Genomic DNA, 57,671 nt, shown 5'->3' with positions numbered 1-57,671 from the left:
CTCCATTTGCAAGTGCTATTTCTCCTATCTTGGCATTTTTAGTTCCTCCACCAAAAATACTAGCCCTAGTGCTTGTATGATGAGGACTTCTAAAAACCCTACTAGCACTAAAATCATCATCTAAAGAGTTTAATGACTTATAGGCATTTTGGGCTAAAATTTCTTTCAAACTTTGTGGTGGCATGATGAAAGGAAGTCTTTTAGCACACATACTTTTACCACTACCTGGACTACCTTCAAATAAAATATTATGCATACCCAAAGCTGCTATTATACAAGCAAATTTAGCATTTTCTTGACCCTTAACTTCTTTAAAATCATAAGGATAAATAGAATTTTTTATATATTTTTGATTATTAATTTCTATGGCATTTTCAAACAAAGGATGAGCATTATTTATATGATAATTCTCATAATTTTTTTCTTTAAAAAAATCCATAGCTTGGGCTAAATTTTCCAAAGCATAGATTGTTAAGTTAGGTATCATCGAAGCTTTTTGTGCTATAGCTTTTGGTACTACTACTTTGGCATTTTGTACTTTTGCACTTAAAAAAAGTAAGATAGAAAATAAACTAGCAGTGCTTTTAATACTTCCATCTAAACCAAGTTCTCCAAAAACAAAAAAGTCATCTAAATTTTCTTTTTGAAATAAAATCAAAATCGCAATAGCCAAATCAAAATGAGAGCCATTTTTAGGGATATCTGATGGACTAAGATTGATAGTGATTTTTTGAGCTGGGAAATTGAAATTTTGACTTAGTAAAGTTGCCTTAACTCTTTCTGTGCTTTCTTTGATGGTAGAATTTGCAAGACCCACTATACTAAAACCTGGCAAACCTCTTGTGAAAGTTGATTCTACATCGATAATATCAAGCTCTGTAGAAAAACTTGCACATTTTAGTTTTTTCATTTGGTCTTTTTGGATTTTTTCTTAAAGTCTTTATCAAATTTTTGGCGTTTTAAAAAAGAAAGTTTTTCTATAAATAAATGCCCATCAAGATGATCAACTTCATGTTGAATAGCCACTGCTAAAAAATCATGTGCTTGCAAACTTTGTGGCTTGCCAAATCTATCTTGATAATCAAGTTGTATATTTTTATAGCGCATTACATCTTCATAAAAACCTGGTATGCTTAAACAACCCTCGTTACAAGAAATTTTTTCATCATCTAAAGGTGTTATAATAGGATTAATAATTTCTAAAAGAGTTTGCTTATTTTCTTTTTGCTCACCTTCTTCATCACCAATATCTACAAGCAAAGCTCTAATTGGCACATCAACTTGAATAGCAGCCAAGCCTACGCCCTTATTAGCTATCATTGTTTCATACATATCATCTAGAAGTATATGTAAATCTTTATCAAAATTTTCTACTTTTTTTGACTCTAAAAATAATCTTGGATTAGGATAGGTAATTATCTTTCTTATCATTTTTCTTTTTCCACTATTATAAAGGGTTCTAAATTTTTTCCTGAATCTTTTAAAGCTTCAATACATTTTTCTATTAATTCTTCACCCTTGCTATCTTGATTAACAGCACTTATAGCCACTTCAACATCTACATCTATTTCTTTATCTGCTAGGAAAAAATTTGAATTTTCTAAAGATTCTAAAATTTTATTACATATTTCTTGTGCTTTTTCTAAATTTGTATGAGAAATCATCATAGCAAAAATATTGTTTCCACAATGGGCTACTACATCGCTTGAAGAGACATTTTTACTAAAAATTCTACACACACCTTTTAAAAAAGCATTTTTTTCTTTTTGAGTATAAGTTTGCTCAAGAATTTCTTCTTTTACTCTAAAAAATATTAAGGAAGTATGATAATTATATTTTGCATTACTTTCAATGCTTTTTTCTAAATTTTCTAAAAAATATTTTTTATTATAAACTCCAAATTTAGAGTCAAAATCACTTTGCTCTTCTATATGTTTATAAGTTTGTCTAACCTCATCAAAACTTTCTTTAATCTCATCTGAATATTTATCTAAAATACTAGAAAATCTTGAAAGATCTGCTTCAAGAGCGTGAATTACATTAGAAACAGCTAAATTTCCTGTACTAATAGCAAGTTCTGAATTACGTCTTCTTAACATATCTTTAACTGTTTCAAGATGTCTATAAATCATAGCAATGTATTGCAATAATGCCGAAGTAGAACTAAAACTTTTTTTGATTTCTTGTTCTATATTTGCACGTTTGATACCATCATCGTTTTGCTCAAATTCCATAATCTCGCTAACTTTTTTCTTAAAAGCTACCGGACGTTCTTCAAGCATTTTTTGAAAATAAACTCCATAATTAGTTGGTGTTGGAGGTACATTATCTTTTACAAGCTCAGTCAAAATAGACTTTGCAAATTTTTCAAATTCACCTCCACTAATTTTTTGAATTTTTGGAGCTTCTTTGGCTGGAGTTGGATCGCTACTTAAATTTAAATCAGCAAATAAATCATCATCTAACATTGCTATGCTTTTCCTTATTTAAAACTTTTTTCCAAAACCTTATCGATTAAGCCATATTCCTTAGCTTCTACAGCACTCATAAAAAAGTCTCTATCAGTGTCTTTTTCTATTTTAGAGAGTTTTTGTTTGGTGTTTTTAGCCAAAATATCATTTAAAATCGCTTTTAATCTTAGAATTTCTTTTGCTTGAATTTCTATATCAGTTGCTTGCCCTCTTGCTCCACCTAATGGTTGATGGATCATAATTCTTGAATTTGGCAGAGCAAATCTTTTCCCTGGAGCACCACAACTAAGCAAAAATGCACCCATTGAAGCAGCTTGACCAATACAAATAGTACTTACATCAGCTTTAATATAATTCATCGTATCATAAATACTAAATCCACTGGTTACAACCCCACCTGGTGAGTTAATATAAAGATAAATATCTTTTTGAGGATCTTCAGCCTCTAAAAACAAAAGCTGAGCTACAATAGAAGCAGCAAGATCATCATTGATCTCGCCACTTAACATGATAATTCTATCTTTTAAAAGTCTTGAATAAATATCATAACTTCTTTCGCCCCTGCTTGTTTTTTCAACCACATAAGGTATGTATGAGCTCATTATTTTTCACTTTCTTTTTCAGTTTTCTTTTTGTCATTTTTTTTGAAAATATCAGCAAAAAGTTTTTCTTCGATTAAAGACATTTTAATAGCAGGCAATGCACCTTGTTTTTTGTAATTATCTAAATGTTCTTGCGGGTTAAAACCATATCTATAAGCTTCAAAATAAATCGCTTGGATTAATTCTTGATCGCTTACTGTAACATTTCTAAGTTTTGCTAGCTCGTCTATAATGAAAGTTAATTTTACGCTTTTTTGTGCATCTTCTTTAAAACTTTCTCTTTTTTCTTTATATTTAGCCTCATCTTTAAATTCTTTTAATTCTTCTTCGCTTAAAGTTCTCAAAGAGCTTCTAAATTGCATATCTGTTTCTTGCTCTACTATATTTCTTGGTAAAACAAAGTCAAACTTAGCTACCAAAGCTTCTGCAAATTGATTTTTAAGCTCATCGTTGATAAGTTTAAAGATTTTTTCATTTTTTAGTTGTTCTTTTAATTTTGCATCTAATTTTTCAACACTTGGTTCTTTTTCTTCAGGTAACAAGCTTTTTAAAAGCTCTTCATTTAACTCAGGTAATTTAAGTTCTTGAATTTCGTGAATTTTTACTTTAAATACCGCATCTTTTCCTGCTAAATGCGCTGCGCCATATTCTTTTGGAAAAGTTACATTAATATCTTTTTCCTCACCTGCTTTTAAACCAATCATACCTTCTTCAAATCCTGGTATGAATTGTTTTGAACCAATTTCTAAAACATAATTTTGAGCTTTTCCGCCATCAAATGCTTTACCATCAACAAAACCTTCAAAATCAAATTTAGCAAAATCGCCTTCTTTTAAAGCTCTTGCTTCTTTAATCGCTTCAGGAGTAGCAAATCTTTTTAATAATTCTTCTTTTTTTGCATCAATTTCTTTTTGAGTTACTTTTGGTGTATTATAAGTTGGAATTAGTTCTTCATATCCATCTAATTTTACTTCTGGTCTAAAAGATAATACCATTTGAGCCTCAATAGCACCATCTTTTCTATCAAATTTTTCAAAATATGGCTCACCTACTAAATCTTTAGTCTCTTTTTGAACTTCTTTTAAAGCACCATCTACAGCATTTCTTAAAAGATCTTGCTCCGCATCTCTTGTAAGCTCTTTTTCATATCTTTTAAGTATAGCAGCAACAGGAACTTTTCCTGCTCTAAAACCATCCATTTTCATAGTTTTAGACGCTTTTTTAGCTAATTTTTCAACTTCTGCTTTAATAGCTCCTTGAGCAATTTTCACAGTAGCATTTGCATTTGCAAAATCAATTAGTTTTGCTGTAACTTCCATAATATTTTCCCTTTTTAAATAAAATTTTTTGATAATATACCAAAATTTTCCTTATCACTTTATATAAAAATAAAAATATGTTAAAATTTTAATTTTTGATGGAGAAAAAATGCAAGAAAAATTTGAACAATCAGTAAAAAATATGTTAGAAATTATCGGAGAAAATCCACAAAGAGAAGGACTTTTAAAAACTCCTACTAGAGTTTTTAAGGCTTTTGAATTTTTAAATAGCGGTTATAAACAAGATCCAAAACAAATACTAAATGATGCCTTATTTGAAAGTTCAAACAATGAAATGGTTTTAGTAAGAGATATAGAATTTTATAGTCTTTGTGAACATCATCTTTTGCCTTTTTTTGGGCGCGTGCATGTTGCGTATATACCAGATAAAAAAGTCGTAGGACTTAGTAAAATTCCACGCCTTGTAGAAGTTTTTGCAAGACGCTTACAAATTCAAGAACAACTCACAGAACAAATCGCAGAAGCATTAATGGAACATGTAGGTGCAAAAGGCGTTGGGGTAGTTATTGAAGCAAGACATATGTGTGTTGAAATGCGTGGGGTGCAAAAGGCAAATTCTACTACTAGCACTTCAGCATTAAGAGGTAGCTTTTTAAAAAGTGAAAAAACAAGAAAAGAATTTTTTACCTTAATTAACTCAGCAAAACAGGTTAGATTTTAATGGGTTTAGAAAAACTTCGTAGCAAAATTGCTTCACAAAATCTTGCTAGTGTTTTTGGACAAATTACTAAAATTTCAAGTACTAGTATAGAAATAAATGGCTTAAAAACTAGCATAGGTGATATTATTAAAATAGTTTCTAGTGAAGATGAGAGTAAAGAAGCTATGGCTATGGTAGTAGAAGTAGATGAGAATTTAAGTTATTTAAGTCCTTTTGGTTTTGTGGAAGGTTTTAAAATAGGCGATCGTGCTTTTATTAATGATGCGGGTATGCAAATAGGAGTTAGTGATGAACTTTTAGGAAGGGTGGTTGATCCTTTTATGCGACCAAAAGATGGTAAAGGACCTATTGAGGCAAGTAAATTTATGCCTATTATGCGAGCACCTATTGATGCAATGAAACGAAGTTTGATAGAGGAAGTTTTTCCAGTAGGTGTTAAAACAATAGATGCACTTTTAACTTGTGGGGTAGGACAAAAGCTTGGGATTTTTGCAGGAAGTGGGGTAGGAAAATCAACCCTTATGGGTATGATAGTAAAAAATTCCAAAGCTCCTATTAAAGTGATAGCTTTAATAGGGGAGCGTGGTAGAGAAATTCCTGAGTTTATACAAAAAAATCTTGGTGGTAAACTTGATGATACTGTCATAATCGTTGCAACAAGTGATGATAGCGCGCTGATGAGAAAATACGGAGCATTTTGCGCTATGAGTGTGGCTGAGTATTTTAAAGAACAAGGTAAAGATGTGTTATTTATCATGGACAGTGTAACGCGTTTTGCTATGGCTCAAAGAGAAATAGGCCTAGCTCTAGGTGAACCACCTACGACAAAAGGCTATCCGCCAAGCGTTTTAAGTCTTTTACCTCAGCTTATGGAGCGCGCAGGAAAAGAAGAAGGTAAAGGCACTATAACGGCTTTTTTTACCGTGTTAGTTGATGGAGATGATATGAGTGATCCAATAGCTGATCAAAGTAGATCTATCCTAGATGGCCATATAGTACTTAGTCGCGAACTTACTGACTTTGGAATTTATCCGCCTATAAATATACAAAATTCAGCCTCAAGGGTTATGGGGGATATTATTAGCGATGAACACAAACTAGCTGCTAGAAAATTTAAGCGTTTAAATTCCTTACTTAAAGAAAATGAAGTTTTACTTAGAATTGGTGCTTATCAAAAAGGTACCGATAAAGAACTCGATCAAGCCATTGCTAAAAAAGACTTTATGCAACAATTTTTAAGTCAAAATCCTGAAGAAAGTTTTGAATTTGAAGATACTATCAATATGCTAAAGATGATTGATATGCAATAATTGGAATGATTTTTGCTTTTTTTATGATAAAAAGTCATGGAAAAAGGATGGATCATGTCAAATATAGCTTTTTTAGATCATCAACAAAGCTTGGGTTTAAAATACACCGATATTTGTCAAAATATTTTTGAAAGAGAAATCTTTACACATATGTTTTTAGAGTGTGTAAGCTTTGTTTTACTAGAAGATAAAGCTAAGTTAAAATACTTAAAGATTATTAATTCAAAAGAAGAATTTATCGTTGAATTTAAAATTAATAATCAAAAAAAATCATTTATTATCAATGATAAAAAAATACTAAATGCAGAATTTAGTGCAAAAAGAATAACTCAAGATGAATATGAAAGAGAAATCGCTAGAATTTATCAAATAGAAAGATATTTAAAAACACAAAGCAATCTTCAAAATTTTTCTAGCGAAATTAACACTACCATGAAAAATCTTTTTAAAGATATGGATGAGTTTAAAAACTATATCGATATACTTGAAGCAAAAGAAAACACTCACAATCATTACTTATCAAAAATTTATAATATAGCTTAATATTAACCAAACTTTGCCGATAATACTACTAATCCAAACAAAAGGAGTATGTTATGGGCGAAGTTACTAACAACCAAGCAAGTTTAATGCTTAACATTGCAACTACTATGATGAAAAAAACCATAGAAGCCAATGAAAATGCAGTAATGCAAGTACTTGAAGGCGTAAATGCAAACCCTGCTCCAACTACTACTCCTAGCACTAGTTCAGGATTGCTTGACATTTACGCTTAATTTTTCTCTTCGATTCAAAAATTTTGGCATAGCTTTTGCTTTTTTAAGGCTAAGCAATATTTTTGAAGAGAAGAGTTATGTTTGTAAATTCTAATGTCAATCCGTATCAGAATTTTGCAAATTATCCTTTTGCAAAGACTGAACATGCGGAAGAAAAAAAAGAAAATACCAATATTAAAAGTGATTTACTTGATATAAAAGGTTCTAATTTAGATTATGAAGTAAGCTATGCAAGCGAGTTTGGTTTTAGAATCAACGAGCAAGGTTTTTTTGAAAAAGATCTTAATAAAACGGCTGCTTTGCCTCTTGATTATGATATTAATATAAAAAGTATAAGAGAAATTTCAAAACAACTTATAAAGCTTGATGAAAATTTAAACTATAACAAAATAGACTTACCAAGACTTTTAAACACTTATCATAATACACTAAAAACCATCAATCATGAATTTCAAAAAAATGATAATAGTTTTTTAAGTAAAGCACAAATTTCAGAATTAAATCAAGGTTATAGCTATACTTATGAAGGAAAAATTTTAAAAGTTTATGAAAATGCCAAAAGTTTACAAAATGCAAAAGAAGCAAATAAAAATCTAAATACCTTAATGCTTGATAACAAAATAGGAGACTTTGCATTCAATGCGAGCATTGAAAACACGGCTAGTAATCCTATCATAAGACCTTATCTAAACCGACAAGGCGAAGTTTCTAAAAGTGGATTATTGCTTAATTATATTTATCATGATTTAAAAGAACAAAATAATCAAAAGGCTAATTTCTTTTTAACTCCTATTGAGTTAGATATGTCTTCTAATGTAAATTTTCAAAAACTCATGAGAGGTCAAATGAGCATGCAAGATTATCTAAGTGAAAACAATAAAGAAAAAATGAGTTTTGATTTATATTTATATATCAATGGAGTAGATAAAAACAACACCACAGAAGATAAACTTTCAGTTTTCTTTCAACAATACATTAACTATCAACACAGTATCAACATGCAAGAATTTGCTAATTCAAGTTCTATTTATAGTCTTTATAGTGAGCAAATTAGCAAAGATTTTGAAGCTTTAAAAAAAGAGTTTAATCAAAATGATTCTAATATCGATCTTGAAAAAATTAATACTCAAAAAGAACTTTTAGATACTCAATTTTTAGAAAATCGCAAAAGACAAGCAAGCATTAATAAAATTTTACACTCATATTTAAATGCAATGGCTTAACTTGTGCTAAAATAATAAAAAATTTTACACAAGTTAAATCCATTTAGTTTAATGTTAAATTTAACATTTTAGTGTATATTAACAAAAAAGATAAAAATTATCCTAATTAAAGGAGTGTAATTTTGAAAGTATATTTAGATAATAATGCAACAACACAACTTGCACCAGAAGCTTATGAGCTTATGAAACCTTTTTTAAAAGAACATTATGGTAATCCAAACAGCCTTCATCAATGGGGTAGTGCAACTCACCCTGCTTTAAAAGAAGCTATGGATAAACTTTATGCAGGACTTGGGGCAAGCGATTTAGATGACATCATTATCACTTCCTGTGCCACAGAGAGTATCAACTGGGTATTAAAAGGTGTGTATTTTGATAGAATTTTAAATAGCGATAGAAATGAAGTAATTATTTCTAGTGTAGAACATCCTGCAGTAGCAGCTAGTGCTATGTTTTTAAAATCTTTAGGAGTAAAAGTCATAGAACTTGGCGTTGATCATGAGGGTGTTTCTAGTGTAAAAGATCTAAAAGAAGCTATTTCAGATAAAACTGCCCTAGTAAGCATTATGTGGGCAAATAATGAAACTGGTATGATTTTTCCTATAGAAGAAATGGCTCAAATTACTCATGAATATGGAGCATTATTTCATACTGATGCAACTCAAGCTGTTGGTAAAATCAAGGTTAATTTTGCAAAAGCTGGGGTTGATTTTGCTTCATTTTCTGCACATAAATTCCATGGTCCAAAAGGTGTAGGTGGACTTTATATTAAAAAAGATATAGAATTAACTCCGCTTTTACATGGTGGTGAGCATATGGGTGGTAGAAGAAGCGGAACTTTAAATGTACCATATATTATAGCAATGGCAGAAGCTTTAAGAATTGCAAATACTATGCTTGATTTTGAAAACTCACACATTAGAAGATTAAGAGATAAATTAGAAGATTTAATTTTAGCTATGCCTGATACAAGTGTAGTTGGAGATAGATCAAGAAGGGTTCCTAATACCATCTTAGCAAGCATTAAAGGCGTAGAAGGCGAGGCTATGCTTTGGGATTTAAACAAAAATGGTATAGCAGCAAGCACCGGTTCAGCCTGTGCTAGCGAAGCACTTGAGAGCAATCCTATCATGGAGGCAATTGGTGCTGAAAACGATTTAGCTCATACTGCCCTAAGACTTTCTTTATCAAGATTTAACACAGAAGATGAAATTGATTATGCAGCAGAGCAAATAAAAAAAGCAACGCAAAGACTTAGAGCAATCTCAAGTACTTATGCATATAAGCCTGAAAATATTTAAAGGATAAAAAATGGCAAAGAATAATTTAATTGGCGGATCAATTTGGGATGAGTATTCTCAAAAAGTGCAAGATAGAATGAACAACCCTCAACATATGGGCGAATTCACACAAGAAGATGCACAAAAAGCAAATGCAAAACTTATTGTTGCAGATTTTGGAGCTGAAAGCTGTGGTGATGCGGTTAGGCTTTATTGGTTGGTAGATGAAAAAACTGATAAAATCATTGATGCTAAATTTAAAAGCTTTGGCTGTGGTACAGCGATAGCAAGTAGTGATACTATGGTTGATCTTTGTATAGGTAAAACCGTAGATGAGGCTGTAAAAATTACAAATTTAGATGTTGAATTTGCTATGAGAGATAACCCTGAAACTCCTGCAGTTCCACCGCAAAAAATGCACTGCTCAGTTATGGCTTATGATGTTATCAAACAAGCTGCAGCGCATTATAAAGGTGTTAATCCTGAGGATTTTGAAGATCAAATCATAGTTTGTGAGTGTGCTAGGGTAAGCCTTGGAACTATCAAAGAAGTAATCAAACTAAATGATTTACATACAGTAGAAGAAATCACGCAATTTACTAAAGCAGGTGCTTTTTGTAAATCTTGTGTTAAGCCTGGAGGGCATGAGAAAAAAGATTATTATCTTGTAGATATTTTAGCTGAAACTAGGGCTGAAATGGAAAGAGAAAAGCTAAAAGATCAAAGCAAAACAGATATTGCTTTTGATGATATGACCATGGTTAAACAACTAAAAGCAGTAGAGGCTGTTTTAGATAGCGATGTGCGTCCTATGTTACACGGTGATGGTGGAGATTTGGAAGTAATCGATATCCAAAAAAGTGAAAATAAAAATATAGATATATATATACGTTATCTTGGAGCATGTAGCGGCTGTTCAAGTGGGAGTGGTGCAACCTTATATGCTATAGAAAATATCTTACAAGAAGAACTTAGTCCAAATATACGCGTTATACCTGTTTAAGCAGTTTTTCTGCTTAAACTTTAAATTTCAAGCCTTTTTATGTTAAAATAACACGTTAATAAAAATTTAAAAAGGCTATTTATGCAAAGACTTCAAACCTTTGTTAAAAGTGAAACTTTTCCTGGTGTTTTACTAATATTTTTTACCGTACTTGCACTCATTTTACAAAATAGTTCTTTAACGGATCAATATACTAACTTTTTAAATATTCCTTTTGGCTTTCAAGCTGGAAGTTTAGAAATTTTCAAACCTTTACTTTTATGGATTAATGATGGACTTATTGCAATCTTTTTCTTTGCCATAGGACTTGAATTAAAATATGAAGTAACAAGAGGGCAACTCAATAGCATAAAGGCTATGTCTTTACCTGTATTTGCTGCACTTGGCGGTATGATAGTGCCTGCTTTGATTTTTGCGTTTTTTAACTATAAGGATCCTTTTGCTTTGCAAGGTTGGGCTATACCAACGGCTACTGATGTAGCTTTTGCGGTTGGTATTTTAATGCTTTTAGGCAAAAGAGTACCTACTTCTTTAAAATTATTCTTACTTTCTTTAGCTATTTTTGATGATTTAGGCGCGATTATTGTAATTGCTTTATTTTATACAAGCGAACTTTCAGTTTTTGCTATGATTGCTGCTTTGGTGTGTATTCTAGCGCTTTATTTGCTAAATCACTTCCATGTTACCAAAAAATCTTTTTATATCATCATAGCTATAGTATTTTGGATAAGCATGTTAAAAAGTGGGGTGCATGCAACTTTGGCAGGTGTGATTACTGCTTTATTTATACCACTTCAAACAAAAAGTGGTGAGTCTTTTTTAAAAGAAATAGAACACGACTTAGCACCTTGGGTGAGTTATTTCATCTTGCCTATTTTTGCTTTTGCAAATGCGGGAGTTGATTTAAAAGATATGGATCCAAGCTTTATGTTTTCTTCGGTTAGCTTAGGTATTATTTTAGGATTATTTTTGGGAAAACAAATTGGAGTATTTTTATTTTCATATATTAGTATAAAACTAGGACTAGCAAAACTTCCACAAAATGTTAATTTCAAACAACTTTACGGGGTTTGTATACTCACAGGTATAGGTTTTACTATGAGCTTTTTTATAGATGGCCTAGCTTATCAAAATAGTGATATTTTTGCATATTCAGACAAACTTGCAATTTTAGTAGCTTCATTATTAAGCGCTATAGTTGGATATGTTTACTTAAAACTTATTTATAGTTTTAAAAAATGAAATTAAGAAGTTTCCAAAACTTTTTATCACTTGAAATTTTAGGAGGATTGTTGCTTTTATTAGCAACGATCTTTGCCTTGCTACTTAAAAATAGTCCTTATGGACAACACTATATGGATTTTTTAAGTGTAGAAATAGGTGTAAAAGTAGGTGCTTGGGAACTTTTTAAGCCTTCTTTATTGTGGATTAATGATGGTCTTATTGCAATCTTTTTCTTTGCCATAGGACTTGAATTAAAAAAAGAATTTGTTCAAGGAGAGTTTAAAACTCTTAGTAATATTACCCTACCCTTAATGGCTGCTATAGGCGGTATAGTTGTGCCTGCTTTGATATTTTGTGCTATCAATTTTAACGATGCTTATGTTTTAAAAGGTTGGGCTATACCTACTGCAACTGATACTGCATTTGCCCTAGTTATACTTACAATGCTAAAACAACGCATACCAAGTTCTTTAAAAATATTCTTAGTATCTTTAGCGATTTTTGATGATGTAGGGGCTATTTTAATCATTGCTATTTTTTATACAGGAGAGCTTTCAACTTTAGCTTTTTTTGTTGCCTTTTGCTGTATTGTGGGTTTGTTTTTACTTAATCGTTTGAGCAATGAAAGAAAATCATTTTATTATATACTTGGAGCATTGCTTTGGCTTAGTGTATTAAAAAGTGGAGTGCATGCAACTTTAGCAGGTATCATCACAGCTTTATTTATACCTGTATTTACAAAAAACAACCATGCTTTATTAGAGGAAATCGAGCATGGTTTAAAATTTTGGATAGCTTTTATAATACTACCACTTTTTGCTTTTGCCAATGCAGGGGTTGATCTTTCAAAAATTGAAGTACATATGCTATTTAGCGGTGTAAGTGTAGGGATTTTCTTAGGCTTGTTTGTTGGAAAACAACTAGGTGTATTTGGCTTTGCTTATATGGCAATTAAATTTAAACTTGCAAAACTGCCAAAAGATGCTAATTTTAAACAACTCTATGGAGTTTGCATACTCACAGGCATAGGTTTTACCATGAGCTTTTTTATAGACGCCCTTGCCTATGAAGTAAGTGATATATTTAATTTTGTGGATAATTTTGCTATTTTACTAGCTTCCTTAGCTTCAGGTGTATTTGGCTATTTTTATCTGCGCTTTGTAAAATAATTAAGTTTTTTTTAAATTAAATAAGATATAATTTCATTTCTTATTTAATATTTGGCCCATTCGTCTAGCGGTTAGGACATCGCCCTTTCACGGCGGTAACACGAGTTCGAGTCTCGTATGGGTCACCACTTTTTAAATTCTAATTACAAAAATATCAAAAATAGCAATTTTCCATAACTAAACTTAATTTATAACCAATACATCAAATAAATATTCTAAAAGTAAAAAATATAAATAAATTTACCTACTAACAAGCTTGTAAGATTTTATGAAAATACTATGGATAATAAGGCTTATCCTTTAAGAATTTATAAGATAGAATTTTAACTTTCTTTATTTTCTCCATCTTTAAAAGAAAATATAGGCAAACTTAAACCATAATATATCGCCAAAAGTCTTGCTATGGTTCCTACAATCAATGAAGCAAGAATTACCCATAACTCATCTACGCCCAAAATATACAATATATAATACAAAGCCCCTGTTAATATAGCAACACCCGCATAAATTTCTTTTTGAAATACAAGTGGTATCCTAGCACACAATATATCTCTTAATATCCCACCAAATACACCAGTAATTACAGCTGAACTCACAGCCACTATAAAACCATACCCCATTTGTATTGCAATTTGTGCACCTAAAACACTAAAAACAACCAAACCTATAGCATCTAAAATCAAAAAAAGTTTTTCAAGCCTTATAACATATTTGGCAATTTTTGTTGTAATCATAGCTGCAACACAAATTAAAATCACATACTCAGGAGTTTTAATCCAAGTTAGCGGATGATGATCAAGCAAAATATCTCTAATAGAACCTCCGCCAATAGCTGTTACCAAAGCTATAAATATCACTCCAAAAAGATCCATTTTATGTCTTCCCGCAGCAATAGCTCCTGTCATTGCATCAACAGTAATTCCGATAATATAAAGTATAGTTAAAAGCATAATGAGTTTTCAAAAAACCCTTGTTAAAACAAGGGTTAATTTTTACTTACGATATCAATGATATTTTGAGCTACTTTTTTAGCAATAGGCTCAACAAATTCAGCAGGAGAAGTAAATCCTACGCAAGAGCAATTAATCTCACCTAAAACATATTTATCTTTACCATTTTCATCTGTATCTAAGATAAAATCAGCAGTCCAAATCAAAGGAATATCATAATTTCCAAGTTTTGAACGAATTTCAGGTAAGGTTGCTAAAAACCAATCAACCAATCCTTGCCAATCTTTTGGCTCATCATATCTATATTTTGCACCTGAAAAAAGTGTTGCAGAGAATGCATCAGCACCTTCTGCAGGCTTTTTATGCACAACATAAATTGGAGTATGATAAAGCATTAAAATTCTAATTTCACCTTCTTTAATACGCGGTAAGAAAGTCATATCTACAAGCATACCATTATCACCTATAATGTATTGCTCACAAAAATCCATAAACTCACCAAGCTCTCTTTCTTCTGTGTGATTATCTTTTGCTTCTGTGCATTTGATTTTTGCATTTAATGGCACACTTGTCGCCCCCGCTGGTAACTCATCTATCAATCTCACACGCCAAATTCCCTCACCCGTTGAACCACGATTTTGTTTTAAAACCCTCTCACCCTTTGCTAAAGTTTTTGGAAAACTTTCTTTAAAAGTTTTGATATCATAATACGCATAAGTATCTTCAGGTACTAAAGCCGTTTTATTAAGCTTGGTAAGCGCATCTTTAGCGCCATATCCTATCATCGCATCAGGATGAGGCATACCTATAACACCATTTGCACAAAGTTTTCTAAGCATATCAAAATACTCGTTTTCTTCTTTTAAATTTCCAGGATTAATTCTAGAAACATAAGCATCAGCATTGTTTTTTACATATTCATAAATTTCATCTTTTTTTTCTACTTCAAAAAAGATAACCTCAGCATTCCAACCTTGTTCTTTTAAGGCATTTACCATAGGCATAGTATCTTTTCTATGGCCATCTTCACCTTTATCGCTACCACCTCTAACTTCAAAAAACACAATATTTTTTTTCATATTTCTCCCTTTTTAAAGATATTTTATCATCATATCTAAATAAGTATTAAATTTTTATTTGTTTTTTCCATAAACTCGTTGTAAATTTTGCAAATTTGAGCTTGCATTTAAAAGCAAAGCATCAGCCATGCAAATTGCTACCATAGCATTTACCACAACACTACCTCTTATACCCACACAAGGATCATGTCTGCCTTGTAACTCGTGTATAATATTTTCTCCTTGAGTATTTTGCGTTTGTTGGGGTAAAAATATAGAAGGAGTTGGCTTAAAATATGTTTTTATATCGATAAAGTCCCCGTTAGAAATTCCGCCTAAGATCCCACCGCTATGATTGCTTAAAAACACCCCATCTTTCAACTCATCATTATTTTGGCTTCCATACATATAACTACTTTGAAAACCGCTTCCTATTTCTATAGCCTTAACTGCATTTACCCCCATAATCGCATGAGCAAGTTTAGAATCAAGCTTATCATACAAAGGCTCGCCTAAGCCTTTGATAGGGTTTTTCACTCTAGTAAAAACTCTAGCACCTATGCTGTTTTTTGCCTTTTTAGCTTTTAAAATTTCATCTTTAAAACTTTGCTCTAAATTTTTATCTAAAGCATAAACTTCACTATTTTTAGCATAATCAAAATCAAACTCATCATTACTAAGTTTGCTATCAATATTTCCTATTCCAAAAACCCCGCTCATTATCTCTATATCAAATTCTTTTAAAAGCATTTGTGCCACAGCACCTGCTGCTGCTCTTGCTACACTTTCTCTAGCACTAGCTCTTCCACCGCCTCTATAATCTCTAATGCCATATTTATGATAATAAGTAAAATCAGCATGTGCAGGACGAAATACATCTTTTTCATAATCTTTTGAGCGTGTATTTTCATTATACACCAAAACACTTATAGGAGTTCCTGTTGTATAACCCTCAAAAACCCCACTTAAAACTTGAGCTTTATCTTCTTCTTTTCTAGGAGTGCTAAATTTATTTTGACCTGGCTTTCTTTTATCTAGCATTTCTTGTAAAAAATCAAAATCAAACTTCACCCCTGCTGGCATACCATCTATTATACAACCTATAGCTTGACCATGAGATTCGCCAAAGCTTGTAAATTTAAATCTTACTCCAAAGCTATTCATAGTTTTCCTAATTTCTCAAGTGCGATTTTAGCACATTGTTGTTGGGCTTCTTTTTTACTACCTGCTGTAGATCTTGCTACTTCTATGCCTTGAATTTTCACTGCGATTTCAAATTGCTTTTTATGATCAGGCCCAAAAGCCTTTACTACAATATACTCAGGTGTGCCTGCCATATTTGCCTGCGTAATTTCTTGAAGTCTTGTTTTATAGTCTTTAAACAAACTTTTTGTATCAATATGCGGATAAACTTCATTAAGCAAATTTAATGCTATATTTTTAGTTTTTTCAAAACCTATTTCTAAATACAAAGCCCCCATTAGTGCTTCAAAAGCATCAGAAAGTATGGAAGGTTTATTGCGTCCATCGTTATTTTCTTCTGCAATAGACATAAAAACACATGCTCCAAGATCAAGTTTTTGCGCTAAAGTTGCAAAAGATTTTTCATTCACCAAAGCCGCTCTAAGTTTAGAAAGATTTCCTTCTGAGTCTTTTTGAAATTTAAAAAACAAAAACTCCCCTACTACTAAATCCATCACAGCATCACCCAAAAACTCTAATCTTTCGTTATTATAAGGCTTTTTGTAACTTTTATGCGTCAAAGCTTCGATGAGTAATTGCTCATTTTTAAAATGATAATTTAATCTTTCTTGGAGTTTTTTAAGCATTTATTGACCTTTCTTCTTGGAGCTTTAAGGCTGCATTTCTTGCTAGCTCATCACAACGCTCATTTAATTCATGGCCATTGTGCGCTTTGACCCAAAAAGCAGTTATTTTATGATCTTTAGCTACATTTAAATACTCTTTCCAAAGATCAATATTTTTTTTACCCTTAAAATCTTTTTTTACCCAACCTTCAAGCCATTCATTAATACTTTGTACCATTAAATTTGAATCTGTGTATAACTTTACCTCACATGGTTCTTTTAAAGCTTTTAAAGCCTCTATAATAGCCATTAATTCCATGCGGTTGTTTGTTGTATTCTCACACGCCCCACTTTGTTCTTTTTGATGATTTTTATAAGTTAAAACATAAGCCCACCCTCCAAAGCCAGGGTTGTTTAAGCAAGAACCATCAGTATAAATTTCAATATTTTTCAAGCTTTTACCTCATAATAAATCTCACATTTTCCAAATTCATAACAAAATGGACAATGATAAAAAAACAAAGGACTTTGATTTTTACAATTATTACATACATAAGTAAAGCTAAGATTTGCACTTAGCTCATTATCGTTTAAAATTTTTAAAATTTTTAGTTTATGATTTTTGATAGGAATAGCTTTTGTGCTTAAATTTTTTGCATAAAAAAACTCATGGTATTTTTCATCTTCAAGATTAAGCGGACTTTTGCATTCATTAAGCAAATCAATGACATTTTCAAATTGGGGCATTTGAGTAAGTTTATCTTTATAATGCAAAAAGCAAAGTCTTAAAATATACTCATTATCCTTGCTCAAAGCTAAAATTTCTTTTAGTTTTTGTTCTTGCTCTTTAGAACTTACTTGAATTTTTAAAGCTTTTATCAAGGCTTTTTCTGCATATATATTTTCTCCTAACTCAAACAAACACTCTAAAACATCTAAAACCTTGTCATAATCTTTGAGTTTTAAATAAACAATTTTTAAAAGTTTTAAGCTTTCTTTATTGCGTGCTTTAATTTTTAAGGCATTTAACAAAGCTTCTACACTACGCTCTAAAAATCCTGCTTTTAAATAAACTTGTGCTAGTGAAAAAAAGATAAATTCTTTTTGGCTTGCCTCATTTGCTTTTTGCAAAGCTATGAGATAAATCCCCACAGCTTTTTCAAATTCACCACTTTTGGTAAAAATTTGAGCTAAGAAATTTAAATTTTCTATGCTTAAATTGGCATTTTTTAAAATTTGTTGGTGTGTGGAATTAATTTCAAATTTTTTTACAAAACGATCAAGTTTGCTTTTTTGGTCTTTACTTGCAAAAATACGCCATATATAATGTGAGCTAGCTATGATAAAAACCAAAGCAGTCAAAACAATAAGACCAAATAAAGGATCGCGGTATTCTACAAAGAAAAAATCCATAACCTTACAACTTAATTTTCAAATTTATAACAATTATAGCTAAATGCTTATATAATTTTCTTTAAGGTTTAAAGATGATAGAGCAAGCAAGTATAGAACAACTTTTACAAAAAACAGATATTGTTGATATCATAGCTCATTATGTTGAAGTAAAAAAACAAGGCTCAAGCTATGTTTGCGTTTGTCCTTTTCATGATGATAAAAATCCTAGTATGCATATTAATTCTATTAAAGGATTTTATCATTGTTTTGCATGCAAGGCTGGGGGTAATGTTTTTAAATTTGTAATGGATTATGAGAAATTAAACTTCGTTGAAGCGGTGGAAAAAGTTGCTTCATGGAGTAATTTTTCACTTACTTACACCTCACAAAAACAAGATAATAAAAAATCCATCATTCATATCTTGCCTACTCTTAATGCTTTTTACAAACAAAACCTAGCTAAAAACAAAGAAGCTTTAGCTTATCTTTATAAAAGAGGTTTAAATGATGAGGATATTAGAACCTTTGAACTAGGCTTTGCGCCAAGTTCCAATGAAACACTAAGACTGCTACAAAATGAGCAAATCACTCAAGAAGAAGCTTTAGAGGTAGGTGCGATAAAACAAAATGAAAATGGCGCTTATGCAAGTTTTATCAACCGCATTACTTTTAGTATTTATGATCATAAAAATTTGCTTATAGGCTTTGGTGGTAGAACTTTAGATGAAACAAATATGGCAAAATATGTTAATTCTCCCCAAAGCAAACTTTTTGATAAATCACGCGTTTTTTATGCACTCAATTTAGCAAAAGATGCCATTTATAAACAAAAAGAAATGATAATTTGTGAGGGTTATATGGATGCTATAGCCTTTCATAAAGCAGGATTTAAAAATGCTGTAGCGGTTTTGGGAACTGCTTTGGGTGAAAATCACATACCTTTAATAAAAAGATTAGAAGCAAGAGTAATTTTGTGTTTTGACAATGATAATGCAGGACTTAATGCCGCTGTGCGTTCGGCACATTTGCTAAGTTTAGCAAAAATTGATGGAAAAGTAGTCTTGATAGAAGGTGGAAAAGATCCGGCTGAACTTGTAGCAAGCCATCAAGAAAAATTACTTTTTAATATTTTAGAAAAAGGTATAGAGCTTGGAGAATTTTATATAAGAAGTTTGATTGCAAGTTGTGATTTAAACTCAGCACTTAGCAAACAAAAGGCTTTAGAAGAGGTACAAAAATATACTTTTAACCTTGAGCCTTTAATAGCAAATTCCTACACTACTTTAGTAGCAAATCTTTTGGGCGTAAATATTAATGATATTAAACTTTCTAAAAATACAAGAAAAATAAGCTTCATTAATCCTATAAAACAAAGTAAAATCAACAATATAAGCGAGTTAGAGCTTTTGAAATTTTTATATGAAAATAATGAAACCATAGGGCTTTTTAAGCTTTTAAGCGCAAAAGAATATTTTTTACACCAAGATATTACTAAAGCTATTTTAGAGCAAAAGAACTTTGAAGATCCTAGTATAAGAGAACTTTATGAATTTGAAAATATCAAAAACTTAAGCAATTTAGAAGAATTTTTATATGCTATTTGCAAGATCAACCTTGCATATTTTAATAAATTAAAAAGTTTAAATTTAAAACAAGCCTTTAAAAAACAAATTTATAATTTACTCAATCAAAATTTAGAAAAAATCAAAAAAAGCTATCAAAATGATGAAGTTTTTTTTAATCACTTGATAGAAGTTTTAAAAAGCGTGCATTTTTTAGATGATGAGGAAAGCTTGGAATTGTTTTTAAATAGACTACAAAAAAATATCAAAGATAAAAAAGCAATTCATTATAACTTTGAAGAAGAAGTTTTTTAAATAAAAACTTGCACAAAAATTAAAAAATATTCATTACAATATGCCAAAAATTTCGAAAGGAAAAAATGAAAGCATTAGCACTTTTTAGCGGTGGGCTTGACTCTATGCTTGCTATAAAACTCATAAGCTCTCAAGGTATAGAAGTAAAAGCTTTAAATATCAATATAGGCTTTGGTGGCACAAGCGATAAAAGCGAACTCATGGCAAAACGCGCTGCTATGGCAGGGGCTAGTTTTGAAATGATAGATGTAAGAAATGCATATTTGCAAGAAGTTTTATTTAATCCTCAATATGGTTATGGAAAACATTTTAACCCTTGTATAGATTGTCATGCTTTTATGTTTAAAACCGCTCTTTCTATGTTAAAAGATGAAAATGCAAGTTTTATCATCACAGGAGAAGTAGTTGGTCAACGCCCTATGAGTCAAAGAAATGATGCTATGGCTAAGGTTAAAAAACTAGCACTTGATGAAGAAGATTTAATCTTGCGTCCAATGTGCGCTAAAAATTTACCTTTAACTAAACCTGAGCGTGAGGGTTGGGTTGATAGAGAAAAGTTAGAAAACATCAGCGGAAGAAGTAGAAAAAGACAACTTGAACTAGCTGCCAAATTTGGTTTTGAAGATTTTGAAAGCCCAGGCGGTGGATGTTTGCTTACACTTGAGAGCTTTTCTAATAAAATCAAAGATTTCATTAAATTTGATAAAAATATGCAAGTTAATGATGCTCAACTTTTAAAATACGGACGCCACTTAAGACTTCCAAATGGCTCTAAAATGATAGTAGGTAGAAATGAGTTAGAAAATCAATTTTTAAAAGAATTAAAAACTCAAAAATACGAAGAATTAAAACTCTTTGATTTAATCGGTGCTTATTCTTTGGTGGATGAAAACATCAATCCACAAGATCTTGAACTTGCTCTAAGCATAGCACTAACTTATGCTAAAACTCAAAATAATACAAAATACAAAATAGGCTTTAAAGATAAAATTTTCCAAAGTATGGCTTTTGAAGATAAAAATAAAATTCAAGAATATTTGATAGATTAAACTACCCTTTAAAGGGTAGTTTTTTAGAATTTCTTTCTTCTAACCTCTGCTACAATATCAGCTGACATAGAATCAACTTCATTAGCTACAGAATTAGTCGCATGAGCAATTTGTGAGTTTTCTTTAGTTAAACCATCAATTACTGAAACAGATTGATTAATTTGTGAAATTCCTAAAGCTTGCTCTTTAATACTTTCACCCATTTCATTAATAGATTGAACTAAGATATTAGTATTAGCTTCTATTTCACCTAAAGACTTTTGAGTTCTTTCAGCTAGATTTCTAACTTCATCAGCAACAACAGCAAAGCCACGTCCATGTTCACCAGCACGTGCTGCTTCAATAGCTGCATTTAATGCAAGTAGGTTAATTTGGTCTGCAATATCTCTAATAACATCGGTTACATCTTTAATATCACTACTTTGTTTAATAACCTCTTCAGTTCTTGCTGCTACTGCATTCATAGAAGCACTCATCTCTTCAACTGCAGCTGCGCTTTCTTGTAAAGAATCGGCTTGTTTTTGCGCACCATCATTAAGTTTTAAAACACTCTCTTTTAAAGCATCAGCTTTAGTTTGAAGCATTTCACCTTGACTTAGTGAAGCTTGAAGCATTTTTCTAATCTCTGCGCCTACTGCATTAAGTGATTTTTCTATCTCACCTTCTGCATTTTCAAGCTTATCGGAAAAATCAAGATTTTTAAAACTTGCAAAAACTCTTTCTATTTCATTTAAATCCCTACCTATTTTTAATTCCATATCCTCAAGCATTTTGTTTAACACTTCTTTTAATTCTACAAGTTTTGGATTTACAGGATTTGCCTCTATTCTTTGAGTGAAATATCCTTTTTCTATTTCACAAGAAACTTCTAAAATATTTTGCACAGTAATGTCATCTTTTTCCAAGCAAGTTTGAATATACTGAACATTATCATTAATCACACCAGCCATTTTGCCTATTTCATCATTATATCTAGGTTTTAAAACTTCTACTGTTGCAACCTCATGATTTAGGTATCTAAAAAATTTCATTAAATGACTTTGGAGTCTTTGTACTCTAATAGAAACAATTCTTTTTACAGAAACACTGATTGCAATCACGATAAAAATAACCGCTATAACAGAACTTACCAAGATGATATTTCTAAGATCTACGATTGGTGCATACACAGATTCATTAGGCACAACAGCCAACATAGCCCAATGAATTCCAGTATTTGGCCACACTTCAAACACCCTTATAGCTCCATGATATTCACTGCCATCATCTGCTATATAATCAATAGCTCCTGCATGTATAGTTTTTTGAGCTTCTATCACATGAGCTGCATTTTTATTAACATCCGTAATTTTCTTCGTAACAAAATCTGCATTTGGATGTGTAGCTATAACACCGTTGCTTGCTATTAAAATCCTTCTTGCTCCTTGATAAATTGATCTTGATGGATCATTTAAAAAATCTGCAATAGGTTTAAGATCATAAAGCATACCAACAACACCTATTGCCTTGCCTTCTTTATTTACAATAGGTGCAGCTACATTAAGTCCTAAAAATTTATTACCTTGGATGTTATACCATCTTGGTTCACCAAAATAAAGCTTATCACCACCCATTAAATTTTTAATAGCTTGTGTTGAAGCTATTTCTTCACTCGCTGCTATAGTTTGCATACCGCCAGCATTATTTGCGTCATTATCTTTCATCAAAATCATAAATTCATTATTATTTGTAAAGTATTTTGTATCAACACCTAAATTTTTATATACAGAACCATCTTGCAAATAATAATAACCATAAGATACATCATGGTTTGCATCAATAGCTTCCCCTAGAATATTTTCTATCCTTTTTGGGTTTATAGCACCTTCTGAAATAAGATTGTTTAATGTTCTTTGAGTACCAATAGCACTTACAAATAAAGACTTGATACTTGCTTCAGCTTGATTTCCATAGCGATGTACAGAAGCTGTAAGTGTATTTTCTATCTGCGTGTTTAAAATAGCAGTAGATCTGTTAATAATAAGCAAAGACAAAGCACTCAAAATTAAAATAACAGTAATAATTGCCACGAAGACAATTTTTGCACCAAGACTCCAATTTCGCATTTTCTCTCCTTAGATATTAAGTGGTAAAATATTCTTGTTATTATAAATAATTTTTATTAAAAAAATATAAAAAATTATTTTATTTTTATTTATTTTATAAGAATTGTAATTACTTTTATTTTTTATCGCTTAAAATACTATAAAATAAAAAAAAGGGGTGGGGGTAATGTATTTTTAGTTAGTATTTTTTACTATTTATATTTAAAATATATTAAAAGTTACAAAATCACTTTGTCCATTTTCGCTAATAATATTAAGAGTATATTTACCTTTTTTTAAATTTAAGGCCAAAGATTCTTCCTTACCTTCGAAAATTAGCTCTTGATTTAAATACCAAAAAAGCTTTTCTTTTCTAGGATTTGTAAGCTTTATTAATAATTTTTGTGAACCTTTTAAATCTTTTGGTAAAATGATATTAAGATTATCTAATGGATAAATAATTTTTAAATTTTGATTATAATTTTGCAAATTTTGCCTTTCTTTTGCAAAAAACGCTTGTGCATTAGAAGGTAAATTTAATATAATCTTTTTCTTTGCATGGATGAAATTTTCATCTAAAGAATCAACTTCTTTGTTTTTATACATAAAAACTTCTTTTAAAAATGGTGAAGTCCTTAAAACATTTGCACTTTGTGGGTAAAGTACCTCTTTAAAATCAAATTTATAATCATATCTATACCCTGTTTGATTTTCTATCTTTATAGTAACCAAATCACTAGATTTTTCAAATTCTAAATTAACTCCCTCAAGTAAAGCTAAAAGCTCAAAAAACAATTCTCCTGCTATACTCACACCATATAAATTTGCATTTGCTTCGCCATTAAAATTTCCAACCCATACTCCTAAAGTGTATTTTGGAGAAGTTCCTATAGCCCAGGCATCTTTTCTACCATAACTTGTACCTGTTTTCCAAGAGATGATAGTATTAAAATCATATTGTCTTAAACCTGCTCTATCTAAATCCTTTAAGGTTTGTAAGGTTAAAAAGCTTGCTCCATCACTAATAAGTTTTTTATCTTTTTTAGTAAATGTATTTTCTTCATACAAAAGCTCTTTAAAATTTCCATAATTTCCAAGTCCTAGATAAATTTTTACCATATCTTCTAAACTCAATTCTTTTGTACCTAAAATCAAAGAAAGTCCATATTTTTTAAAATTTTCATCTTCAAAACCTAAAATATCTTTGAGTTTATAAAAAAACTTCTCATACCCATATTCTGCAAGCAAGCTTACAAAAGGGATATTAAGTGATTTTTGCAAAGATTCTTTTGCGCTAATAAGGCCATGATATTTTTTATTTGCATTTTGCGGGGCAAAATTAGAAAAAAATGTAGGCACATCAAGCATTAAAGACTCAGGCACTACAAGCCCCTCATCTATGGCAAAAGCAAAAAGCAAAGGTTTTAAGGTTGAACCCACACTACGCTTTGCCATCACCCCATCAACTTGACCAAAACTTGCAAAATCATAAAAATCATTAGATCCTACATAAGCTAAAACTTTATTTGTTTTGGTATCTGCTAACAATATAGCTAGATTTTTTATGCCTTTTTGTTGTAGTTTATAAGAATATTCTTTAGCTTTTTCTTCAAATTTGATTTGAATTTTTTTATCTATACTAGAAACGATTTTTTCTTTATCCGCTAAAAGCCTACGTGCTAAATGCGGAGCTAAGTTTTTTCTTGCTTTAAAACTAGGAAGTTTTTCAGCCTTTGCAAGAGTTAAAATATCTTTAGAAAAATATCCCTTTTCAAAAAGCCTATCAAGTAAAACATTGCGTTTTTTTAAAAGCTTATCTTTGTTTTTTTCAAGATTAATCAAACCTGGATTATTAGGAAGCACAGCAAGCAAGGCTGCTTCACTCCAAGTAAGATCTTTTAAATCTTTTTCAAAATAAAACAAACCCGCACTTGCAACACCTACTAAATTTCCTCCATAAGGGGCATTGTTTAAATAAAGCTTTAGAATTTCATCTTTTTCATAAGCACTTTCTAAAGCAAAAGCTTTGATGATTTCGTTAAATTTATTAAAATATGTACGTTTATTTTGCTCTAGAAGTTTGATTGTTTGCATAGAAATTGTACTTGCACCACTTCTTTTACTTGAAAAAAGATTATTTTTAAAAGCTCTTATAAGTGCTAAAAAATCTACTCCATAATGAGAATAAAAATTTTTATCTTCATATAAAATAACTGCACTTTTTAATTTTTGTGGTATAAAATCACTCTCTAAATGCCATTGTTCATTAGCATCTAAAAATACACTAAGAATTTCTTTGTTTTTATCAAGTAAAACCTTGCTATAAGTGCCTTTAAATAAATCCTTGCTATCAAAACTAAAATAAACTAAGCCTATGTAAAAACATAGGCTTAAAAAGCATATTGCAAGGCTTATTTTGATTTTCACTGCACTACTTTGACTCTTTTACTCTCACTTAAAGCTTTATAAGCATTATCATACATTGCCTCAGCATAAGCTCCGCTCAAAGTATAAACACCTGGAGTAACAGCACTTAATTTCACAAAAAATTCTCTTGATTCATCAGAATATAAAGGAAAGAAATACATGATTTTATCATCTCTTATATCGACAAAATCATAATAAGAATTTTTCACAAAATCAGGAGTTTCATCATCTAAAAGATCATGCACTATCTCCCATCCACTTGGTAAAATTTGAGTTAAAGCTATATTAGAAGCGCCTGGATAATTTTTATTTGATATTTTTAATTTCATATAAAAAATTTGAGAACTTTTTATAGTGCTTTCATCTATTTTATTTCCATTTTCATCATAAAAACTTCTTTCTATATACATACGCTGCGCAAAAGGCTCGGCAATACCTTTTTTAATACCCTCTACTCCAAAATGTACAAAAGTATCTTCTTTAGCTTCTATCAAAGCGCTACCTTGATTAAACTCAAATTTAGAAAAACTCGTATTGAGCTTTTTATCCTCACCATTAATTTTTACTCTTGCATTGATAGTTTTAGAGTTTTCATCGCTAAAGCTATTTGCCAAAGCATATAAAGCATAGCCTGTGCTTTGAGTGCTAAGCCAAGCTTGGCTTTCTAAAGTTTTTTTAATATCATCTAATAATTCATCATTATCTTTACCATAGATTATTTTATACGCATTTGCAATAATAGCTTCATCTCTTAGAAAAGATCCATAAGTATGAGTATAATTAGCTTTTTCATCAGGCTTTGTGCTTAAATTTTTAGCTATATTTAAAGCTACCTCATCAAAACTTGCTAATTTATAAGCTGCACTAAGTTGCCAAAGACTCACATTGTTTAAGCTTTGCAAATAAGCACTATCTTCATAAATGGCATTCATTATGCTTAAATTTGGCTCTTTGGCCAAGGCTAAAAGATATAAAGAATTTATTCTTATTTCTTTATTTGTTTGAGCTTTTAAAACATAGCGTTTTTGATAATCAAGCCATGCTTTAAACATACCCTCACTCACATAATAGCCTCTTTCTTTAGCCAAAATCATAAACATACCCGCATAATTACTTCCCCAAGCATCAGAATCTTTAAGTCCTTGCCAATAAGCAAAACCACCATTAGCAGTTTGGAAATTTGCGTATTTACTTAACAATGCATTGATATTGTTAATATTTTTTTGCTCATTTGCTCCTTGATCAAGTTTTTGTAAAAAAAGTTGTGGTAAAACTGCTGAAGTGCTTTGCTCTATACATCCATAAGGATAATTTTGCAAGTATTTTAATCTATGATTTATATTTAAAATAGGCTTAGAACTCACACTTAAAAACGCCACTGGATTAATATAATCTTGTGTGATTTTAAACTCCATAGAAGTATTTGCAGGAATTTTAAAAGATTTACCCTCATAAGTAATGGTATTTAGCGCTTTTATGTCAATTTGCGTATTTTGAGTATAGGTGTAATCTTTTGCATTTAAACTTAACTCTATTTCTTCTACTCCAAGCTTGTTTGAATTTACTTTTGCATTAACATAAATATCTTTGCTTTTTTCATTACCAAAGTCAATTAAAATTTCATCTTTTTCAAAATTTATGAGTGAATTTTTTGTTTTTAATTTAAGTTTTGCATTTTTTACATCATCATCTACTTTAAATACTTGCACCAAAAACTTAAACTCATCATCAAGCCTTAAAGCCCTTGGCAAAGTTTCAAGCATTACAGCAGGTGCGCTAGCTTGGATATCTTTAGAAGCACTACCAAAACCTGCTAAGTTGTTTGCCACTACCATAACTCTAACCGAACCTAAGTATGATGGCATATTAAATTTTAATTTTGCATAACCATTTTCATCACTTTGTACTGGCTCTTGAAACAATACAACAGGTTTAAAGCGTCTTGCTTTTTCATCATTTTTGCTTTTATTTGCTCTACTTTCTAAGAAAACATCACCGCCCGTAGTTAATACCTTAGAAGCATTAGAAATATTTTTAGCAATGATTTTATCATAGGTATCATATATACTCATGTTAAAGCGTGTTTTTTGGTAAAAATACCCCCAAATATCTGGGGTTTTAAAAGCATTCACATCAAGCAAGCCCTCATTTACAATAGCTACAGTATAAGTATAACTTTGCTTGTTTTTACTTTGAATTTCTACTTCAAAATCTTGTTTTGGCATGATTTTATCCGGTACTTTTAAATCAAGTTCAATTTTACTTTGCTCATCTACTACATTTAAAGGCACCACACCAAAAAGTCTTAAGGCTCTATCATTAGTGTATTGATCATAATCTTGAAGTAAAATCACGCTCACATAAACATTTGGCATATATTCTTTAAGAATAGGAATTTCAACCTTTGTAATATCTTCATGCGTATCTACCACAAAGCGTTTTAAAACCTTTGCATTATCATTTAAAGTAACAATAGCTTTTGCACCCTTAACACTTTCAAATTCTATAAAAGCTGTTTCATTTGGCTTGTATTCTTTTTTATCACTTTTTATTTTTAAAGAACTCACTATATCAGCATTACTTGGCGCACCAAAACTACTAATATAAAAAAACTCTCCTGTGCTTGTTTTACTTTGTACATCTTCAAGTTCTATGAACATTTCACCATGATATTCTTTTGGATCAAATTCTATTTTAACCGGTTTATCCTTACTTAAAATACTTCCTTGAGCAATGATTTGTGTGTTTTTATCTTTTTTGAGTGATTTTAAAAAATCATCATAATTATCATAATCCCACCACCAAGAATAATCATTTGCATAAATAGTATATTTAATTTCCCTATTTGCTATCAAATTCTCATCTAAATCACTCACAATGGCTTCAAAATTGATAATAGAACCTGAGCTTAAATAGTGATTTTTTAAACGCTTAATACCTACAAAATACTCATGCAATATTACTTGTGAATTTACAAGTGCTTCAACCGATCTTGAACCTTTTTCAAAAACCCTAGCCCTTATGCTAGCTTCTAAATTATATGGGGTATTTTTTAAAAAGTCATTTAAAATAAATTCTTGCTTTGTAAAGCCATTTTCATCTAACATACCTTTTAAATTATCTTGATATTTTTGTACTAAAACACTAGGATTTGAAAAAATGTATTCTGGGTATTTTGAATTTTTATATTCTTTTTTACTTACAAATAAATCAGCTTGATATTGTAAATTACTTGCTGGTGTTCCAAAAAGATATTTTGAGCTAATATTAAAATCTAATTTTTCATTTTCTTTTATACTTTTTGGAGCTTGCATGGATACTTTTATACGATTTGGCACTATATTTTGTACTAAAATTTCTTTATCAAAAACCATATTTGCAAATTCTACTCTAGCTAAATACACTCCACTTAAAGCTTGTTGATCGAGTGAAATCTTTTTATAAAAAGTTCCATTACTCAAAGGTTCAAGCTTGATTTTATCTAAAAGCTTTTTATTACGTGGATCAAAAAAACTTAAAAATATAGGATGATTAACAACTCCTTTATCATTTCTTGCAACCATAGTTAAATGGATATCATCACCTGATCTATAAACCCCTCTTTCTGTATAAATAAATACTTTATTTTGAGAAGTTAAATCAAAACCATCAACATCAAAACCATCATATAATAAAGGTGAACTTAAGCGCAAGATAGAAGCTTGTTTATCTTTTGAAGCAATGATAAATAAAGCTTTTGATTCATCAATATCATCAAAAACAGCCAAACCATTATCATCACTCATTTTAGAAACTAAAACTTGGTTGCTTTTGCTAATAACATCAACCTTAACCCCACCTAAAGCCTTTTGCGTGGTAAAATCTCTCACATCTACAAAAAGCTTTTTATTTAAATTTTGAGCAATCAAAGCTATATCTGAAAAAATTAAGTTCTTGCTTACTTTTGCTTTTTGGTTAAAAAATCTATATTTTTTCCAACTCTCCATTCCCTCATCAAAAACATAATCAACATCTTCTTCTTTAAAATAAAGCTTGACTATAAACACACCGCTTAAATCTTTTAAACCATCTAACACTATCTCATTTTCTTGCCATTGATTTTTGGTATTTTTTATATCAAAGTCTTTTTTTAACACTATTTCACTAGTATAATCACTCTCTGAAAAAATATCACTATCATAATCGCTTAAATTTTTAGCACCTTGAAGATTTTTATATCTTAAATATTCACTTAAGTTATTTGAAAATACTTGATAAACTTCCAAACGAACCTTTTTAATATTCATACTCTTAAAAGCTATTTTTTTACTCGCTTTGCTAGATAAAAATACCCCTTGATTTGTAAAACTTATAGCAGGCTCATAGTCTTTTAAACTTACTTGAGTTTTGTAATTTTCTTTTGTACTAATTCCATCAGCACTTTTAATCCCTTGAGCAAGTTGAATTTCATAAGTTTTATTTGGGGAAAAATTACCTGTAAGCTTGATTTTATTTCCAAAAGCTAATGCTTTAAAATCTACTTCTGGGGTAATAAAAATCAATTCTTTTAAATTCTGATCTTGTGAAATATTTTGAGAAAAAAGCAATTCTATGTTTTTATTAACTATATTTGCATTTTGAAAAACAAATTCGCTCTTTGCAAGCAAAATATACTCTAAATCTATATTTTTCTCTAAACCTAAAATTTCTTTATCAAAAACTACTTTTACATTAGTATTAGTATTTTTGATACTTAGTGCTTTAGAATATATACTTGCTATATCACCTTGGATAATGATTTTATCTATTTGAATTTCTTTTTCTTGTGCAGTAATTTTAATAGCTTTTAACAATTCATCTTTATTAAGAGTATAAAAACTTTGAATATTTAAAAGCAATACACTCTCATCATTTGAAATATTTTGAAAATATCCTTTAATATCTAGTTTTTCAAAAGGAGTTTGGACTTTTAATTGCACTTTTTCATTTGCTAAAATATCATTTAAATCTATAAAAATATCATATGCTTGATTTGCTTTTAAAGCTGTAAAAATATTTAATCTTGTGGGTGTTTCAAGCTCATATTTTACTTTTGTCTTTTGATTATTAACAATAATTTCTCTTTCTTTTATAACGCCTATTTCTTGATTAATAATATTAGTATTAAACTCTATAAAAATACTTTGCGTGTTTTCATTAAAACCATAAGCTCTTATAGCAGAGCTTTTATCTTCATTTTTAGAACAAGCAAACAATAAACTTGCAAGCAAAAATGCAAAAAAACAATGTAAAAACCCTCTCATAAATACCTCATTTTAGTAAATTTTTTAAATTATATCTAAATTCACTCTTGCTTCACTCAAAAAATTATATAATTCTTGCATAAAAAATAAAGGAGAAAAAATGAAAAAGAAAATCGCTACATTATTAACAGTTTTAGGTCTTTCAAGTCTTGCTTATGCAGATGGAATTTATGGAGTGATAGTAGATGTAAATGATGGTGCAAAAACCATTTTAATTGACACTACTTATGGTCAAAAAATGAATGTAAAAATTCTACCAAATACTGAAATTGATATGGATGATTGTGGTATTTTTGGTATGGATAAATACGGCACTTTTAGAGATTTAAAAGTAGGAACTTTTATAGAAGCTGAAGTTTTCCATGGCTATGCTCAAACAACACCAAATCCACAAACACCAAATCAAGTTCAAAATATAACTGCTAAAGAAATCAAAATCGAATGCAAAAAAAGAGCTTATTAAGCAAAATAACTCCTAAAAAGGAGTTATTTTAATGCGTTTTTTTCTTATACTAGTTTGCATTAGCACTTTTGCATTTGCTTATAAAGTTCAAGGCATCTTAAAAAATACCACAGCTCACACAATAAGCATTCAAACAAGTTTTGATAATAATTTAATCATCACAATTTTACCCCAAACACGTATTGATGTTTATGGTTGTGGAATTTTTGGAAGCAATAAAAAACAAGCTAATGTACAAGATTTAAAAAAAGGAAGCCTTGTTAAAATTAAAGGCAGTAAAAATGGAAGTATTATCATCGCTGAAAAAATTATAGTTGAATGCGATGATCAAAGAAGAGCTTATTAAGATAATAGCTCTTCTTTGTCTTCTTTATTGATTTTTTCTATATAAAGACTTTGCGAAGGAAAAGCAAAGCTGAGTTTATTTCTTTCAACAATTTTCATTAACTCAAGCAGAATACTTTGTCTTGCCTCTCTAAAACCACCTGCATCTACTGCTTTGGTATAAAAATATACTTCTATATCAATAGAACTTGCACCAAAACCACTCACAGCCACATAAGTGTTATTTTTATACCCTTCTAAGTCATTTACTGAAACTAAATTTTGTCTGTATCTAGCACGCGTTCCACCATGATTTAACGCGCTATCATCAACTTGGGCTATCAAAGGACTAGTAGCTAATAAATATCTTATATCTTCTACACATTGTTCAAGTTGCTCAGGTCTTGCATCATAAGTGACACCGATAAATAATTTTACATGGCGTCCTATTTTTCTTTTGCTCCAATTTTTTATATTTGTTCCCATGATGGTTGAGTTTGGTAAAAATACTAAAGAATTATCAAAAGTTCTAATAGTGGTTTTTCTAAGTCCAATTTCTACTATGGTTCCTTCTATACCTGAAATTTCCACCCAATCGCCTTGATTAAAACTATTATCAAAAAGCAAAAGCACGGAAGCAAAGAAATTTGCGATAATATCCTTAGCTGCTAATGCCACAGCTAAACCACCAATACCTAAAGATGCAATTAATGCTGAAATATTAAATCCTAAATGCGCTAAAACAAATAAAACAGCTATCACTATAATGATAAAATATAAAATTTTAATGATTAAATTAACCACTTCACGCTTACCACTTTTTTCAGCAAGCTTTGCAACAATCACCATGCCATAACTATCAAAGATATTTATCACAAGCCAAGCAGTTAAAATAACATAAGCAATGGATAAAATATTGCTAATTCTTATATCTACAGGTGCAGGATAGTAAAAAATGGTAAAACAAATTCCTATAGCATAAGCAAATAAAAACCAACCCACTGGCCCTTGAAGTTTTTCTAGAAAATGAGTTTTTATCTCCATATTGGCTGAATTTTTTCCAAACAAACGTATGAGTATAAAATATAAAATCTTCGCTAGATAAAACTTCAAAGAATAAAAAAAGACAATTACAGCGATAGAAATAACTATTTTTCCAAGATTTACGCTACTAATAGAAGTTTGTTCATTAATATAATTAATCGCATTTTGCAAGCCTAAACCTGTAAATAAAAAATTAGTTTCAAGCAAACTAGCATTGTTTCTTAAATAAACTAAAATTTCATTATAAGATTTTATAGCATTTCTTAAATTATTTTCATTGATTTCTAAGGTTCTAAGCTGAGCAATATCATTAATTTTTTCTTTATCTAAGGTAAAATTAAAAACCATATCTTCTTTAAGCACATCAATACTTTTATCAATAATGCTTCTTATAGTCTGACTTTGTGCTCCTTCGATAAAAACTTTTTCTAATTCAAAGATACATAGGTAAAAATGTTCTGCAGAGGTTAAATTTAAAAGTTTAATTTTATTATCCACATAATCATAATATCTTTTCTTAGCTTGAGCATTTTCAACACTTTTTTGCAAAGCATTTTTAGTTTGCAAAAAGTCTTTCGCCTCTTTATCATCAATTTTTTGAGATACCATTTTTAAAGGTAAAGTAGTTAAAATTGCAGCTTTTTGTTTTTCTATTTCTTTAATATTATCTTGAAATTCACTGCTATTTGTATCGCTATTTTTAAAGCTTTCTAAAAGTAAATTTAGCTCTATGTAATTTTGTACTAGGGCAAAAATACTATTTTTATCCTCTAAAGCGTTTTTTTCTTGTGCATATAAAGCATTAACAAATAAAAAAAGCAAAATAATGCTAAAAATCTTTTTCATGGTTTTCTCGCTCTCTCTTGAATTAAAACAAAATTTTCAAAATTAAAATCATACTCATAAATTTCACCCGTTTCTATGATGAAATACCAAGCATGGAGTTCAATTTCTTTTTTATTTAAAGCTTCTTCAACGCCTGGATAAGTTAATAAATTTTGCAAAGAATTTACCAAATTCATTTTTTCAGTCATCCAAGAACGCATAGCCAAATCACTACCTGCAATCTTTAAAACCTTATTTTTTATAGGCTCAAGCAAAGTAAGCCATTTTTTGACATTAGGCATATTTTTTAAATCATTTTCGTTTGCATATAAAGCCGCGCAGCCTCCGCAATTACTATGACCGCAAACTATAATATTTTTTATATGTAAAGAATTAAAAGCATATTCAATAGCTGAAGTAGTTGCTAAAAAATCATCCCCGACTCTATAAGGTGGAACGATATTGCCTATATTTCTTACAACAAAAAGCTCGCCTGGACCTGTATTAGTGATTAAGTTTGGTATCACTCTTGAATCAGCACAACCTATAAAAAGCGTATGAGGATTTTGTTTGTTTTTTAAACTTTCAAAAAGCTCTGCATGCTCTTTAAAATCTTCTTGCATAAATTTTAAAGCACCATCGATCAAGTCTTTCAAGAATAGTCCTTTTTTTGTATTTTAACAAGACATTATACTAAAATTATTTTTACTTAAACCAAATCAATAAATTTATTTTTTGTTATATTTTTATGTAGTTTTAATCTTTCATTTATCTTTTTTTTGTAAATTTTGGTTTTAAAAATTATTGGAGGATTTTAATGAGTCTTTATGATAGAGATTATTCTAACTCTAAAACTCAAGAATTTGAAGGTTATGCTAGAAGTGATTTAAGCATTTTTATAAAACAAACTTATCAGCTTTTTGCTGCTTCATTATTAGCTGCAACAGCGGGCGCTTACATAGGAATTTTTGCCCTAGCGCATTTATTTGCACAATCTCAAGCAACTTTTTGGATTTTATTTATTGTTGAAATTGGTTTATTGTTTGCATTACAATGGAAAAAAAGAGAAGCTCCGCTTAATTTAATTTTACTTTTTGCCTTTACTTTTGTTTCAGGGCTTACTTTAACACCACTTTTATATTCAGTTTTAGCACTTCCTGCAGGGGCTAGCATCATCGCTCAAGCTTTTGCTTTAACAACAGTAGCTTTTGGTGCTTTAAGTGTATTTGCTATGAATACAAAAAGAGATTTTACTATGATGGGAAAAATGCTTTTTATAGCTTTAATCGTTATCGTAGTGGCTTCTTTAATTAATCTATTTTTCCAAAGCTCACTTGTGAGTTTAGCTATTTCTGGTATTGGTGCGATTTTATTTTCTTTTTACATCCTTTATGATACTCAAAACATCATTAGAGGAAACTATGAAACACCAATCGAAGGTGCAGTTGCACTTTATCTTGATTTTATCAACCTTTTCATCTCTCTTCTTAATATTTTAAGAAGCTTTAATAGCAGATAAAAATTTGCGAGATTTTTTCTCGCAAATTTTCTTTACCTCTTTCAAGTTTTTATCAAACTTTTTAAGTTAAAATACTCATTTTATTTTCAATAAGGAAAATTCATGACTACTCTTTTAATTATTTTGCAATTTGCAATTGTTGTAATTATTTGTATTGCAGTTTTATTACAAAAAAGTTCAAGCATAGGACTTGGAGCTTATAGTGGAAGTAATGAAAGTTTATTTGGAGCAAAAGGTCCTGCGGGATTTTTGGCTAAATTTACTTTTGTAATGGGTGTTTTACTTATTGCTAATACAATTGCCCTTAGCTATATGTATAATAATGCTAACTCTAACTCACTTGCTGAAAAAGCAGAACAAATTTTACCAAAAGCACCTGAGACAAATACAACTAACATTCCAGTTGCACCAAGTGCCCCAATTAGCGAAAGTAACACTAGCAAATAAAAAGGATAAACCATGCTAAATGAAATTTATACCAAGCAAAAACAACAATCAGATAAAAGTTTAGAGGCCTTAAAAAAAGATTTTACCACTATAAGAACTGGTAAAGTAAATATCAACATACTTGATCATATTCATGTAGATTATTATGGTAGTGCAACCCCACTTAATCAAGTAGCAACAGTTTTAGCAACCGATGCTTCAACCATAAGCATTACTCCTTGGGAAAAATCAATGCTAAAAGCTATAGAAAGTGCCATAGCTGCAGCAAATATAGGAGTAAATCCAAACAATGATGGTGAAAGTGTGAAATTATTCTTTCCACCTATGACAAGAGAACAAAGAGAAGAAAATGCTAAAAATGCCAAAGCTATGGGAGAAAAGGCTAAAGTAGCCATTAGAAACATTAGAAAAGACGCAAATGATGCGGTTAAAAAACTAGAAAAAGATAAAGCAATTTCAGAAGATGAAGCCAAAAAAGCTTATGATGAGGTTCAAAAACAAACTGATAATTACACAGCAAAAGTAGATGAATTAGTTAAAAATAAAGAAGCAGAACTTTTAAAGGTTTGATAATGAACTTAGAACAAATTTATAAAGATTGTGGGGCATATTTACAAGGACATTTCTTGCTTAGCTCAGGGAAACACTCTGAGTTTTACCTTCAAAGTGCTAAAGTTTTAGAAAATCCAAAACTAGCAGGTGAGCTTTGTGAAGAGCTTGCAAAAGTTATTGCTAGTTTTAACATTGAATTTGATAGCATTTGTTCTCCTGCCTTGGGTGGAATTTTAGCAGGTTATGAGCTTGCTAGAGCTTGCAATAAACGCTTTATTTTCACTGAGCGCGTAGAAGGAGTGATGAGTCTTAGACGTGGTTTTGAAGTAAAAAAAGGCGAAAAATTTATCGTTTGTGAAGATATTATTACAACAGGTGGTTCTGCACTTGAGAGTGCAAAAATCATCGAAAGCTTAGGTGGGGAAGTAGTAGGCTTTGCAGCTTTAGCAAATCGTGGTTTTTGTGCGGTAAAAAATTTAAACAACCCTAGAAAAGAAAATGCAAAACTGCCTGAAAATTTACCACTTTTTGCACTAGGAAATTTCGAATTTGATATTTATGAAGCAAATGCTTGTCCACTTTGTGAAAAAGGCACCAAAGCTATCAAACCTGGTAGTCGTGGAAACTAATGAAAACTAAAGCAAAAATAGCTACTCGCTTTTTAAGATTTAAAGCTTTTTTGATTGATCTATTTTTGCTTTATGTGCCTGTTTTATATTTATTTTATTTTACACTTGGCTCTAAAGAAGCCTTTTTAAACAATCAACTTATAATTTTTTTATGTTCTTTGCTTTTTGGGCTTATACAGGCCTTATTTTTAGCAAAAAAAGCTCAAAGTCCTGGACTTAAAGCTTATGATTTATATTTAATTGATCTTAAAAATGGCCAAAAACTTAATTTTTTTAGAATACTCTTGCGCTATATAATTTTTATCGTAAGTTTTGGTTTATTGATTGGGTTTTTGGTAAGTTTTTTAAGAAAAGATACTTTGGCTTTGCATGATATTTTAAGCCAAAGTGTTATTGTCACAAAGGTAGAAAAATGAATAGAAAAAGAATTTATAATCCAAAATCAAATGAAACTTTAAATGATAGAAAAGTATTTAATGGTAATCCTCATGGGATTTTAAATTTTACTAAAGCAAAATACACTTGGGCTTTAAAGCTTTGGGATTTAATGGAGGCAAATACTTGGTTTCCAAAAGAAGTAGATACAACCAAAGATGCGCTTGATTATCGCTGTAATCTAACCGTAGCAGAAAAAAGAATGTATGATTTAGTTTGGTCTCAACTTATCTCAATGGATAGTTTTCAAACAAACAATCTTGCTGATAATATTAATCCTTACATCACAGCGCCTGAAATCAATGCAGTTTTAGCAAGACAAGCTTATGAAGAAGCAAATCACTCAAAATCTTATGCAGTAATGGTTGAAGCAATCTGTGAAAATACAGACTTAATTTATGAAATGGAAAAACATGATGAAACTTTAAGAGAAAAAAATGATTTCATTTCAAGCATTTATGAAGAATTAGCTGGCGAAGTAGATGATAACAAACTCTTACTTGCAATGGTAGCAAATCAAATCTTAGAAGGAGTGTATTTTTATAGTGGTTTTACTGCTATTTATGCTTTAGCGCGCGCAGGGAAAATGCTAGGATCAGCACAAATGATACGCTTTATACAAAGAGATGAGATTACACATTTGCTATTATTTCAAAATATGATTAATTCTGTGCGCAAAGAAAGACCTGATTTGTTTAATGATACCAATGTAAATAAAATCTATGATATGTTTAAAAAAGCAGGTGAACTTGAAATTAAATGGGGCAAATACATCACTCAAAATCAAATCATGGGCTTTACAGATGATATTATAGAAGAATATATTCATTATCTTGTTGATCAAAGACTAATTGCAATTAATCTTGATAAAATCTATAATGCAAAACATCCTATTAAATGGGTAGATGATTTTTCTAAATTTAATGATCAAAAGAGCAATTTCTTTGAAAGCAAGGTTACAAATTACTCCAAAGGAAGCTTAAGTTTTGATGACTTCTAAGTCTCAAAACTACTCATTTTTTTATACTTTTTAAATCAAATCTCTTTTTCAGTTTAATATTTTATTTTTATTTATTCTAATATAGTAAAATCGGCGGTTTTTATTTTATTTCAAAGGGGAAATGATGGAGTTTTTAGAACTTTTGTTAATCTTTATCGCCATAGTCCTCATGATAGTTAAACCAGAAAAAGAAAAATTAGCTTTTTCTATACTTGTAATTTCATGGGCTATTATGGTATTTGACTATTTAGGTCGTAAATCAGGCGCAATCTTAGGCCTAATGAATCTATAAGGTGGCAAATATGTGTGATATTAACAAAACTAAATTCTTTTATTTTTTAATGTGCTTAGCAGGCTTTTTGGTTATTTTATTGCCTGTTGGAATTGCAAATTTAATCTTTGGCTATATGCTAGGTGATAGCCCTTGTACTTCTTGCTGGGGTCAAAGAGAATCAATGATTTTCATCGGCGTAGCGGCTTTATTTGTTGTACGTTATGGTATGAAAGGTAAATTTTTAGCTTTCCTTTTAATCGCAACAGCTTTTGGTTTATGGCAATCATTTAATCATATAAGCGGCCATGCACACCGTGATCTTGATCAAGGTTTTGGTTTACCTATTTTTGGTTTACATACTTATTTTTGGGCTGAAGTGGTATTTTGGGCTGTAGTTTTACTACTTGGTGTTATTTTTGCCTTTGCTCCAAAATTTGGTTCTTTTGAAAAAGAAATGGAAGGAGCTAGCTTTAGAAAATTAACTAAATTTAATCTAGCTGCTATGGTTATTGTTGCTTTTATTGTAGCTTCAAATGTATTCCAAGCTTTTGTAAGCACTGGTCCTGTTCCATATAGCGGACAAGGCGATCCGGTTCGTTTTAGTTTAAATCCAAAATATATCATTTGGGATGATTCAGGTTGGAGCAAAAGCTGGAAAAGCATTTCTTTCTTAGGAAAACGCGACGTTAAAGAACCTGACTTTGCTTTTGCGCCTGCTAGTGAAAAACTAGGTATTCAATTTGATAATAATATTAGCAATGCTCCATTTGCAAGTATTGATGAAAATCTAAAAATAACAAATGAAACAAAAATTGATTTTCCTAAAGCTATCAATACACTTGATTATATCAATGGAGAATATGTTGCAAGTTCAAAATGGGAAGTATTTTTCCTAGATAATAATTTTAGCACTAAAGTTGATTTTGTTTTAGATCCATATTTTTCAGCTACAATCAACCCTATCATAGGAATTATCCCTTATCTAGACAATAAATACATCTTAATGGGTTCTAATAAAACTTTCTTAAGATTTGCTCAAAATCCTAATGCAAATGAGGCTTTACAATATGCTGATTTTATGAAAGGGGCAAATAATTTCGAAGGTCAAGGCAAAGATCTTGGTCGTGGTAGAATTGATACAGTTAGAGCTAAATTCCATCACATCTTAAGCACAACTACCGATGGAAAATATATGTACACAGCAACTGTTCCAAACAATAAAGACGCTAAAACTTTTGTAATTTCTAAAATTTCTTTAGCAGATAGAGTTCTTTCAGCTGAATTTACTCCTAAAGCTGATCTAAAGGAAGGGAAAACACTAGGTGATCTTTATGTAACTTCAATGGCATTTAAAGATGGTAAAATTTATGCATTAAGTAAAAAACATAATGTTATTGCTGTAATTGATCTAGACAAAGAAGAAGTTGTAAAAACCATTTCTTATCCAGAAAATATAACTAATGCAAGAAGTTTATTCTTTAAAGATGGCAAAATGCATATCTTATCTTATCAAGATGGATCAAATATCCTTTATACACTTGATTAATCTTAAGGCGTTTTTACGCCTTAAGGATTTTAAAGCTAGATAAATAAAATTTAAGATAAAATAACACTTTTTATCAAGGGGTGCTTATTGATTCATATATTTGAACAAAAACAATGTCAAACTATGGCAGAAGAAATTCGCAAAAATACTTTCATCAATGAAGAATTATTTGAAGCTTTTTGTTCCACTCCAAGAGAAATTTTTTCACCTTTAAAAATGCATGCTTATAGACTTGATGCGCTTCCTTTAATGGGTAATCAATGGATAAGCTCACCTTTAACCGTAGCTAAAATGACTATGGCACTTGATTTTAAAGATGCTGATAGTGTTTTAGAAATAGGTTGTGGTAGCGGGTATCAAGCTGCGATTTTAAGCAAACTTATTAGAAGAGTTTTTACCATAGAGCGCATTGAAAAACTTGCAATTAGCGCTATAGAAAAATTTAAAAAACTAAACTATGCTAATATCCATGTAAAATTTGATGATGGACAAAATGGTTGGAAAAATTATGCACCTTATGATAGAATTTTACTCTCAGCTTATATAGAGCATATTCCAAATATATTGTTTGATCAACTTGAAAACAATGGAATTTTAGTAGCTCCTTTACTCATAGGAAATCAACAATTTATCACTAAATTTACCAAAAAAGATGGCGAGATTAGTAAAGAAGTTTTAGATGAATGTCTTTTTGTACCCATCAAAGATGGTAAAGAATAATCTTGCTAATTTTTAAGATAAATATTTAATTTTAATATAATTATTTTTAAACATAAGCTTTTTATAGGGGATATTTTTTTATAATTATATTAAAAAGGAATATTATGAGTTTAAAAAAAATACTTTTTGGTTTATTTACCACTAGCATGCTTTTTGCCTATGAGCAAATGCCTCAAAATGCCTCACATGGAAATTTTATAGAAAAAGATAAATGGAAAAATTTAGATAAAAACTGGATTTACTGTGAAAGTGGGTTAAATCAAGATTTTATCAATATAAACAGTAAAAAGGCTACAAATAAAAATCATTCTTTAGAATTTAACTACTCAAATGATTCTTTTGGTTTAATAAATGATGGTTATACCATAAAAATGCATTTTGCAAGTAATGGAAGCCATATCGTGCTAGATAATACAAGTTATAATTTATCTCATTTTCACTTTCATAGCCCATCAAAAATTTCTATTAATAAAAAATCTTATCCTTTAGAAATTCATTTTAGCCATGTAAGTCAAAAAGGCGATATAGCAGTAGTTGTACTGTTTTTACAAGAAGGCGCGGAAAATCCTTTTATTAAAAAAATCATCCGTGCTTTTCCTAAAAAAGAAGGCGATAAACTTTATGTTCAAGGCTTAAGTGCTAATGAGTTATTACCAAATGACCTTCAATCTTTTTATATCTTTAAAAATAAACTCAACAAGCCTTGTAATCAAAAAATCACTTGGATAGTTTTAAAAGATATGAGCTATGCCTCTAAAGAGCAAATCCAAACCATACAAAATTTAATGGGAAAAAATGAGAATTTAAAAATACAAGAAATTAGCAATCTAGAACAAAATGATTAAGTAAGCTAAACTTAATCACGTATAAAAGCTTGGATTTTTTCTAAATTAGCTCTAAAAAGTTTAAAATTTAACTCACTTGAAATTTTCAAATCAGCAAAAAAAGGATTTTTCAAACTTGCTATGAGCAAATAATCATCTTTTTTCAAAACTCTTTGTGTAGAAAATTCTTTATCCTTTATTTTCTCAAAAATACTTTTATTTGAACTAATATCTTCTTTTAATTTCTTACTATAAAGCAAAATTCCACAAAAGAAATTCCCAAATTCATCTTTAAATTTCACATCATAAAGAATAAAATCATCAAAAACAAAAGAATTTTGAGAATGATAAGTTTTTAAAGAAAAGTCAAAAGCAATTTTTTCAAAATCTTTTTGGCCAAAGCCTTGTTTGTCAAATTTAGCATTGTTTTGTTTTAAAAATTCCTCACACATTTTAAACACAAGCTCATTGCGTCCCCACATAAGCTTTCTTCCTAAAATTCTAAAAAACAAAACTCCTGCTAAAACAGCAAAAAACAAAGCTATAATCACATCTTTGCTAAATTGAAAAGCAAGAAAAAATATAACCAAAGCTTCAGCAAATGCTAAAATTTGCAAAGCTTTGAGTCTTTTATTTAAAGCTTGTCTTATGGCTTCAAAATCCATTAAGACTTAGCCTTTTCCATTCTTTTTCTTTGAGTAGGATCAAGATATCTTTTTCTAACTCTAATATTTTGCGGAGTAACCTCTACAAGCTCATCTTCTTCTATCCATTCTAACGCTCTTTCAAGGCTTAATTTTCTAGGTGGTACAAGCTTAATTGCATCATCGCTACCGCTTGCTCTAACATTGGTTAGATTTTTACCTTTAATAGGATTAACATCTAAATCATTTGGGCGTGAATGCTCGCCTATAATCATACCTGTATATACTTTTGTTTGAGGATCAATAAATAATACCCCTCTATCTTGTAAATTAAATAAAGAATATCCTAGTGCAACACCATTTTCCATAGAAATTAACGCGCCATTATTTCTTTTTTCAACTGCTCCACTAAATGGACGAAACTCTAAAAAGCTATGGTTCATAACACCCTCGCCTTTAGTATCTGTTAAAAATTGTGATCTAAATCCTATAAGCCCACGCGCAGGAATTTCAAACTCAAGTCTAGTTTGACCATCTCCAGTTGGTGTCATAGTTTTCATTTCAGCTTTTCTTTTACCTAATTTTTCAATCACAACCCCAGTAAAATCATCAGGCACATCAATCACCAAATGCTCAAATGGTTCTGTTTTAACTCCATCTTCTACCTTAACGATAACTTCAGGTCTTCCCATGCAAAACTCAAAACCTTCTCTACGCATATTTTCAGCCAAGATAGTTATTTGCAGTTCACCTCTTCCACTTACTTTAAATTTGCCCTCGCCTGTACTTTCATATTTCATAGCAATATTAGTTTTCATCTCAGCTTCTAGACGTTCTGCGATTTTATTTGAAGTTACATGCTTGCCTTCAGTACCTGCTAAAGGACCATCATTTACCGAAAATACTATGCTTAAAGTTGGTTCTTCTATATGTAAAGGATCAAGCGGCATAGGATTGTTTGGATCTACCACACTATCTCCCACATCTAAAGCTTCAAAACCTGCAATCGCTGCAATATCGCCTGTCCCTGCTTCCTCGATGTCCATTTTTTCTAGACCCATAAAACCAATAAGTTTTGAAATTCTTCCATTGATTTTAGAACCATCTGCCTTAGCAAGCATTACATTTTGATTTTTCTTTACTTTACCATTAAAAATTCTTGCAATGCCTATTTTACCAACGAAATTATCATAACCTAGAGTAAAAACTTGAAGCTGTAAAGGGTTTTCATCGCTACCGCTTGGAGCAGGTACGCGCTCAAGTATAGTCTTAAACAATGGCTCCATATTAGTGCTTTCATCTTCAAGTGCAAGCTTTGCATAACCATTTTTAGCAGCTGCATAAACTACAGCAAAATCAAGTTGTTCATCATTTGCTTCTAAAGCCACAAAAAGATCAAAAATTTCATTAATTACTCTTTCAGGATCAGCAGCTGGTTTGTCGATTTTATTGATAACAACGATAGGTTTAAGTCCTAAAGATAAAGCCTTTTTTACCACAAATTTAGTTTGAGGCATAACACCTTCTTGTGCATCAACTAAAAGCAAAACCCCATCAACCATTTTTAACACACGCTCAACCTCACCGCCAAAATCAGCATGGCCTGGAGTGTCTATGATGTTTATTTTAGTACCTTTATAATTAATAGCAGTATTTTTAGAAAGTATAGTAATACCTCTTTCTTTTTCTATATCATTACTATCCATCACACGCTCTGCTATTTGCTCGCGCTCACTAAAGGTTCCTGATTGTTTTAAAAGCTCATCCACCATTGTTGTTTTTCCATGGTCAACGTGAGCTATAACAGCTATATTTCTAATATTGTCCAAGTTTTTCTCCAAAGTCTTAAATTTAAAATCTAATATTATATAAAAAAATTGCTTAAAAATTAAGATTGCTAAATTGGAACACTTGTTGCTTTTGTTTGGGTAAGAATTATTTTTAAGGAGAAAAATATGTCAAATCTAGGAACTCAAATCTTTAACGCTAACTTAGAAAAACAAGGAACTTCAGTTTTAAATAGTAAGCATTTTATGGAACTTTTAAATTATCTAGAAGTTGTAAATTCAAATGAAGAAAAAGAACTAAACTATGCAAAACTTTCAAGTAAAGTCAGTGAAATTTTAGATGATGCTCATAATGAAAATGCGGTTTTAAATGCTAAAAATATAGAAGAATTACTAGTAATATTTAAAAACTTTAATCTTTCTCATGAAAATTTAAAACTTGATTGTGCAGCACAATTGCAAAATTTATTTCCAAATTTAGCAAAAAATAATTTTTTAGTAGGTTAATTAATGTCAAATATCCAAGCTAGCGATGCTTTAAACTTACTAAGCATCGCTCCACAAAATGAAAATCCTAGCAAAGAAAGTGCTAATTCAAATAGTGATGGAGAAGAATTTTTAAATTCACTATTGCAAGCTATAGATGAAAAAGATGGAAGTTTACCAAAAGACTTTAAAGCACCACAAAAAGAAAATAAAAACGAAAGCTTAAAAGAAACCATTGATGATAAAGTTCAATTAGACGAAAAGGATGCTTTAAAGCTTTTTGAAGGTGCAAATTTTATGCAAATTCTTTCTTTACTAGAAGTTTTACAAAGTGATAGCAAGGATATAAAATTAAACAAACTTGTCCAAGATAATACTGCTATTTTAGCTCTTGAAAAAAGCTTGCACAAGTTAAAAAATATAAAAAATATCAATGAGCTTTTTAATATAGCAAAAGAACTTGGATTAAATATAAAAAATATAAAATTTGAACAAATCAAAGATTTAAAAGAAGCTTTTCCAAATCTTGATAAAAAAGGTTTTTTTGAAAATGCAAAACAAAACAATACTAATGTTTTTCAAGATTTAATCAATCAAAAAATCACCAAACTTTTAAAAGAAGAACCAAATACAAATAAAAATATAAAAAGCAAAGAAAACGAAGGTGTTTCTTTACTTTCTTCTGCTTTAAAAAACATAGAGCTTCCAAAAAAAGATGTAAAAGTAAAAGAAAATATTCAAAATATAGATTTCAAAGAAAAATTTATAGAAAAAATTCAAGATAACAAAGAAACAAAAGACATAAAAAATATAAAAAATATTAATAAAAATGATAAATTAAATGATATAGAACTCATTAATCTAACTCAAAATTCAAACTTAAAAAAAGAAATTAAAGATAAAGAAAAAATAGATTTTAAAGAAATATTAAAAAATGAAAAATTAACTACCAGTGAAGATAGTTTTAGTAAAAAAATAAGTTCTGTTTTAGAAAATTCAAAGGACTTAAAAGCTGAATTAACAAATACAAAAAATACTCAAAATTTACAAAATCAAGATTTAAAAATTAATTTAGAGAATTTATTAAATACTCAAGAAAAACAATTAAAAACAGAAAAAAATACTCAAAATACAGATGTTTTTAACGATATTTTCAAAACCACCAAAGAACTTACAAAAGATGATAGTGATCATAATGAAGAAAATTTAAATTCTTACGTGAAAGAAATGAATAGAGTTTCCAATAATTTTGTGAAAAATCAAAATATTCCTATGAAAGAAACTTTCAATGATTTTGCCCAAGAATTTAAAGACAAACTAGAAAGTTATAAAGCACCTATAACTCGCTTTAGTATAACTTTAAATCCACACAATCTTGGAGAAGTAGAAGTTACCTTAGTCCAAAGAGGATCTAATCTAAACATCAGCTTTAATTCTAATCAAAATACTTTAAATCTTTTCATACAACATCAAGCTGAGTTTAAAAACGCTCTTGTAAACATGGGCTTTACAAATTTAGAAATGAATTTTAATAATCAAGAAAGAAAAGAACACAATAATCAACAAAAACAAAAAAATAACAATAATAAAGAAGATAAGGTGAATTTCGAAAAAGAAATTCAAGAAAAACCGAGCTTAGAAATGGTTTTAGCAAAATATTTTTAAATGGAATATTTTTTGCTTTAAGCTTTAAAAATATATAAAAAAGGATTTTTATGTCAAATATAAATACACAAACTCTTCAAGGTCCTTTAGCAACACTTAATACTAAAGATATGCCAAATGCAAAAGGAAATGCTAGAGCTGGAGAAGGCGATAGTGGGTTGATTTATAACCCTGGAGCAGAACTTGACAAGGATGCATTTTTAAAGCTTCTTTTGATAGAACTTCAACACCAAGATCCAACCGATCCTATGGATACTGAAAAAATGCTTACTCAAACAGCACAACTTTCAGCACTTGAAATGCAAGATAACACCAATAAAACCATGACTCAACTAGTAGATGCGATGGCGAAACTACAAAATTCTATTGCAGCAAGTACCGGTATGAGTGCATTAGCTGCGGTTGGAAAACTTGCAACAGTTAAAGATGATTATCTTGTGGTAGCAGATGATGATATACAATTTCAAATTAATATGTATTTACCAAAAGAACCACAAAAAGGTAAAAAGACTGATATTGACACTGAAGGTTTTGAACTTAAGAAAAATGGTGAAGACAAATTAGACATTACAGGTAAGGTAGATAAAGAAATAGCAGAGCCTGGGGAAACTGTATATGTAAAATTAGTTGATGATAAAGGCCAAGAAGAAACTGTTAAAGCAGTAGTTGGCGAGGATCAAACCTTTAAAATCATAGGACATACTCCAAGCGTTGATATCAAAACAGCTAAGATTGATTCAGCTTATAAATCAGATAGCGAACCTGTAACATTTACTATTTATAACGAAGCAGGTGATCCTGTAAGAACAATGAAAGTTAAAGATATGACTGCGGGTATGAAACAAATTGTTTGGGATAGAACAGATGATAGTGGAAATCCTGTGCCATCTGGTAAATACTATGTAAGAGCAAATTATATAGGTGAAGATGGAACAACAGTTAACTCAACTTATGGTGCTTATCCTATCACTGGTGTAAGATTTGAAGATGGTGAAGCTCTAGTTGGTATGGGCGGTAGCTGGGTTAAATGGGAAGATATTAAAGAAATTACAGGATAAAATCATGTTTACAGCATTTTACAATGGAGTAAATGGAGTAAAATCCCAAAGTTATGGTATAGACAATACTGCTCACAATATAAGCAATGTCAATACAGTTGGTTTTAAATACTCTGATGTAGCATTCAAAGATGTATTTTACAGCACTGTTACAACCCAATCATACAACAAAGGTCAAACTGGTTATGGTAGTGTAGCAGGAGCTACAAATGATGTTTTTGAACAAGGACCACTAGTTTCTACTGATAATGAATTTGATGTGGCTATTGCTGGAAAGGGCTTTTTTGGTGTAAGTAATGCCAATGGAGTTTATTATACTAGAAATGGTGCTTTTAAACCTGATGCAAATGGATTTTTAGTAGATTCCAATGGTAATTATGTGCTTGGAACTATGAATCCATCATTAAAAGAAATTCAGCTAAGCGATAGGGTTTCTAATATGTTTGGTCAAGTTATGGGACAAAAAGTTACCACAGCTTGGAGTGGAACACCTGGAGAAAATTTCCAAATAGGTGGAGTTAATACCCAAGGGCCTATTTCTGTGCCTAAAAATCTTTATTTACCACCTCAACCAACACAAAATATCACTTGGAGTGGAAATTTAGACACAAGCACCAAAACAGAAGCAGTGAATGTAGATGTAGATGCTTCTAAATTTGAATTTAGTAAAAATGAAGATGGTAGTGTAAAAATTTCAGGTAGTGTAAAAGATGAGCAAATTTTTGGTTTAAAGCCTGGTGATACTATATATTTTAAAATTACTGATGAAAAAGGTGCTAGTCAAACATTACAAGCTACTTTAGATGAGAATTTGGCTTTTAGTATTGACAATCAAAAACTAGATAAAGTAGATTTAGAAACAGCTAAGTTAGAATCATCTCATTTAAGTGTAGAAAAAGAAGTAGCTGATAGCACAGAACTTTCTGCAAAATTAATTAATCCTGATGGTTCTACTAGTTGGGTTAAGGTTAAATTAGATAGAGTTTTACCGCAAAATGGCACAGATTTAGAGTACAAAGCCGTTGCTCAAGTATATGATAATGATGGCAATAAAATAGGTGGAACTACCGAAGGTTTAATCACCTTTAATGAAGCTGGAGCTTTGGTATCTAGCACTCTAAACTCAGTTGATAACAATGGAACAAAAGTCAATATAAACCTTGGTTCTTATTATGATCCAAATATACCAAATTCAGGTTATGATGGACTTCATGCTTTAAAAAATAAACAGCCTTCAGTACACACACAAACAGATGGCAAAGGTGAAGGGTTTTTAAATAATTATTCTATCAACACAGATGGTACTATCATCGCCACTTTTACCAATGGTGATCAAATAGCTATGGCAAAACTTGCTTTGTTTAATTTTACCAATGAACAAGGTTTGGAAAAGCTAGGAGAAAATCTTTATGGACAAACAGGAAATAGCGGTAATCCAACCTTTTTGCTTGATGATAATGGAAATTTCAGCACAGCAACCTTTAAAGGCTCTTATTTAGAGCAATCAAATGTAGATTTATCCGTAGCATTTACAAACTTAATCACTTTACAAAAAGCTTATGATTCAAGTAGTAAAAGTATCACAACAGCTGATCAAATGATACAAAAAGCAATCAACATGAAACGCTAATTTTAGCCTTTCATGATGGTTCTTTTGAATTTTTTTCTAAAATATATTTTATTTCTTGCTCAAAAAATTCATACACCCTAAGTTGCACTAAAGCTTCTTCTTCATTTTTATCCATCAAACGCTCAAGTCTATGAAAATTAATCTTTTTTGCATATCTTGGATTTTTCTTTAAAAGTGAAGCAATATTTTTAAGCAAAGCATCTAAACTAAGCTCATTTTTTAAAACTCTATCCACATATTCTTTAGAAGTTTGCACTAAAATTGCTTGTCTGCTTTTATCATCTGGATAAACTTCACTTGCAATATCAGCCAAAACTTGCCAAATTTCTGCTTTTATAGTCTTATTTGCCACAATAATAGCAGCAAAAGATTTTGCTCTAAATTCTAAAGATAAATGACTAGGAACAAAAAATTCTCTAAATTTAGATAAAAAGTTTGCAAATATACTCAACATACTTCACCTCAATGTTTTTTAAGATATTTTAAGGTATTATTTCAACTGCCTTCTCTTAGACCTGTGCAATGCTATTTTTAAGCACCGCTTCAGGGTGGGAACACAGCAGAGCACTTAGACTTAGTGTGTGCCGCAGTCATCTGGGAGAGGGTTTTAAAGTTTAAAATATCCTTTAATATCCTCACAAATTCTAAAGAAATTTACCCCATTAATAGTCGGATTTGTTTTAAAATATTCATACATTCCCACAAAACCGCTTTCAAGCTCTTTGGACTTTACTCCATAGCTAATTGACAAAGCTGCTTCTATAAAAGCTGCTAGCTTATCACAATATTTCAAAGCCTTTCCATCAATAGCCTTAAAACGATCTTCATTAACAGCATCTAAACTACCACTATAAACACTTGGTTTGTTATTAAAAATACGATTTTCAAATTCATTTTTTACAAAGGCACTTTCTTCGTTTTGTCCTTCTCTAATACCAAGTATATAGCTAAATTCCTCTCTAAAAGATAGTGGTATAAAAGGTAAAATTTTCTCATTAATAAGCTTCATTTCATACTCATTGATGATTTCATTTAAACCATCTATGCCATATTTTACCGGAGAGATGATATCTCTAGTTAAACTTTCAGGCAAATCATGAAACAAAGCGCAATAAAAATTGCTTTCTATTCTACCATCGCATGCTTTTACTTCTAAAGAATAAAAATAAGACAAAATAGCTACCACAAGCATATGTCCTAAAACTGCAGTTTCTGGAATCCTTGGAGTTTGTGCCCATCTTTTTTGAAAACGCAAGCGTCCACTTAGATCGATTATTTTAGAAATTTTTTGATTAAGAGCTATTTTTCTTGCGCCAATTAACTCATAATAATCTTCTAATTCTTCTTCAACCTTAGCCTTAATCTCATCAATATCACTTAAAAACGAGCTAGTTTGATAAACTATATTAAACTCCCACCTTGTCGCAAAATACGAAGCAGCTTTTAAAATAAGCCTTTCTTTCGCATAATCTTTACCTTGTAAAAAAAGCTCATAGCGTTTTAAAAATGCACCATTTTCAATATCTTGAATCATCGGTGCGATTTTACTTAACACCCAAGCACTTACTTGCTCATTTTTTGCACGCGTTATTTCATGGTACACATCAGGGCGTATATCAGTCACTACTACCCTACTTAAAAACTCAAAAATCCCCGCTTCTATGATAAAGCGCATATTGACATCTTTTTCCATTTTAGCAATGAAATAAGCAATGATAAATTTATGTGCTTGCTTATCAAGCTCGACTAAATTTGTCATTCTAGGATAATCATTCCATCTTGATATAGAAGCTGCTTTAAAAATATGCTCTATTAATTCTACACTAATCATTTATTTCCTTTTTTTGCTGTGATTTTACTTTATTTTATAATCTTTAGCAAATTTTATTTTGATATTGTGATTTAATGTTTTATTATTAAGTAATGCAATAAGAAGAATTTGAGATTAACAAGCTTATGTCAATAAAAATTATAAAACTAGCTTTAAATCATCAAAAAAGCTCTTTTGTTTTATAGAGTGTATATCCTTCATAATAATAGCTTGCGTCAATCCCTCTTGCAAAAATATTAAAACTATAAATGTCATCACTCAAAGCATTTTGAAGTAAAATTTTTATCTCTACATCTTTAATAGGACTTCTTTGCATAGCCATTATATAATCATCTTTATCAATCAAACTCCAATCAACCACTTTTTTCAACTCTTTTTTAAGTATTAAATCAAGCCAAATTCTCATGCTTCTGCCATTTCCTTCTCTAAAAGGATGAGCTACATTCATTTCTACATATTTTTCTACAATTTGTTCAAAGCAAGATCGTTCCATAAGTTCTATTTTTTTAATTGCCTCATGTAAATAAACAGCAGGAGCAAATCTAAAATTTCCTTTTGAAATATTTACCTCTCTTATTTTTCCTGCAAAATCATGAATATCTTCAAATAATTTTTGATGAATCACCCTTAAGCTTTCAAAACTTCCTGCTTTTAATGTATCTAAAAAACCACTTTCAAACAAAGCTTTTGCCTTTAGTTTGCTTATTCTTTCTTCTTCTTTGGCTAATTCTAGTTGATTTTTTATACCAAGTTTATTTGTAAGTATCATTTTAAACCTTTAAAGTTTATATTTTATAAGATATTTAATATAAACTTTATTAAATTTATGACTTAAAACTCTTTTGTTTGGCTTAACTTAAGATAAATTTCATCATTTTTACTAAGCTCTTTATGATGATAAATACTAAAAATATGTCCTTCCAAACTCACACTTAACTCATAAAAATCCCCATAAAACACGCATTCTAAAACACTGGCTTTTAAAGGGGTTTGTGAAGTTGAAATTTGTATATCATTAGGGCGTAAAATACCATTTTTACTTTGCAAATATGCTTTGAATTTCTCATCTAAAATTGTATTTGGATCTATAAAAAATGCCTCGCCCAAAAAGCAAGCACTATCTATATTTTTAGGCTTGTAAAAAAGCTCTTTGGCGCTTCCATAGTCTAAAATTTTCCCATCCTTAATCAAAGCAATATTATCTGATAAATAAAAAGCATCATCTTTATCATGTGTGACAAAAATAGCACTAAGCTTATGCTCTTTTAAGATATTTTTGATTTCTTTGCGCATTTTAACGCTTAAAGTGTGATTTAAATTTGAAAAAGGCTCATCAAAAAGTATGATTTTTGGCCTTGCAACTATGGTTCTTGCTAATGCTACTCTTTGGGCTTGCCCACCGCTTAGCTCATTTGGATAGCGCTTTAAAAGTGTATTTAAATTTAAAATTTCTAAAACTTCATCAAGTCTTTGTTTTTGCTCATTTTTGCTTAAAGAGCTTATACCAAAGCATATATTTTCTTCTACATTTAAATGTGGAAACAAAGCATAGTCTTGAAACAAAACCCCCACATCACGCTCTTGTGGGGCTAAATATACACTCTTAGAAGCAACTAGTTTATCTCCTATATAAATACTACCATCATTGATTTCAAAAAAACCTGCTATACAACCAAGCAAAGAACTCTTACCACATCCACTTTCTCCCAAAATACTGACAATCTCACCTTCTTTTAAGCTCAAAGAAATTCCTTTTAAAACTTCTGTTTTTCCAAAAGATTTGTAAAGATTGTCAATTTTTAAGATTTCCATTATTGTCCTTTTTGATTGTTTTTATTTTGCAAATAATGCATTAAAAATGTAGGAATAATCCCAAATAACACTATAATCAAAGATGGCAAAGAAACATTGTAAATTAACTCATTTTCACTATAAGCAAATACAAGCGATGAAAGTGTTTGAAAACCTGATGGTGAAAGTATAGTCGAAATAGGCAATTCTTTTAAAATATCCACACAAATAATCACCACAGCTAAAGCTAAATAATGCTTCATCAAAGGAAAATGAATTTGAGTGAAAATTTTAAGTGGTTTTGATTTTAAGGTTAAATTCGCATAGTCTATGTTTTTAGAAATTCGCTCATAGCCTGATTGAGTTGCAAAAATCCCTGAAGCTAAAAATCTTACAAAATATCCAAAAAATAATACTAAAAATCCACCACCTATGGCATATTCAAAAGATAAAAGATCAAAAATATAATTTAACACACCCAAAATCACTAAAATTCCCACAGCTACCACAGCTCCAGGTAAAGAATACCCCAAAGTCGTAAGCCAAAGGATGATTTTAGAAGCTTTTGTATCATTTAAACGCACCACAAAACACAAATAAAATGCCACCCCCACAATAGCAAAAGAACTCACCAAAGCCACGCTAAGGCTATAAAATGCAGGTGTTAAGACATTGCTTAAATTTTGCATAAAATCAAACCCGGCCCAATAAACAAGCCATATAATAGGCACGACAAAGGCCAAAAATGCCACTAAAAAACACCATAAAAAGGCTAAGAATGCCTTTAAGCCTTTTAACTCATCTTTTGGAGTAGGCAAAAATACATTTTGATTAAAACCTTTTTTGCCTCTTTGAATTTTTTCTAAAAGCATTAAAAGTGCGATAAACACTAGCAAAGCCACGCTTAAAGCCACAGCACTCACTTCATCACCGCCACTTCCCCATGTTCTAAAAATTCCTGCACTAAAAGTATCTACGCCAAAATACGCCACCAAGCCATAATCACTCAAAACCTCCATAGCCACCAACAGCAAAGCACCCACTATACCCACACGGCAAAATGGCAAAATCACTTTGAAAAATGTTTTTAGATTAGAAGCCTTAAGTGTTTTAGCACTTAAAATGATATTACCAAGTCCATAAGCAAAGGTATTTTTAGCAAAAAAATACACATAAGGGTAAAGTGCAAAAGATAAAATCACAATCACACCATATGCATTCATGATATCTATACGCCTATCAATGCCTAAAAAAGTAGGGATTAAACCTTGAAATTCAAACAAATCAATCCAAACAAAACCCATCACATAAGAAGGTATAGCCAAAGGTAAAATCAAAAACCATTCAAAAAATTTCGAGCCAAAAAATTTATAAAAAGCTATCAAATAGGCACTAACTAAACCTATAATCAAACACAATACTAAAGTACCAAACAATATAAAAGCACTACCAAAAATATATCGTGGCAAGACATTTTTACTCAAATGTTTTAAGGTGTTAATATCTATAAAAGGAAGGTGCAAGATGATGGCAAGTATAGGCAGTATAATTAAACTACAGAAAAAAAAGGTGGCAAAAGACCACCTTAGACTTAAAAATTTCAAATTTTATTTTTCCTTAATTATTTCCATTGAACTTCATCAAAAATCATTAAAGCTTCTTTAGCATTACCCCAGTAAGCTTCAAAATTTGGTTTTTCAATTTTAAACTCGCCCCATGATTGTAAAATTTTAGCAGGTTTTACTTCTTTATTTACCGGATACTCATAATTTTGGTTTGTTAAAATTTCTTGTGCTTCTTTTGAAAGCATAAACTCGATAAATTTAACAGCAGCTTCTTTATTTTTAGAAGTTTTTAAAACACCTATACCACTTACATTAATATGTGTTCCTCTACCATCTTGGTTTGGAAAAATCACTTTTACTGAATTTGCAGCTTCAACATCTTTAGGATTTTTTGAATTTGCTAAATGCCCTAGATAATAACTATTTGATATAGCTACATCGCCTTCTTTTGCATAGATTGCACGAATTTGATCACGATCCCCACCTTTTGGAGTACGTGCAAGATTATTTGCTATACCTTGTGCCCATTCTTTTGCTTTTTCTTTACCCAAAGTATCAATCATTGCACTTAATAAAGAGATATTATAAACATTATTTGAACTTCTTACTAAAACTTTACCTTTAAATTTAGGATCAGCTAAATCCTCATAAGTTTTAATCTCTCCATCTTTAATTCTATCTTTAGAAGCGATAATGATTCTTGCTCTTGTTGTAAAAGCATACCATTCGTTGTTTTTACCTCTTAGCTCTTTTGGAGAAAGTTTTTCTAACTCAGGTGAGCTAACTGAAACAAAAAGATTATTTGTGCGAACTTGTTCTAAATTTCCCGCATCAGCAGTCATAAACAAATCTGCCTTTGAATTTTTACCTTCAACTTCTAATCTTTTAGCAAGCTCATTAGCTTTAGCTTGCACCACATTTACACTAATGCCTGTTTTTTCTTGAAATAATTTGAAAATTCCTTTATCAGAATCATAATGACGATGAGAATAAATCGTAAGCTCTTGAGCGCTTAAACTCATAGCAGCTAATAAAGATAGTAAAACTACTTTTGCTTTCATTTTATAAATTTCCTTAATTTTAAATTTTGAAATTGATAAGGATTATTATATTAATAATTCACTTTATATTTACTTAAATTGATACACATAATCATTTTAAAATAAAATGATACAAAATTAACATAAATCAAGATATTTTTTCTCTCATTTTTATATAATCACCAAAAATACAATATGCAAAGGAGAAAAAATGACTCAAGAACAAATTCAAATCATCAAAGATTGTGTGCCAATTTTACAAAAAAATGGCGAAGTTTTAACTAAAGAATTTTATAAAATCATGTTTGAAGAATATCCTGAAGTAAAGCCTATGTTTAATATGGAAAAACAAGCTTCAGGAGAGCAACCAAAAGCTTTAGCAATGGCTATTTTAATGGCAGCAAAAAATGTAGAAAATTTAGAAAATATGAGAAGCTTTGTTGATAAAGTAGCTATCACTCATACAAAATTAAATGTCAAAGAAGAACATTACCCTATAGTAGGCGCTTGTCTTTTAAAGGCTATTAAAGTAGTATTAAATGCAGATGAAACTACACTAAAAGCTTGGGAAGAAGCTTATGGTGCTATTGCTAAATTTTACATAGACATTGAAAAAGAAATTTATGCAAAAGCTAAGTAATCATAGGCTTTGATTTCAAAGCCTAGAATTTTTCTACGGCATTTTTTGCTAGTTCTTTTATATCGCCTTTTAATTCACAAATTTGACCATTTTGTGCGAGTAAAATTCTATCAGCCATATCAAAATACGCATCATCATGAGTTATAGCAAATATAGTAATGCCTTTTTGCTTTAAAAGTGGCAAAAGTTTAGTATAAAAAAACTTTCTAAACATAGGATCTTGATCGGCAGCCCACTCATCTAAGATCAAAATATCCCTTTTTTCAAGTAAAGCATTAAGCATAGCAAGACGCTTTTTTTGTCCAGCTGAGAGCTTTATAGTACTAAAAACATTTCCAACAAGTTCTACTTTTTCATTAAGTTCTAAAATTTCAAGCCAGTATGCTAAGTCCTCTTTGCTAAATTTCTCATCTTCTAAAACATGCTCAAACAAATGAAAATCACTAAAAATAGCACTAATTAAACTTCTATACTCGTAAATATTTTCCGAAGTTATTTTTTCATCATCTAAAAAAATACTTCCTTTAAAGTCTGTAAAAAGTCCTGCTAAAATCATAGAAAAAGTAGATTTACCACTACCATTTTTACCTATTAAAAATACACATTCACCTTTTTTAAGCTCAAAATTTACAGGTTTTAAGGCAAATTTTTCATTGTATGCAAAAGACACATCTTTGAAAGAAAGTTTTTGCCAAGTTTTTTTATTTTGACTGAGTTTAAACTCATGAGAATAATTTTCTAAATTTAAATTTGAAATTTTATCTAAAGCGATTTTTGCCATCATAAGCGTAGGAAAACTTCCTATCATAGCTCCAAGTGGCGCTCTTAAAAAAAGCACACTCAAAGCGATAGTCGTAGCACTTTGCAAACTAGCAAGTTCATAATTTAAAGCTATATAAAACTCCACTCCTACCAAAGCTAGCATAGCACTATTGCTCCAGTTGTTAGATAAAATATGCAAAATATTTCCCATAGTGGAGCTTTTTTTCTTTTTCAAAGCATTTTTTTCAAACTCATTTTCATAATAATACTTTGCTCTTAAAGGATTTAAGGTTAATTCTTTATGTCCTTGTAAAATATTTTGATAATTTTTTTGCAAAGCATCATCATTTTCTCTAGCATTTTTAAAATAAAAATACACTTTGCTCATCAAAAAATTATCCACCAAAAAAACACACACTATCCACGCTAAACACAAAAAGAAAATTTCTAAAGAAAGATAAGCTATATAAGCACTTACACAAATAATCAAAACACTTGATTGTATAAATTCAGGAAGCCTTAAAAGCCCAAAAGAAATACTACGCACATCATTATTTAAAGAAGCTAAAATCTTTGCTTTAGTAGTGTTTAAAATACTCAAAACACTTGTATCTAAAATTTGCTTTACAACCCTTCTTTGCATTTTAAAAATAAAACTTTGCCCAAACGAGCTTAGAGCAATTTCTACAAAAGAAGAACTCGCAAAAAATACAAGCAATAAAAGCACAAAATACACAATGATATTTGAGTTTTCAAGGCTAGTTTTTAATAAAAACTCATTGATAAAAACTAAAGTTAGCACACCTAATATACTAGTAAAAATGCTAAAAAGCAAAAAAAGAATGATTTTAAATTTATTTTCTTGAAATAAAATCCACAAAAAACTCACAATGATACCTTTTAAATAATAATTATAAAATTATAACAATTTTTAAAAATTATTTTTTAATTACAAAGCCTTATTTTATGGTGTTTATAAATTTAAGATATTTTTTATCTTAAATTATTTTTAAGCTTAAATTTATAAATATAGTATTAACATTTCTTAATTGTTAAGAATATATTAGTAATACCCATTACAAAAATATATTTTTATTCTAACAAGCAACCCATCAAACACATTAACTATTTTTTGAAAGGACTTTTTCAATGAATATAAATTTATCTAAAAATCACCTCAT

52 protein-coding genes, 1 tRNA gene, 1 other RNA gene and 2 pseudogenes (1 of these 56 running past the window's edge) are annotated in these 57,671 nt (G+C 30.2%); 30 read left to right on the top strand and 26 right to left on the bottom strand.

Annotated elements, in window-relative coordinates:
• The 5 genes in view from L8V77_RS05885 to tig are tightly spaced (at most 14 nt apart) and all read right to left on the bottom strand, a layout consistent with a single transcriptional unit that may run on beyond the window.
• On the bottom strand, window positions 1-910 hold the 5' portion of the coding sequence (locus L8V77_RS05885; protein WP_263707129.1) for a YifB family Mg chelatase-like AAA ATPase. It extends 599 nt beyond the left edge of the window; only the first 910 of its 1,509 coding nucleotides appear in the window; its start codon is at window positions 908-910; its stop codon lies off the left edge, out of view.
• Complete coding sequence (def, locus tag L8V77_RS05880; protein WP_263702869.1) at window positions 907-1,431, bottom strand: peptide deformylase; 525 nt, start codon at window positions 1,429-1,431, stop codon at window positions 907-909. The genes L8V77_RS05885 and def overlap by 4 nt, the downstream gene beginning before the upstream one ends.
• Window positions 1,428-2,468, bottom strand: coding sequence for a GGDEF domain-containing protein (locus tag L8V77_RS05875; RefSeq protein WP_263702867.1), 1,041 nt, complete (start codon window positions 2,466-2,468; stop codon window positions 1,428-1,430). Before L8V77_RS05875 ends, def begins: the two co-directional genes overlap by 4 nt.
• Window positions 2,469-2,482: 14 nt before the next feature.
• Window positions 2,483-3,073, bottom strand: a complete 591-nt coding sequence (gene clpP / locus L8V77_RS05870; RefSeq protein ID WP_087699173.1) for an ATP-dependent Clp endopeptidase proteolytic subunit ClpP — start codon at window positions 3,071-3,073, stop codon at window positions 2,483-2,485.
• Entirely contained in the window at window positions 3,073-4,392 is a 1,320-nt protein-coding gene (gene tig / locus L8V77_RS05865) for a trigger factor (RefSeq protein WP_263707128.1), read from the bottom strand. The genes clpP and tig overlap by 1 nt, the downstream gene beginning before the upstream one ends.
• A 109-nt stretch (window positions 4,393-4,501) precedes the next feature.
• Here tig and folE point away from each other — a divergent pair, with 109 nt between their 5' ends.
• From folE to L8V77_RS05815, 10 genes are all read left to right on the top strand, one after another.
• Window positions 4,502-5,074: a GTP cyclohydrolase I FolE gene (gene folE / locus L8V77_RS05860; protein WP_012662169.1), complete on the top strand. Its 573-nt coding sequence runs from the start codon at window positions 4,502-4,504 to the stop codon at window positions 5,072-5,074.
• The gene (gene fliI, locus L8V77_RS05855) at window positions 5,074-6,384 is read left to right on the top strand and encodes a flagellar protein export ATPase FliI (protein WP_263707127.1); all 1,311 of its coding nucleotides are present in this window, start codon (window positions 5,074-5,076) and stop codon (window positions 6,382-6,384) included. Before folE ends, fliI begins: the two co-directional genes overlap by 1 nt.
• A 54-nt stretch (window positions 6,385-6,438) precedes the next feature.
• Window positions 6,439-6,927 (top strand): hypothetical protein, encoded by a 489-nt coding sequence (locus L8V77_RS05850; protein WP_263707126.1) that lies wholly within the window; start codon window positions 6,439-6,441, stop codon window positions 6,925-6,927.
• 53 nt (window positions 6,928-6,980) lie between these two features.
• The gene (locus L8V77_RS05845) at window positions 6,981-7,160 is read left to right on the top strand and encodes a putative motility protein (RefSeq protein ID WP_039619394.1); all 180 of its coding nucleotides are present in this window, start codon (window positions 6,981-6,983) and stop codon (window positions 7,158-7,160) included.
• A 77-nt stretch (window positions 7,161-7,237) separates the two neighbouring features.
• Complete coding sequence (locus L8V77_RS05840; protein ID WP_263707138.1) at window positions 7,238-8,383, top strand: hypothetical protein; 1,146 nt, start codon at window positions 7,238-7,240, stop codon at window positions 8,381-8,383.
• Window positions 8,384-8,505: 122 nt separating this feature from the next.
• Window positions 8,506-9,684: a NifS family cysteine desulfurase gene (locus tag L8V77_RS05835; RefSeq protein WP_149062716.1), complete on the top strand. Its 1,179-nt coding sequence runs from the start codon at window positions 8,506-8,508 to the stop codon at window positions 9,682-9,684.
• 10 nt (window positions 9,685-9,694) lie between these two features.
• Window positions 9,695-10,666, top strand: a complete 972-nt coding sequence (locus L8V77_RS05830; RefSeq protein WP_263674997.1) for an iron-sulfur cluster assembly scaffold protein — start codon at window positions 9,695-9,697, stop codon at window positions 10,664-10,666.
• 81 nt (window positions 10,667-10,747) lie between these two features.
• A complete protein-coding gene (gene nhaA / locus L8V77_RS05825) occupies window positions 10,748-11,908 on the top strand; it encodes a Na+/H+ antiporter NhaA (protein ID WP_263679575.1) in 1,161 nt (386 codons plus the stop codon).
• On the top strand, window positions 11,905-13,059 hold the full coding sequence (gene nhaA, locus L8V77_RS05820; RefSeq protein WP_263707123.1) for a Na+/H+ antiporter NhaA: 1,155 nt from the start codon (window positions 11,905-11,907) through the stop codon (window positions 13,057-13,059). The genes nhaA (L8V77_RS05825) and nhaA (L8V77_RS05820) overlap by 4 nt, the downstream gene beginning before the upstream one ends.
• 53 nt (window positions 13,060-13,112) lie before the next feature.
• Window positions 13,113-13,187, top strand: a tRNA-Glu gene (locus L8V77_RS05815).
• Window positions 13,188-13,382: 195 nt separating this feature from the next.
• Here the strand turns inward: L8V77_RS05815 and L8V77_RS05810 are convergent.
• From L8V77_RS05810 to L8V77_RS05785, 6 genes are read right to left on the bottom strand one after another with little or no spacing between them, the layout of a single operon-like run.
• Window positions 13,383-14,009, bottom strand: coding sequence for a trimeric intracellular cation channel family protein (locus L8V77_RS05810; protein ID WP_039629140.1), 627 nt, complete (start codon window positions 14,007-14,009; stop codon window positions 13,383-13,385).
• A gap of 35 nt (window positions 14,010-14,044) precedes the next feature.
• Window positions 14,045-15,088, bottom strand: coding sequence for a Cj0069 family protein (locus L8V77_RS05805; protein WP_263707121.1), 1,044 nt, complete (start codon window positions 15,086-15,088; stop codon window positions 14,045-14,047).
• Window positions 15,089-15,142: 54 nt separating this feature from the next.
• Window positions 15,143-16,231: a chorismate synthase gene (gene aroC / locus L8V77_RS05800; RefSeq protein ID WP_263707120.1), complete on the bottom strand. Its 1,089-nt coding sequence runs from the start codon at window positions 16,229-16,231 to the stop codon at window positions 15,143-15,145.
• Entirely contained in the window at window positions 16,228-16,896 is a 669-nt protein-coding gene (rnc, locus tag L8V77_RS05795) for a ribonuclease III (protein ID WP_263707118.1), read from the bottom strand. Before rnc ends, aroC begins: the two co-directional genes overlap by 4 nt.
• Window positions 16,889-17,329 (bottom strand): ribonuclease HI, encoded by a 441-nt coding sequence (gene rnhA, locus L8V77_RS05790; protein WP_263707116.1) that lies wholly within the window; start codon window positions 17,327-17,329, stop codon window positions 16,889-16,891. The genes rnc and rnhA overlap by 8 nt, the downstream gene beginning before the upstream one ends.
• Window positions 17,326-18,288, bottom strand: coding sequence for a hypothetical protein (locus L8V77_RS05785; protein ID WP_263707113.1), 963 nt, complete (start codon window positions 18,286-18,288; stop codon window positions 17,326-17,328). The genes rnhA and L8V77_RS05785 overlap by 4 nt, the downstream gene beginning before the upstream one ends.
• A gap of 74 nt (window positions 18,289-18,362) precedes the next feature.
• Here L8V77_RS05785 and dnaG point away from each other — a divergent pair, with 74 nt between their 5' ends.
• Both dnaG and L8V77_RS05775 read left to right on the top strand, forming a co-directional pair.
• The gene (dnaG, locus tag L8V77_RS05780; RefSeq protein ID WP_263707109.1) at window positions 18,363-20,147 is read left to right on the top strand and encodes a DNA primase; all 1,785 of its coding nucleotides are present in this window, start codon (window positions 18,363-18,365) and stop codon (window positions 20,145-20,147) included.
• A 65-nt stretch (window positions 20,148-20,212) separates the two neighbouring features.
• Window positions 20,213-21,196 (top strand): MnmA/TRMU family protein, encoded by a 984-nt coding sequence (locus L8V77_RS05775; protein WP_263707106.1) that lies wholly within the window; start codon window positions 20,213-20,215, stop codon window positions 21,194-21,196.
• 23 nt (window positions 21,197-21,219) lie between these two features.
• Here the strand turns inward: L8V77_RS05775 and L8V77_RS07705 are convergent.
• The 4 genes and pseudogenes from L8V77_RS07705 to L8V77_RS05760 form a co-directional block, all read right to left on the bottom strand.
• Window positions 21,220-21,600, bottom strand: a pseudogene (locus L8V77_RS07705) (methyl-accepting chemotaxis protein); the annotation flags it as partial.
• 1,068 nt (window positions 21,601-22,668) lie between these two features.
• Window positions 22,669-23,301: pseudogene (locus L8V77_RS07700) on the bottom strand (PDC sensor domain-containing protein); the annotation flags it as partial.
• A gap of 201 nt (window positions 23,302-23,502) precedes the next feature.
• Entirely contained in the window at window positions 23,503-25,707 is a 2,205-nt protein-coding gene (pbpC, locus tag L8V77_RS05765; protein ID WP_263707103.1) for a penicillin-binding protein 1C, read from the bottom strand.
• Entirely contained in the window at window positions 25,704-30,989 is a 5,286-nt protein-coding gene (locus tag L8V77_RS05760) for an MG2 domain-containing protein (RefSeq protein ID WP_263707101.1), read from the bottom strand. The genes pbpC and L8V77_RS05760 overlap by 4 nt, the downstream gene beginning before the upstream one ends.
• 100 nt (window positions 30,990-31,089) lie before the next feature.
• On the opposite strand from L8V77_RS05760, the gene L8V77_RS05755 reads away from it, so the two are divergent.
• On the top strand, window positions 31,090-31,452 hold the full coding sequence (locus L8V77_RS05755) for a hypothetical protein (protein ID WP_263664050.1): 363 nt from the start codon (window positions 31,090-31,092) through the stop codon (window positions 31,450-31,452).
• A gap of 31 nt (window positions 31,453-31,483) precedes the next feature.
• The gene (locus tag L8V77_RS05750) at window positions 31,484-31,798 is read left to right on the top strand and encodes a hypothetical protein (RefSeq protein WP_263664049.1); all 315 of its coding nucleotides are present in this window, start codon (window positions 31,484-31,486) and stop codon (window positions 31,796-31,798) included.
• Here L8V77_RS05750 and L8V77_RS05745 read toward each other — a convergent pair.
• Complete coding sequence (locus tag L8V77_RS05745; protein ID WP_263664048.1) at window positions 31,795-33,666, bottom strand: mechanosensitive ion channel family protein; 1,872 nt, start codon at window positions 33,664-33,666, stop codon at window positions 31,795-31,797. The two genes, L8V77_RS05750 and L8V77_RS05745, sit on opposite strands and share 4 nt — an antisense overlap.
• A complete protein-coding gene (locus L8V77_RS05740; RefSeq protein ID WP_263707098.1) occupies window positions 33,663-34,301 on the bottom strand; it encodes a carbonic anhydrase in 639 nt (212 codons plus the stop codon). Before L8V77_RS05740 ends, L8V77_RS05745 begins: the two co-directional genes overlap by 4 nt.
• A 161-nt stretch (window positions 34,302-34,462) precedes the next feature.
• Between L8V77_RS05740 and L8V77_RS05735 the strand changes: the two genes are divergently transcribed.
• The 10 genes from L8V77_RS05735 to L8V77_RS05690 all read left to right on the top strand — a co-directional run bounded on the left by L8V77_RS05735 (window position 34,463) and on the right by L8V77_RS05690 (window position 41,612).
• Window positions 34,463-35,164: a Bax inhibitor-1/YccA family protein gene (locus tag L8V77_RS05735; protein WP_039619421.1), complete on the top strand. Its 702-nt coding sequence runs from the start codon at window positions 34,463-34,465 to the stop codon at window positions 35,162-35,164.
• A gap of 102 nt (window positions 35,165-35,266) precedes the next feature.
• A complete protein-coding gene (secG, locus tag L8V77_RS05730; RefSeq protein ID WP_012662194.1) occupies window positions 35,267-35,611 on the top strand; it encodes a preprotein translocase subunit SecG in 345 nt (114 codons plus the stop codon).
• Window positions 35,612-35,623: 12 nt separating this feature from the next.
• Entirely contained in the window at window positions 35,624-36,181 is a 558-nt protein-coding gene (gene frr / locus L8V77_RS05725; protein ID WP_039668941.1) for a ribosome recycling factor, read from the top strand.
• Between the two features lie 2 nt (window positions 36,182-36,183).
• On the top strand, window positions 36,184-36,792 hold the full coding sequence (gene pyrE / locus L8V77_RS05720; protein ID WP_263707096.1) for an orotate phosphoribosyltransferase: 609 nt from the start codon (window positions 36,184-36,186) through the stop codon (window positions 36,790-36,792).
• Window positions 36,792-37,208 carry an RDD family protein gene (locus tag L8V77_RS05715; RefSeq protein ID WP_263664044.1) on the top strand — a complete coding sequence of 139 codons (417 nt, stop codon included), beginning with the start codon at window positions 36,792-36,794 and terminating at the stop codon, window positions 37,206-37,208. The genes pyrE and L8V77_RS05715 overlap by 1 nt, the downstream gene beginning before the upstream one ends.
• Window positions 37,205-38,227, top strand: coding sequence for a ribonucleotide-diphosphate reductase subunit beta (locus tag L8V77_RS05710; RefSeq protein ID WP_263664043.1), 1,023 nt, complete (start codon window positions 37,205-37,207; stop codon window positions 38,225-38,227). Before L8V77_RS05715 ends, L8V77_RS05710 begins: the two co-directional genes overlap by 4 nt.
• A 124-nt stretch (window positions 38,228-38,351) precedes the next feature.
• On the top strand, window positions 38,352-38,519 hold the full coding sequence (locus L8V77_RS05705; RefSeq protein WP_039619427.1) for a hypothetical protein: 168 nt from the start codon (window positions 38,352-38,354) through the stop codon (window positions 38,517-38,519).
• A 10-nt stretch (window positions 38,520-38,529) separates the two neighbouring features.
• Complete coding sequence (locus L8V77_RS05700) at window positions 38,530-40,047, top strand: disulfide bond formation protein B (protein ID WP_263707094.1); 1,518 nt, start codon at window positions 38,530-38,532, stop codon at window positions 40,045-40,047.
• 90 nt (window positions 40,048-40,137) lie between these two features.
• Window positions 40,138-40,767 (top strand): protein-L-isoaspartate(D-aspartate) O-methyltransferase, encoded by a 630-nt coding sequence (locus L8V77_RS05695; protein ID WP_263707136.1) that lies wholly within the window; start codon window positions 40,138-40,140, stop codon window positions 40,765-40,767.
• A 104-nt stretch (window positions 40,768-40,871) separates the two neighbouring features.
• On the top strand, window positions 40,872-41,612 hold the full coding sequence (locus tag L8V77_RS05690; RefSeq protein ID WP_263707092.1) for a carbonic anhydrase family protein: 741 nt from the start codon (window positions 40,872-40,874) through the stop codon (window positions 41,610-41,612).
• Between the two features lie 11 nt (window positions 41,613-41,623).
• On the opposite strand, the gene L8V77_RS05685 is transcribed toward L8V77_RS05690, so the two are convergent.
• Both L8V77_RS05685 and typA read right to left on the bottom strand, forming a co-directional pair.
• Window positions 41,624-42,256 carry a poly(A) polymerase gene (locus L8V77_RS05685; RefSeq protein WP_263707090.1) on the bottom strand — a complete coding sequence of 211 codons (633 nt, stop codon included), beginning with the start codon at window positions 42,254-42,256 and terminating at the stop codon, window positions 41,624-41,626.
• Window positions 42,256-44,064, bottom strand: a complete 1,809-nt coding sequence (gene typA / locus L8V77_RS05680) for a translational GTPase TypA (RefSeq protein ID WP_263707089.1) — start codon at window positions 44,062-44,064, stop codon at window positions 42,256-42,258. Before typA ends, L8V77_RS05685 begins: the two co-directional genes overlap by 1 nt.
• A 126-nt stretch (window positions 44,065-44,190) precedes the next feature.
• On the opposite strand from typA, the gene L8V77_RS05675 reads away from it, so the two are divergent.
• From L8V77_RS05675 to L8V77_RS05660, 4 genes are read left to right on the top strand one after another with little or no spacing between them, the layout of a single operon-like run.
• Window positions 44,191-44,529 (top strand): hypothetical protein, encoded by a 339-nt coding sequence (locus L8V77_RS05675; RefSeq protein WP_257404661.1) that lies wholly within the window; start codon window positions 44,191-44,193, stop codon window positions 44,527-44,529.
• Between the two features lie 3 nt (window positions 44,530-44,532).
• Window positions 44,533-46,173 carry a flagellar hook-length control protein FliK gene (locus L8V77_RS05670; protein ID WP_263707088.1) on the top strand — a complete coding sequence of 547 codons (1,641 nt, stop codon included), beginning with the start codon at window positions 44,533-44,535 and terminating at the stop codon, window positions 46,171-46,173.
• A gap of 50 nt (window positions 46,174-46,223) precedes the next feature.
• Window positions 46,224-47,231 (top strand): flagellar hook capping FlgD N-terminal domain-containing protein, encoded by a 1,008-nt coding sequence (locus L8V77_RS05665; protein ID WP_263707087.1) that lies wholly within the window; start codon window positions 46,224-46,226, stop codon window positions 47,229-47,231.
• Between the two features lie 4 nt (window positions 47,232-47,235).
• The gene (locus L8V77_RS05660) at window positions 47,236-48,861 is read left to right on the top strand and encodes a flagellar hook protein FlgE (RefSeq protein ID WP_263707086.1); all 1,626 of its coding nucleotides are present in this window, start codon (window positions 47,236-47,238) and stop codon (window positions 48,859-48,861) included.
• Window positions 48,862-48,871: 10 nt separating this feature from the next.
• On the opposite strand, the gene L8V77_RS05655 is transcribed toward L8V77_RS05660, so the two are convergent.
• Window positions 48,872-49,315: a hypothetical protein gene (locus tag L8V77_RS05655; RefSeq protein WP_263664035.1), complete on the bottom strand. Its 444-nt coding sequence runs from the start codon at window positions 49,313-49,315 to the stop codon at window positions 48,872-48,874.
• Window positions 49,316-49,367: 52 nt separating this feature from the next.
• Between L8V77_RS05655 and ffs the strand changes: the two genes are divergently transcribed.
• Window positions 49,368-49,465: signal recognition particle sRNA small type (ffs, locus tag L8V77_RS05650), an RNA gene on the top strand.
• Window positions 49,466-49,468: 3 nt separating this feature from the next.
• Here the strand turns inward: ffs and L8V77_RS05645 are convergent.
• The 5 genes from L8V77_RS05645 to L8V77_RS05625 form a co-directional block, all read right to left on the bottom strand.
• On the bottom strand, window positions 49,469-50,692 hold the full coding sequence (locus tag L8V77_RS05645) for an HD domain-containing protein (protein WP_214119062.1): 1,224 nt from the start codon (window positions 50,690-50,692) through the stop codon (window positions 49,469-49,471).
• A gap of 160 nt (window positions 50,693-50,852) precedes the next feature.
• Window positions 50,853-51,461, bottom strand: coding sequence for a protein adenylyltransferase Fic (gene fic / locus L8V77_RS05640; RefSeq protein ID WP_263707085.1), 609 nt, complete (start codon window positions 51,459-51,461; stop codon window positions 50,853-50,855).
• A gap of 62 nt (window positions 51,462-51,523) precedes the next feature.
• Window positions 51,524-52,504, bottom strand: a complete 981-nt coding sequence (locus L8V77_RS05635; protein ID WP_263707084.1) for an ABC transporter ATP-binding protein — start codon at window positions 52,502-52,504, stop codon at window positions 51,524-51,526.
• The gene (locus L8V77_RS05630; protein ID WP_263707082.1) at window positions 52,504-54,087 is read right to left on the bottom strand and encodes an ABC transporter permease; all 1,584 of its coding nucleotides are present in this window, start codon (window positions 54,085-54,087) and stop codon (window positions 52,504-52,506) included. Before L8V77_RS05630 ends, L8V77_RS05635 begins: the two co-directional genes overlap by 1 nt.
• A gap of 17 nt (window positions 54,088-54,104) precedes the next feature.
• Window positions 54,105-55,109, bottom strand: coding sequence for an extracellular solute-binding protein (locus tag L8V77_RS05625; RefSeq protein WP_263707081.1), 1,005 nt, complete (start codon window positions 55,107-55,109; stop codon window positions 54,105-54,107).
• A 190-nt stretch (window positions 55,110-55,299) separates the two neighbouring features.
• On the opposite strand from L8V77_RS05625, the gene cgb reads away from it, so the two are divergent.
• Window positions 55,300-55,728, top strand: coding sequence for a single-domain globin Cgb (cgb, locus tag L8V77_RS05620; RefSeq protein ID WP_257397236.1), 429 nt, complete (start codon window positions 55,300-55,302; stop codon window positions 55,726-55,728).
• 22 nt (window positions 55,729-55,750) lie between these two features.
• Here cgb and L8V77_RS05615 read toward each other — a convergent pair whose 3' ends face one another.
• Complete coding sequence (locus L8V77_RS05615) at window positions 55,751-57,379, bottom strand: multidrug ABC transporter permease/ATP-binding protein (protein WP_263707080.1); 1,629 nt, start codon at window positions 57,377-57,379, stop codon at window positions 55,751-55,753.
• Window positions 57,380-57,671 lie beyond the last annotated feature (292 nt).

The sequence above is a fragment of the Campylobacter sp. IFREMER_LSEM_CL2127 genome (assembly GCF_025771745.1).
In the GTDB taxonomy this organism is placed as follows: domain Bacteria; phylum Campylobacterota; class Campylobacteria; order Campylobacterales; family Campylobacteraceae; genus Campylobacter_D.
Note: the sequence above shows the minus strand (reverse complement) of the source record. Positions and strands in the feature narration are given on the sequence as shown.

What these genes read in the sequence shown, in the direction of transcription:
- L8V77_RS05685 (WP_263707090.1), bottom strand. Translation starts at nt 42,256, where the DNA reads ATGGATTTTGAAGCCATAAGACAAGCTTTAAATAAAAGACTCAAAGCT.
- dnaG (WP_263707109.1), top strand. Translation starts at nt 18,363, where the DNA reads ATGATAGAGCAAGCAAGTATAGAACAACTTTTACAAAAAACAGATATT.
- L8V77_RS05875 (WP_263702867.1), bottom strand. Translation starts at nt 2,468, where the DNA reads ATGTTAGATGATGATTTATTTGCTGATTTAAATTTAAGTAGCGATCCA.
- L8V77_RS05660 (WP_263707086.1), top strand. Translation starts at nt 47,236, where the DNA reads ATGTTTACAGCATTTTACAATGGAGTAAATGGAGTAAAATCCCAAAGT.
- L8V77_RS05665 (WP_263707087.1), top strand. Translation starts at nt 46,224, where the DNA reads ATGTCAAATATAAATACACAAACTCTTCAAGGTCCTTTAGCAACACTT.
- fliI (WP_263707127.1), top strand. Translation starts at nt 5,074, where the DNA reads ATGGGTTTAGAAAAACTTCGTAGCAAAATTGCTTCACAAAATCTTGCT.
- L8V77_RS05735 (WP_039619421.1), top strand. Translation starts at nt 34,463, where the DNA reads ATGAGTCTTTATGATAGAGATTATTCTAACTCTAAAACTCAAGAATTT.
- L8V77_RS05625 (WP_263707081.1), bottom strand. Translation starts at nt 55,109, where the DNA reads ATGAAAGCAAAAGTAGTTTTACTATCTTTATTAGCTGCTATGAGTTTA.
- L8V77_RS05705 (WP_039619427.1), top strand. Translation starts at nt 38,352, where the DNA reads ATGGAGTTTTTAGAACTTTTGTTAATCTTTATCGCCATAGTCCTCATG.
- nhaA (WP_263707123.1), top strand. Translation starts at nt 11,905, where the DNA reads ATGAAATTAAGAAGTTTCCAAAACTTTTTATCACTTGAAATTTTAGGA.
- frr (WP_039668941.1), top strand. Translation starts at nt 35,624, where the DNA reads ATGCTAAATGAAATTTATACCAAGCAAAAACAACAATCAGATAAAAGT.
- nhaA (WP_263679575.1), top strand. Translation starts at nt 10,748, where the DNA reads ATGCAAAGACTTCAAACCTTTGTTAAAAGTGAAACTTTTCCTGGTGTT.
- L8V77_RS05710 (WP_263664043.1), top strand. Translation starts at nt 37,205, where the DNA reads ATGAATAGAAAAAGAATTTATAATCCAAAATCAAATGAAACTTTAAAT.
- L8V77_RS05645 (WP_214119062.1), bottom strand. Translation starts at nt 50,692, where the DNA reads ATGATTAGTGTAGAATTAATAGAGCATATTTTTAAAGCAGCTTCTATA.
- rnc (WP_263707118.1), bottom strand. Translation starts at nt 16,896, where the DNA reads ATGCTTAAAAAACTCCAAGAAAGATTAAATTATCATTTTAAAAATGAG.
- cgb (WP_257397236.1), top strand. Translation starts at nt 55,300, where the DNA reads ATGACTCAAGAACAAATTCAAATCATCAAAGATTGTGTGCCAATTTTA.
- L8V77_RS05670 (WP_263707088.1), top strand. Translation starts at nt 44,533, where the DNA reads ATGTCAAATATCCAAGCTAGCGATGCTTTAAACTTACTAAGCATCGCT.
- L8V77_RS05785 (WP_263707113.1), bottom strand. Translation starts at nt 18,288, where the DNA reads ATGGATTTTTTCTTTGTAGAATACCGCGATCCTTTATTTGGTCTTATT.
- L8V77_RS05690 (WP_263707092.1), top strand. Translation starts at nt 40,872, where the DNA reads ATGAGTTTAAAAAAAATACTTTTTGGTTTATTTACCACTAGCATGCTT.
- L8V77_RS05700 (WP_263707094.1), top strand. Translation starts at nt 38,530, where the DNA reads ATGTGTGATATTAACAAAACTAAATTCTTTTATTTTTTAATGTGCTTA.
- L8V77_RS05715 (WP_263664044.1), top strand. Translation starts at nt 36,792, where the DNA reads ATGAAAACTAAAGCAAAAATAGCTACTCGCTTTTTAAGATTTAAAGCT.
- L8V77_RS05830 (WP_263674997.1), top strand. Translation starts at nt 9,695, where the DNA reads ATGGCAAAGAATAATTTAATTGGCGGATCAATTTGGGATGAGTATTCT.
- L8V77_RS05760 (WP_263707101.1), bottom strand. Translation starts at nt 30,989, where the DNA reads ATGAGAGGGTTTTTACATTGTTTTTTTGCATTTTTGCTTGCAAGTTTA.
- folE (WP_012662169.1), top strand. Translation starts at nt 4,502, where the DNA reads ATGCAAGAAAAATTTGAACAATCAGTAAAAAATATGTTAGAAATTATC.
- L8V77_RS05850 (WP_263707126.1), top strand. Translation starts at nt 6,439, where the DNA reads ATGTCAAATATAGCTTTTTTAGATCATCAACAAAGCTTGGGTTTAAAA.
- L8V77_RS05840 (WP_263707138.1), top strand. Translation starts at nt 7,238, where the DNA reads ATGTTTGTAAATTCTAATGTCAATCCGTATCAGAATTTTGCAAATTAT.
- L8V77_RS05845 (WP_039619394.1), top strand. Translation starts at nt 6,981, where the DNA reads ATGGGCGAAGTTACTAACAACCAAGCAAGTTTAATGCTTAACATTGCA.
- L8V77_RS05745 (WP_263664048.1), bottom strand. Translation starts at nt 33,666, where the DNA reads ATGAAAAAGATTTTTAGCATTATTTTGCTTTTTTTATTTGTTAATGCT.
- L8V77_RS05655 (WP_263664035.1), bottom strand. Translation starts at nt 49,315, where the DNA reads ATGTTGAGTATATTTGCAAACTTTTTATCTAAATTTAGAGAATTTTTT.
- clpP (WP_087699173.1), bottom strand. Translation starts at nt 3,073, where the DNA reads ATGAGCTCATACATACCTTATGTGGTTGAAAAAACAAGCAGGGGCGAA.
- L8V77_RS05635 (WP_263707084.1), bottom strand. Translation starts at nt 52,504, where the DNA reads ATGGAAATCTTAAAAATTGACAATCTTTACAAATCTTTTGGAAAAACA.
- L8V77_RS05775 (WP_263707106.1), top strand. Translation starts at nt 20,213, where the DNA reads ATGAAAGCATTAGCACTTTTTAGCGGTGGGCTTGACTCTATGCTTGCT.
- L8V77_RS05675 (WP_257404661.1), top strand. Translation starts at nt 44,191, where the DNA reads ATGTCAAATCTAGGAACTCAAATCTTTAACGCTAACTTAGAAAAACAA.
- L8V77_RS05810 (WP_039629140.1), bottom strand. Translation starts at nt 14,009, where the DNA reads ATGCTTTTAACTATACTTTATATTATCGGAATTACTGTTGATGCAATG.
- tig (WP_263707128.1), bottom strand. Translation starts at nt 4,392, where the DNA reads ATGGAAGTTACAGCAAAACTAATTGATTTTGCAAATGCAAATGCTACT.
- secG (WP_012662194.1), top strand. Translation starts at nt 35,267, where the DNA reads ATGACTACTCTTTTAATTATTTTGCAATTTGCAATTGTTGTAATTATT.
- L8V77_RS05755 (WP_263664050.1), top strand. Translation starts at nt 31,090, where the DNA reads ATGAAAAAGAAAATCGCTACATTATTAACAGTTTTAGGTCTTTCAAGT.
- L8V77_RS05750 (WP_263664049.1), top strand. Translation starts at nt 31,484, where the DNA reads ATGCGTTTTTTTCTTATACTAGTTTGCATTAGCACTTTTGCATTTGCT.
- L8V77_RS05805 (WP_263707121.1), bottom strand. Translation starts at nt 15,088, where the DNA reads ATGAAAAAAAATATTGTGTTTTTTGAAGTTAGAGGTGGTAGCGATAAA.
- pyrE (WP_263707096.1), top strand. Translation starts at nt 36,184, where the DNA reads ATGAACTTAGAACAAATTTATAAAGATTGTGGGGCATATTTACAAGGA.
- def (WP_263702869.1), bottom strand. Translation starts at nt 1,431, where the DNA reads ATGATAAGAAAGATAATTACCTATCCTAATCCAAGATTATTTTTAGAG.
- aroC (WP_263707120.1), bottom strand. Translation starts at nt 16,231, where the DNA reads ATGAATAGCTTTGGAGTAAGATTTAAATTTACAAGCTTTGGCGAATCT.
- fic (WP_263707085.1), bottom strand. Translation starts at nt 51,461, where the DNA reads ATGATACTTACAAATAAACTTGGTATAAAAAATCAACTAGAATTAGCC.